Origin of the sequence: Streptomyces sp. NPDC056144, from assembly GCF_042264145.1 — a bacterium.
Taxonomy (GTDB): domain Bacteria; phylum Actinomycetota; class Actinomycetes; order Streptomycetales; family Streptomycetaceae; genus Streptomyces.
In genome coordinates, this window is the sequence record NZ_JBHJVF010000009.1 from 56,909 (window position 1) to 114,579 (window position 57,671).

46 protein-coding genes, 1 pseudogene and 1 riboswitch (1 of these 48 cut by a window edge) are annotated in these 57,671 nt (G+C 71.8%); of the genes and pseudogenes, 10 read left to right on the top strand and 37 right to left on the bottom strand.

Translation table 11 applies throughout. The annotated features are described in order from the left end of the window. A protein-coding gene (locus tag ACFC0Z_RS25220; RefSeq protein ID WP_376442089.1) for an amidohydrolase crosses the window boundary here: on the bottom strand, positions 1–42 show its start. Its footprint begins 1,641 nt before the window's first position; only the first 42 of its 1,683 coding nucleotides appear in the window; it begins with the start codon at positions 40–42; its stop codon lies beyond the left edge, outside the window. Positions 43–132: 90 nt separating this feature from the next. Then, a complete protein-coding gene (locus ACFC0Z_RS25225; RefSeq protein ID WP_017242178.1) occupies positions 133–573 on the bottom strand; it encodes an Lrp/AsnC family transcriptional regulator in 441 nt (146 codons plus the stop codon). 225 nt (positions 574–798) lie between these two features. Here ACFC0Z_RS25225 and ACFC0Z_RS25230 point away from each other — a divergent pair, with 225 nt between their 5' ends. After that, the gene (locus ACFC0Z_RS25230; protein WP_376442092.1) at positions 799–1,167 is read left to right on the top strand and encodes a hypothetical protein; all 369 of its coding nucleotides are present in this window, start codon (positions 799–801) and stop codon (positions 1,165–1,167) included. A gap of 77 nt (positions 1,168–1,244) precedes the next feature. Here the strand turns inward: ACFC0Z_RS25230 and ACFC0Z_RS25235 are convergent, their stop codons facing one another. From ACFC0Z_RS25235 to ACFC0Z_RS25265, 7 genes are all read right to left on the bottom strand, one after another. Next, a complete protein-coding gene (locus tag ACFC0Z_RS25235) occupies positions 1,245–2,339 on the bottom strand; it encodes a phosphotransferase family protein (protein WP_376442095.1) in 1,095 nt (364 codons plus the stop codon). 10 nt (positions 2,340–2,349) lie between these two features. After that, positions 2,350–3,486, bottom strand: a complete 1,137-nt coding sequence (locus ACFC0Z_RS25240) for a hypothetical protein (RefSeq protein ID WP_376442097.1) — start codon at positions 3,484–3,486, stop codon at positions 2,350–2,352. Between the two features lie 472 nt (positions 3,487–3,958). Further along, on the bottom strand, positions 3,959–5,167 hold the full coding sequence (locus ACFC0Z_RS25245) for an acyl-CoA dehydrogenase family protein (protein ID WP_376442100.1): 1,209 nt from the start codon (positions 5,165–5,167) through the stop codon (positions 3,959–3,961). Positions 5,168–5,224: 57 nt separating this feature from the next. Further along, on the bottom strand, positions 5,225–5,374 hold the full coding sequence (locus ACFC0Z_RS25250) for an SCO1431 family membrane protein (protein ID WP_376442102.1): 150 nt from the start codon (positions 5,372–5,374) through the stop codon (positions 5,225–5,227). Positions 5,375–5,590: 216 nt separating this feature from the next. Continuing rightward, positions 5,591–6,034: a hypothetical protein gene (locus tag ACFC0Z_RS25255; protein ID WP_376442105.1), complete on the bottom strand. Its 444-nt coding sequence runs from the start codon at positions 6,032–6,034 to the stop codon at positions 5,591–5,593. 141 nt (positions 6,035–6,175) lie between these two features. Then, on the bottom strand, positions 6,176–14,995 hold the full coding sequence (locus tag ACFC0Z_RS25260; protein ID WP_376442108.1) for a SpvB/TcaC N-terminal domain-containing protein: 8,820 nt from the start codon (positions 14,993–14,995) through the stop codon (positions 6,176–6,178). 202 nt (positions 14,996–15,197) lie between these two features. After that, positions 15,198–16,595: a peptidase C39 family protein gene (locus ACFC0Z_RS25265; protein WP_376442111.1), complete on the bottom strand. Its 1,398-nt coding sequence runs from the start codon at positions 16,593–16,595 to the stop codon at positions 15,198–15,200. A gap of 215 nt (positions 16,596–16,810) precedes the next feature. Here ACFC0Z_RS25265 and ACFC0Z_RS25270 point away from each other — a divergent pair, with 215 nt between their 5' ends. Together ACFC0Z_RS25270 and ACFC0Z_RS25275 are read left to right on the top strand one after the other, a co-directional pair. After that, entirely contained in the window at positions 16,811–17,440 is a 630-nt protein-coding gene (locus tag ACFC0Z_RS25270; protein ID WP_376442114.1) for a uridine kinase, read from the top strand. Between the two features lie 310 nt (positions 17,441–17,750). Further along, positions 17,751–19,688 carry an AAA family ATPase gene (locus ACFC0Z_RS25275; RefSeq protein ID WP_376442117.1) on the top strand — a complete coding sequence of 646 codons (1,938 nt, stop codon included), beginning with the start codon at positions 17,751–17,753 and terminating at the stop codon, positions 19,686–19,688. A gap of 16 nt (positions 19,689–19,704) precedes the next feature. Here ACFC0Z_RS25275 and ACFC0Z_RS25280 read toward each other — a convergent pair whose 3' ends face one another. The 10 genes from ACFC0Z_RS25280 to ribD all read right to left on the bottom strand — a co-directional run bounded on the left by ACFC0Z_RS25280 (position 19,705) and on the right by ribD (position 28,293). Continuing rightward, a complete protein-coding gene (locus ACFC0Z_RS25280; RefSeq protein ID WP_376442498.1) occupies positions 19,705–20,739 on the bottom strand; it encodes a hemolysin family protein in 1,035 nt (344 codons plus the stop codon). A gap of 5 nt (positions 20,740–20,744) precedes the next feature. Then, positions 20,745–22,103 carry a hemolysin family protein gene (locus ACFC0Z_RS25285; RefSeq protein ID WP_376442119.1) on the bottom strand — a complete coding sequence of 453 codons (1,359 nt, stop codon included), beginning with the start codon at positions 22,101–22,103 and terminating at the stop codon, positions 20,745–20,747. Positions 22,104–22,360: 257 nt separating this feature from the next. After that, complete coding sequence (locus tag ACFC0Z_RS25290) at positions 22,361–22,813, bottom strand: PH domain-containing protein (RefSeq protein ID WP_376442121.1); 453 nt, start codon at positions 22,811–22,813, stop codon at positions 22,361–22,363. Positions 22,814–22,893: 80 nt separating this feature from the next. After that, positions 22,894–23,742, bottom strand: coding sequence for an ATP phosphoribosyltransferase (hisG, locus tag ACFC0Z_RS25295; RefSeq protein ID WP_376442124.1), 849 nt, complete (start codon positions 23,740–23,742; stop codon positions 22,894–22,896). Positions 23,743–23,814: 72 nt separating this feature from the next. Further along, positions 23,815–24,096, bottom strand: coding sequence for a phosphoribosyl-ATP diphosphatase (locus tag ACFC0Z_RS25300; RefSeq protein ID WP_376442126.1), 282 nt, complete (start codon positions 24,094–24,096; stop codon positions 23,815–23,817). Between the two features lie 35 nt (positions 24,097–24,131). Further along, positions 24,132–24,617, bottom strand: a complete 486-nt coding sequence (gene ribH / locus ACFC0Z_RS25305; RefSeq protein WP_189512609.1) for a 6,7-dimethyl-8-ribityllumazine synthase — start codon at positions 24,615–24,617, stop codon at positions 24,132–24,134. A 52-nt stretch (positions 24,618–24,669) separates the two neighbouring features. Continuing rightward, positions 24,670–25,959, bottom strand: a complete 1,290-nt coding sequence (locus tag ACFC0Z_RS25310; RefSeq protein ID WP_376442129.1) for a bifunctional 3,4-dihydroxy-2-butanone-4-phosphate synthase/GTP cyclohydrolase II — start codon at positions 25,957–25,959, stop codon at positions 24,670–24,672. Next, positions 25,956–26,594 carry a nicotinamide riboside transporter PnuC gene (locus ACFC0Z_RS25315; protein WP_376442132.1) on the bottom strand — a complete coding sequence of 213 codons (639 nt, stop codon included), beginning with the start codon at positions 26,592–26,594 and terminating at the stop codon, positions 25,956–25,958. Before ACFC0Z_RS25315 ends, ACFC0Z_RS25310 begins: the two co-directional genes overlap by 4 nt. Beyond that, positions 26,591–27,199, bottom strand: a complete 609-nt coding sequence (locus ACFC0Z_RS25320) for a riboflavin synthase (RefSeq protein ID WP_376442134.1) — start codon at positions 27,197–27,199, stop codon at positions 26,591–26,593. The genes ACFC0Z_RS25315 and ACFC0Z_RS25320 overlap by 4 nt, the downstream gene beginning before the upstream one ends. A 2-nt stretch (positions 27,200–27,201) precedes the next feature. Further along, positions 27,202–28,293, bottom strand: a complete 1,092-nt coding sequence (gene ribD, locus ACFC0Z_RS25325; protein ID WP_376442135.1) for a bifunctional diaminohydroxyphosphoribosylaminopyrimidine deaminase/5-amino-6-(5-phosphoribosylamino)uracil reductase RibD — start codon at positions 28,291–28,293, stop codon at positions 27,202–27,204. Positions 28,294–28,475: 182 nt separating this feature from the next. Continuing rightward, a riboswitch (FMN riboswitch) is annotated at positions 28,476–28,606 on the bottom strand. Between the two features lie 242 nt (positions 28,607–28,848). Here ribD and ACFC0Z_RS25330 point away from each other — a divergent pair. Further along, complete coding sequence (locus tag ACFC0Z_RS25330) at positions 28,849–31,230, top strand: chitinase C-terminal domain-containing protein (RefSeq protein ID WP_376442137.1); 2,382 nt, start codon at positions 28,849–28,851, stop codon at positions 31,228–31,230. Positions 31,231–32,166: 936 nt separating this feature from the next. Here the strand turns inward: ACFC0Z_RS25330 and ACFC0Z_RS25335 are convergent. Next, positions 32,167–33,003: pseudogene (locus ACFC0Z_RS25335) on the bottom strand (ROK family transcriptional regulator); the annotation flags it as partial. Between the two features lie 113 nt (positions 33,004–33,116). On the opposite strand from ACFC0Z_RS25335, the gene ACFC0Z_RS25340 reads away from it, so the two are divergent. The 3 genes from ACFC0Z_RS25340 (at position 33,117) to ACFC0Z_RS25350 (ending at position 36,692) form a co-directional block, all read left to right on the top strand. After that, positions 33,117–34,343 (top strand): MFS transporter, encoded by a 1,227-nt coding sequence (locus ACFC0Z_RS25340; protein ID WP_376442140.1) that lies wholly within the window; start codon positions 33,117–33,119, stop codon positions 34,341–34,343. A 133-nt stretch (positions 34,344–34,476) separates the two neighbouring features. After that, the gene (locus tag ACFC0Z_RS25345; RefSeq protein ID WP_376442143.1) at positions 34,477–35,871 is read left to right on the top strand and encodes a uracil-xanthine permease family protein; all 1,395 of its coding nucleotides are present in this window, start codon (positions 34,477–34,479) and stop codon (positions 35,869–35,871) included. Between the two features lie 104 nt (positions 35,872–35,975). Next, positions 35,976–36,692 carry a DUF5995 family protein gene (locus tag ACFC0Z_RS25350; protein WP_376442501.1) on the top strand — a complete coding sequence of 239 codons (717 nt, stop codon included), beginning with the start codon at positions 35,976–35,978 and terminating at the stop codon, positions 36,690–36,692. Positions 36,693–36,704: 12 nt separating this feature from the next. On the opposite strand, the gene ACFC0Z_RS25355 is transcribed toward ACFC0Z_RS25350, so the two are convergent. Together ACFC0Z_RS25355 and ACFC0Z_RS25360 are read right to left on the bottom strand one after the other, a co-directional pair. Continuing rightward, positions 36,705–38,402, bottom strand: a complete 1,698-nt coding sequence (locus ACFC0Z_RS25355; RefSeq protein WP_376442146.1) for a flavin monoamine oxidase family protein — start codon at positions 38,400–38,402, stop codon at positions 36,705–36,707. A gap of 61 nt (positions 38,403–38,463) precedes the next feature. Then, entirely contained in the window at positions 38,464–39,270 is an 807-nt protein-coding gene (locus ACFC0Z_RS25360) for a carbon-nitrogen hydrolase family protein (protein WP_376442148.1), read from the bottom strand. Between the two features lie 290 nt (positions 39,271–39,560). On the opposite strand from ACFC0Z_RS25360, the gene ACFC0Z_RS25365 reads away from it, so the two are divergent. After that, positions 39,561–40,142 carry a Repetin gene (locus ACFC0Z_RS25365; RefSeq protein ID WP_376442151.1) on the top strand — a complete coding sequence of 194 codons (582 nt, stop codon included), beginning with the start codon at positions 39,561–39,563 and terminating at the stop codon, positions 40,140–40,142. Positions 40,143–40,149: 7 nt separating this feature from the next. On the opposite strand, the gene ACFC0Z_RS25370 is transcribed toward ACFC0Z_RS25365, so the two are convergent. Further along, on the bottom strand, positions 40,150–40,605 hold the full coding sequence (locus tag ACFC0Z_RS25370; protein ID WP_030691274.1) for an Lrp/AsnC family transcriptional regulator: 456 nt from the start codon (positions 40,603–40,605) through the stop codon (positions 40,150–40,152). Between the two features lie 10 nt (positions 40,606–40,615). Then, positions 40,616–42,106, bottom strand: coding sequence for an amino acid permease (locus tag ACFC0Z_RS25375; protein ID WP_376442154.1), 1,491 nt, complete (start codon positions 42,104–42,106; stop codon positions 40,616–40,618). A 342-nt stretch (positions 42,107–42,448) separates the two neighbouring features. On the opposite strand from ACFC0Z_RS25375, the gene ACFC0Z_RS25380 reads away from it, so the two are divergent. Then, positions 42,449–43,450, top strand: a complete 1,002-nt coding sequence (locus ACFC0Z_RS25380; protein WP_376442157.1) for a GDSL-type esterase/lipase family protein — start codon at positions 42,449–42,451, stop codon at positions 43,448–43,450. A gap of 45 nt (positions 43,451–43,495) precedes the next feature. Here the strand turns inward: ACFC0Z_RS25380 and ACFC0Z_RS25385 are convergent, their stop codons facing one another. The 7 genes from ACFC0Z_RS25385 to fmt form a co-directional block, all read right to left on the bottom strand. Beyond that, positions 43,496–44,938: a GuaB1 family IMP dehydrogenase-related protein gene (locus ACFC0Z_RS25385; RefSeq protein ID WP_376442160.1), complete on the bottom strand. Its 1,443-nt coding sequence runs from the start codon at positions 44,936–44,938 to the stop codon at positions 43,496–43,498. 105 nt (positions 44,939–45,043) lie between these two features. Continuing rightward, on the bottom strand, positions 45,044–45,376 hold the full coding sequence (locus tag ACFC0Z_RS25390) for a barstar family protein (protein ID WP_376442163.1): 333 nt from the start codon (positions 45,374–45,376) through the stop codon (positions 45,044–45,046). Beyond that, positions 45,366–45,809 carry a ribonuclease domain-containing protein gene (locus ACFC0Z_RS25395; RefSeq protein WP_376442166.1) on the bottom strand — a complete coding sequence of 148 codons (444 nt, stop codon included), beginning with the start codon at positions 45,807–45,809 and terminating at the stop codon, positions 45,366–45,368. Before ACFC0Z_RS25395 ends, ACFC0Z_RS25390 begins: the two co-directional genes overlap by 11 nt. Positions 45,810–45,872: 63 nt before the next feature. Next, positions 45,873–46,922, bottom strand: a complete 1,050-nt coding sequence (locus ACFC0Z_RS25400; RefSeq protein ID WP_376442168.1) for a sugar-binding transcriptional regulator — start codon at positions 46,920–46,922, stop codon at positions 45,873–45,875. Between the two features lie 159 nt (positions 46,923–47,081). Further along, positions 47,082–47,765, bottom strand: coding sequence for a ribulose-phosphate 3-epimerase (gene rpe, locus ACFC0Z_RS25405; RefSeq protein WP_376442171.1), 684 nt, complete (start codon positions 47,763–47,765; stop codon positions 47,082–47,084). Between the two features lie 119 nt (positions 47,766–47,884). After that, a complete protein-coding gene (locus ACFC0Z_RS25410; protein WP_376442173.1) occupies positions 47,885–49,300 on the bottom strand; it encodes an RsmB/NOP family class I SAM-dependent RNA methyltransferase in 1,416 nt (471 codons plus the stop codon). Positions 49,301–49,387: 87 nt separating this feature from the next. Then, on the bottom strand, positions 49,388–50,320 hold the full coding sequence (gene fmt / locus ACFC0Z_RS25415) for a methionyl-tRNA formyltransferase (RefSeq protein ID WP_376442175.1): 933 nt from the start codon (positions 50,318–50,320) through the stop codon (positions 49,388–49,390). Between the two features lie 229 nt (positions 50,321–50,549). On the opposite strand from fmt, the gene ACFC0Z_RS25420 reads away from it, so the two are divergent. Next, entirely contained in the window at positions 50,550–51,068 is a 519-nt protein-coding gene (locus ACFC0Z_RS25420; protein WP_376442178.1) for a hypothetical protein, read from the top strand. A 94-nt stretch (positions 51,069–51,162) separates the two neighbouring features. Here the strand turns inward: ACFC0Z_RS25420 and ACFC0Z_RS25425 are convergent, their stop codons facing one another. From ACFC0Z_RS25425 to ACFC0Z_RS25450, 6 genes are all read right to left on the bottom strand, one after another. Then, positions 51,163–53,304 carry a primosomal protein N' gene (locus ACFC0Z_RS25425; protein ID WP_376442181.1) on the bottom strand — a complete coding sequence of 714 codons (2,142 nt, stop codon included), beginning with the start codon at positions 53,302–53,304 and terminating at the stop codon, positions 51,163–51,165. Between the two features lie 96 nt (positions 53,305–53,400). Continuing rightward, entirely contained in the window at positions 53,401–54,609 is a 1,209-nt protein-coding gene (gene metK, locus ACFC0Z_RS25430) for a methionine adenosyltransferase (protein ID WP_376442184.1), read from the bottom strand. 275 nt (positions 54,610–54,884) lie between these two features. Next, positions 54,885–56,096, bottom strand: a complete 1,212-nt coding sequence (gene coaBC / locus ACFC0Z_RS25435) for a bifunctional phosphopantothenoylcysteine decarboxylase/phosphopantothenate--cysteine ligase CoaBC (RefSeq protein WP_376442187.1) — start codon at positions 56,094–56,096, stop codon at positions 54,885–54,887. A gap of 105 nt (positions 56,097–56,201) precedes the next feature. Beyond that, complete coding sequence (rpoZ, locus tag ACFC0Z_RS25440) at positions 56,202–56,474, bottom strand: DNA-directed RNA polymerase subunit omega (RefSeq protein WP_017242218.1); 273 nt, start codon at positions 56,472–56,474, stop codon at positions 56,202–56,204. A 55-nt stretch (positions 56,475–56,529) separates the two neighbouring features. Next, on the bottom strand, positions 56,530–57,102 hold the full coding sequence (gene gmk / locus ACFC0Z_RS25445) for a guanylate kinase (RefSeq protein WP_376442190.1): 573 nt from the start codon (positions 57,100–57,102) through the stop codon (positions 56,530–56,532). Between the two features lie 61 nt (positions 57,103–57,163). Next, positions 57,164–57,487, bottom strand: a complete 324-nt coding sequence (locus ACFC0Z_RS25450; RefSeq protein ID WP_030204477.1) for an integration host factor — start codon at positions 57,485–57,487, stop codon at positions 57,164–57,166. Between the last annotated feature and the right edge of the window lie 184 nt (positions 57,488–57,671).

Below are 57,671 nucleotides of genomic sequence, written 5' to 3' on the forward strand. Positions count from 1 at the left end.
GGCGGCGGAGGCGGCGGACACCGCGGGCATGGACTCACTCATGGGACCAGGCTATGACCTGCCGGGACCCGCTTTGTCCGGCAGGTCCCCGTCCGGCAGGTCCCCCGCCCCGCTAGGGCCTGTCCGGCGGCGTCAGATGCGCGGCGGCCTGGCCTCGTACGGGGTGGAGAGGACGACGGTCGTCCGGCTGGAGACCCCGGCCTGGGAGCGGATGCGGCTGAGCAGGTGCTCCAGCTCCAGCGGCGTGGCGACCCTCACCTTGAGGATGTAGTTCTCGTCACCGGCGACGCTGTGGCAGGCCTCGATCTCGGGGATGTCGGCGAGCCGGTCGGGGGTGTCGTCGGGGGCGCTCGGGTCGAAGGGTTTGACCGAGATGAAGGCGGTGAGCGGCAGACCCACGGCCTCAGGGTCGACGACGGCGGCATAACCGCGGATGACACCCCGCTGCTCGAGCCGGCGGACGCGCTGATGCACAGCCGAGGTGGACAGGCCCGTGGCCTTGCCCAGGTCGGTGTAGCTCATGCGCCCGTCCTTGACGAGCAACTCGACGATCTGACGATCCAGCTCCTCCATGCGGTGACCCTAGTGCGCCGAAGGCTCCGGGGAACAGCCGGGGCGGACCCGTATGGACCGCTATGGGCGATCACGGGGCACCTGCGCCGGGCATGTGACGAACGCCACAGGTTTGCGCCGAACACCAGGTACCGGCAAGCGGTTACGCGGAGTTCGGCCGGGGAAGGGCTTGCTGTGGTCGAGGCCGCACAGATCCGGCCGACCCATCCGAGGGGGAGATTCTCCATGCAGGAGTCTGCTGATTCCGTCGACACGTCCGACGAGCTCGACGCGTACGACACCTTTGAGATGTTCCGGGTCGTCTGCCCGGCGTGCGAGCAGCCCATCGCGCTGCTCGCCGACGAGGACGTCCTGCCGGAGCACGCGCTCTGCCCGACGCCGTGGAACCCCTTCGTCCTCACGGTCTGCCAGGGGACGGGAACCGCGGCCTCCGAGGCCCCCGCGGCGGACGACACCCTGGAGGTCCAGGAGCAGGACACCGCGCTGCTCCTGACGCTCCCCCAGGGGCTCGACTGGCGGAAGCAGCCGTTCTCGCACGTCGGCGGTCCGGGCTCGCGCCCGCTGCGCGTCGGCCAGCTGCGCCGCGCGGCGTAAGGGACGTACGGGACCTCGTACGGGATCCCGCACGGGACCTCCCGCCGCGCGCCCGGCCCCTGGGGGCGTCCTGCCCCCTACTCCCAGTACCTGCCCTGCACCATGGCCGCCAGCGTGGCGTGGTGCAGGATCAGGCCGTCCGGGTCCGCCGGCACTTCCACCTCTCCGAAGTGGGCCTGCCGGTACGCGACTCTGAGCATCACGATCGCGTGCCGCAGCGCCGCGTACAGGGTGTGGAACTCCATGTCGCGCGGGGTGTGCCCGGTCAGGTCCGCGTAGCGCCGCTCGATCGCGTCGCGGCGCAGGAAGTCGGGCAGGCCGGGCTGGCCGAAGCTCACGGTCAGGTCCTGGAAGAAGCGGTGGAGGTAGACGCTCCAGCCGAGGTCGACCTCGCGCGGGACGCAGGCCGCCATCTCCCAGTCCAGGACGGCGGCCGGCGTGAACCCGTCGTAGACGATGTTGCCGATGCGGGCGTCGCCCCAGCCGAGGACGGCGGGGCCCTCGTCCGCCGGCCAGTGCGCCTCCAGCCAGTCGAAGGCCGACTCGATGAGCGGCGAGGACGGGAGGCCGTCCACCACCCAGGAGTAGTAGGCGCGTTGCGCGTCGACGTGCCGGCGCAGCGGTGTCCCCGGCCCGTCGGGCAGCAGGAACTCCGCCTCCTTCGCCGGGAACTGGTCGTGCAGTCTGGCCAGGACGGAGACGGACTCGGCCTCCAGACGGTCGCGTTCGGCGTCCGTCGCGGAGTGCAGCCAGTTCCCCTCGTACGTGTAGGGCATGACGTCCGGCGGTACGCGCCCCTCGGCGCGGGCCATGACGAAGAACGGCGCGCCGAGCGGTTCGGGGTCCTCTTCCAGCCAGAGCACGCGCGGCACGGGGATGTCGGTGTGCTCGCCCACCAGGCGCATCACGCGGTGCTGCCTGGCCATGTCGTAGACGGGGAAGATGGTGTACGCGGCCGGGTCGGCGGCCAGCCGCAGGGCGCAGCCGCGAACGGGGGCGTCGGGGTGGTCCAGGTCGAAGAGCAGGGTCTCGCTCGACATGCCGTTGGAGCCGGGGACCGCCAGGTCGGTGACCCGGGCCCCGGGCAGGTGCCGGTCGAGCCAGACGGTGAGCCGCCGCGCGAGCTCCTCGGGTTCGCGGGTGGTGGTGCGGGGTCGGGGTGCCGTGGCCACGTCGGTCTCCTCAGGTCGCGGTCGAGGTGTAGTCGGCGAAGCCGCTCGGGTCGTGGCGGCCGAAGGAGCCGTGCTCGAAGATGCCGTACCCGGTCTGTCCGTCCAGGGTGAAGCGGGCGGCGTGGTCGGTCACGCCGTACGCGGCCATGGGGTGCGCGGACGGGTCGGAGAGGTCGTACACGCGCCGGTCGGTCCAGCCGCGCCCCTGCCAGGTGCCGTGCTGCCAGTCGGTGGCGGGCGGGTATCCGGCGCCGACGGCGAGCGGCGAGCTGGCGAGGATCTCGACACCGATCTCCAGGGGCTTCCCGGCGGGGTCGGTGACGTGCACGACGGCGCGCCGGGGGTCGCGGGTGCCGGGGCGGTACGTGATGTCGGTGCGGGGCCAGCCGAGTTGGGTGTCGCGGTGGCCGTTCCGCACGAGCAGGGCCTCGTTGAGAGTGCGGTAGCCGTCGGCGTCCTCCTGGGCGATGACCATGAGGAAGCGGTCCTCGAAACGCATCGGGATCCAGAGCCAGTGGAAGCCCTCGGGCCGGAACTCGTCCTTGCGGCCGGGCTCTTCGCCGGGAATCGGGCGAACGCCCCAGCTGCGGTCGCGGGTTCCGGTCCACTCCCCCTCGGTGACCGCGAACTCCTCGCCGCCGGCCCTGATCGTGCCGGTGCAGCGTCCCGCCTGGACGAAGCGGCGGCCTTCGAGGGTGAGGCGGCCGCCGTGGCGCTGGGTGTGGTGGGGCTCCCAGACGGCGGGGAAGTCGCCGGTCCAGGTGAGCTCGAAGGAGAGCCCGTCGGCGTCGTCGGGGGCGGCCTCGCAGCGGAGGCTCAGCCGCTTGAGGGGTTCGTCGACGGTGATGGTGAGCGGGCCGACGGAGAGGTTCGTCCGGTCGTCGCCGAGGGCGTCGGAGGCGCGGACGGCGTGCAGGACGTCCCCGACGCGCAGGGTGGCGTAGGCGTCGACGACGCCGGCGTTGGGGTAGACGCCGAGGCCGGCGATGAGCAGGGCCCGGCCGGAGTGGTCGAAGACGTGGAAGATGCAGCGGTCGTAGGCGTTCCGGTCGCCGCTGACGTGGTGCTTCATCGACAGCGGGGCCTGGTGCACCGGGTATTCGTCGAGGGCGACGGGCCGGTCGTCGGCGTGCCGGTTCTCCGGCATGGGTGACCTCCTGATCGGCGGGGCTTCCGCGAAGTTGATCTGACGGTACGTCAGATGAAGGTCGGGGGACCAGATCCGTGCACGGGGTACCGGCGCAGCCCGGGCGCGGCACGGACGGCACGCCGGACGCGGCCCGGACGCGGCCCGGGCGGCGGGTAAAGACCGAACTCCCGATCGAGTCCGCGGGGCGGTGACCGGGGCCGCCGGAGGCGCGTTGGTCCGTGCATGACCACGCTGTACACGACTCCCAGCGGATACGGCCGGCACCGGCAGGCCGAACCGGACGCTGAAGAATCGGTTCCTCAACCCCTTCCGCCCGCACCCGTACCCGTCCCCGTCCTCCCCGACCCGCCCATCTACCAGGACGTCCTCGCCCTCTGGGCGAGCCAGGGCCGGACCCTGCCCGGCCACCGGGACCAGGAATGGAACCGGCTGGCCGCGGGACCGGTCTGGGCGGACCGGACGGTACGGGTCAGCGGGACTCTGGTCCGAGGGACTCCGGTCCGGGAGACTCCGGTCCGGGAGACTCCGGTCCGACAAGGTGACGCGCGATGACGATCCGCTGGATCTGATTGGTCCCCTCGACGATCTGGAGCACCTTCGCCTCGCGCAGATAACGCTCCACGGGAAAGTCCGCGGTGTACCCGTACCCGCCGAGCACCTGCACCGCGTCGGTCGTGACCTTCATGGCGGCGTCCGAGCAGAAGAGCTTCGCCATCGCCGCCGCGCGCCCGAAATCCCGCCCCTCGTCGCGGAGCCGCGCCGCCTCCAGACAGAGCGCCCGCCCCGCCTCCACGAGCGTCGCCATGTCGGCGAGCAGGAAGCGGAGCCCCTGGAAGTCGGCGATCGGCCGCCCGAACTGGCGCCGCTCCCGTGCGTACGCCACCGCCTCGTCGAGCGCCGCCCGGGCGAGCCCGACGGCACACGCGGCGATGCCGAGCCGCCCCGAGTCGAGTGCGGCGAGCGCGATGGCGAACCCCTGCCCCTCGTCGCCGAGACGGCGCGCGTCGGGGACACGTACCCCGTCGAAACGGAGCTGGGCGGTGGGCGAGCCCTTCATCCCCATCTTGCGCTCGGGTGGGGCGGCGCTGAGTCCCGGGGCGTCGCCGGGCACGAGAAAGGCGGTGATCCCCCGGGCCCCGCCGGCACCGGTCCGCGCCATGACGGTACAGAAGTCGGCGACACCGCCGTGCGTGATCCAGGCCTTGTCCCCGTCGATGACCCACTCGTCCCCGTCCCGCACGGCGCGGGTCCGCAGGGCGGCGGCGTCGGAACCGGCCGAGGACTCGGAGAGGCAGTACGCCCCGAGGAGCCCGCCGCCGAGCATGGCGGGCAGGTGCGCGGCGCGCTGCTCTTCGGTACCGAAGGCGGCAAGAGCATGACAGGACAGCGTGTGCACGCTGACGCCGAGCCCCACAGTGAGACGGGCGGCGGCGAGCTCCTCCAGGACCTGGAGGTAGACCTCGTAGGGCTGACCTCCGCCGCCGTACGCGGGGTCGTACGGGAGTCCGAGGAGCCCCGCGCGGGACAGCAGGGCGAACGTGTCCCGGGGGAAGCGCCCGGCGGCCTCCTCCTCGGCGGCACGCGGAGCGATCTCGCGCCGGGCGATCTCCCTCACGAGAGCGAGCAGCTCCCGCGCCTCGCCACTGGGCAGCCGCCGCTCCCCACTGCGCTCGGACATGACGGGCTCTCCTCCCTGCCGGATTCGCGAGGAGTATGCCCGTTCGTCACGGAGGGATCACATGAGTCCGGCCCGGGTCACGAACACGGCGAGCACGACGACGAGGGTCCAGCCGAGCACGTGCTCAAGGATCTTGGGGCCGTCGCCGTCGCGGGGGCCGCCGGTGCGGATGCGGGTGAGGAGGCGGGTGTAGGTGGTTGCGGTCATGGCGTCCACACTGCGGCACGGACCCGCCTCCGAGGTAGCGATGTCCGTCACTCCCCCAGGACCGTCCGGCCGCCCTCCGGATCCTCAAGTCCCTTGCGCCAGGGGCCCCAAGACAGTCCCCTCGGCAATCTTGACGGCCTCGACTGTGCCGGACACCACGCGCCTGATCTTCGACGCATTCCTCGCGATCGGCGAATTCCGGACACCCTGAGAAGATCAGCCCGCTTCCCGCAGTTCGTCGATCGAGGCCGCGATGAGAGTCTGACACCCCTCAAGCGCGGGCAGCCCTTGAACGCTCTCCAGGAAATAGATGGATCGGGACCTCAGATCACCACTGAACAGCCCGCACATAAGAATGAGGTCGATACATGCCGTACGAGAGTCCGTCGTTTCACCGGATTCAAGGATCTCGACGTAGGCCGGATAGCCCAGGCAGATCTCCTTCATGCACTCCTCTTCGGATACCGGGCCGTAGACACCCGGATCACCCTCGCTCACCACGGCGGCCGAGATGTCCGAGAGAATACCCAGGATGAGATCCTCGGCATATTTCGAGGAGCGCCAAAGGCAATGCACGAGACTCGACGCCAGGGCAGCGGAGGCCTCACAGAGAATTCCTTGCGCGAACACCACCCGCTGCACTCGGTGCGCAGCCTCCACCGCATCCTCACGACTGTCGGCACGGGCAAGGTCCCGGACGGCACCCCCGAGGGCACGGGCATCCCCGGAAACTCCCTGCAGGGATTCCCAGGGATGCCGTCTCAGCTCAAGGTCCACATCGCCCCCAGTCATCCGCAAGCATCATTTGTCGAAGACTCTCAACACGTCCGAATCGAACACTGTACCCTTCCCCTGGAAACCGGCGCGACCGAACTGACCTTCACATGAGACGCATATATTGATCGGCTCCCCGGTCCGAGGCCTGACTGCGGAAGTGAAGACAATCTTCGATGGGTCACCACCGAGCTGGTTTACCACACAGGTCTCCGCACAAACACCCTTTGACGACGCGCCTGCGGCATACTGCCCGGTCTCCGTATTGTATCCGGCAGTGACAGTCGCCGGCCTTTTACTGTTCGAGAGACCGGCCATTTCTCCGGCATACTCGTCTCGAAGGCCCTCCGCCTTCGACATGAGTCCGTCCGAGCTCAGACCCGAACCATCCCGGGGGCCCGTTCCGCAATTGTGAACGAGTACCGGCACAGCACCCGCCAGCACGTAATACGTATGCAGGTCGGCGACCGTGAGGTTGTTGACCCGCTGGTGCTGGGTCCACGCGCGGACCGCGCTTACCTGGGCGTACGTGCCGGTTCCGGTCTGCAGGAGTGTTCCGGGGAGGAGTTCCTTGGCGTACAGCCACTTGCCCAGGGCCGGGGCCCAGAACGGGTGGTTGGCCGTTGCCACGACCTTGCCCGTTTCGGCGCCCGGGGTGGTCACCGTGATCTCGACCAGGTTCTTCTCGCCCTCGCCCGTGATGAGCGCGGTCACGGTCCTCGGGCCCGTCTCGCCCGTTGTCGGGTCGGTCGCCGTGACCTCGTCGCCCTCGCGTACCAGGGCTATGGGCTTGTAGGTGCCGTCGGCCATCGCCACCGGGGTGTCCGGGGTGAAGCTGTTGCCCGTGGTGGCACAGCTGCCTCCCCCGCTGTCCGCCGGCTTCGGTGCCGGTGCCGCGTCCGCTGCCTTCGGGACCGGGGGTGTGTCCGCCGCCTTCGCCACCGTCGCCGCGTCGCCCGCGTTGTTCGCGGCCTTCGCCGCCTGGGCCGCGTCGACGACCTTGTTGCCGTACTTCGCGACGTTCGCCGCGTAGCCGGCGCCGGGGACGGCCGAGGCGAGGGAGAGGCCGGCGTTGAGGGCGTCGCCTTCGGCCGCGTACCAGCCCGCGTTGGCCAGGTCCGCCGCCTCGCCGACGACCGGGACCATGCCGGCCACGTCGAGTGCCGTGTGGCCGATCGTCTTCCACGACGGCATCTTGGGCCATTTGCCGGTCGGGTCCATCAGGATGACCGGGTTGTTGTGGGCGTAGGTGTACGCGGCGAGGTTGCGGGGTTCGGTGATGCCGCCCGCCATGGCGCCGTCGAGGTAGTCGGGCAGGACCGGGTCGGGGCTGGCCCAGAGTTGGGTCCTGGGGTTGTAGTAGCGGGCTCCGTAGTAGTAGAGGCCGGTTTCGGCGTCGAGTTCCTTGCCGGTGAACTGGTAGGGGGTGTCCGTTCCGCCGGTCCGTTCCTCCACCCACGTCTCCCCGTACGGGAAGTACTCCAGGTGTTCCGTGACCTTGCCCTGCTTGTCGGTGACGTAGCCGGAGGAGCCGATGTGGTCGGCGTGGAAGAACTGCTGGGCGTCCTCGGGTCCGGTGGTCGCGACCGTCTTGGTCGTCACCCGGCTGTCGCCGACGAAGACGTGTTTGTAGCCGGTGGCGTCGCGTTCGCTGTAGTACCGGTTCGGGTAGAGGGAGAGTCCGTCCTCGCTGCGCTTGACGACCCGGTCGCCCTTGTCGTCGTAGACGTAGGAGACGGTGGCCGCGGCGCAGCCGCTCGGGTCCTGGGTGAGGGTGCCGGTCGCGGTGTCCTGGTTGCAGACGAGGCGGTTCTCCTCGTCCCAGACGTACTGCCGGCGCCTGTCCGAGGCGGCCGTGTTGACCGTGCTGGTCAGGTTGCCGTTGGCGTCGTAGGCGTGGGTGACGGGGCCGACCTTGGTCGGGGCGTGCGGGCGGGTGCCGTCGTACGCGTACCCGTACGTGTAGGTGGTGCGGTCCTGGACGTCGGCCGGGTTCGACGGGTCGTCGACCGGTTCGATCGGGCCGGCTCCGCCTCCCCCTGTCGGGAACGCCGGGGTGCCGCCCGTCACCTCGTGGGTCTGGGTCTTGCTCGTCGTGTTGTGGATCGAGTCGTAGCCCAGGCTGAGGCTGTACGTGTTGACCGCGTTGTTCTTGTCCGTGTACCGCCCGGACGCCGAGGTCAGCCGGTACTGGTCGTCGTACCCGTACGTCTGGCTGCTCGGGCCGCCGATCTCCCCGCCCTGCGGCGCGTCGTTCGCCAGTGAGGTGACGTTGCCGATCTTGTCGTAGGTGTAGCCCAGGTTCTGGAAGGCCGTCCCGCTCGGCGCCACCGACTTCAGCGCGCCGAGGCGCCGGTCCTCGGCGTCGTACGCGTACGTGGTCCGCACGCCGTTGCCGGTCTGCTGGAGGATCTTCTGGCCGAACTTGTCGTAGTCGACGCGGTCCAGGTACGTGTAGTCGGTGCCGTTCTTGGTTCCGGTGGCGCGGCCGACCTGGCCGCCCGAGTCGTAGTCGTAGGTCAGGACCTCGCCGTCCGGATAGGTCATCTGGAGCACGCGGTTGAAGGCGTCGTAGCGCCAGGCGGTGGTGTAGGTGCGGGGGGCGTCGCGGACGGCGGTGATCGTGCGGGTCTCGGCGGTCACCTCGCCCAGCGCCCCGTACGCGCGCTTCACCGTCCCGCCCGCGTCGTGGACCTCGGTGACGCGCGAGGCCGCGTTGTCCGGGGCCCCGGGGGCGCCGTACACGTAGGTGACGTCGTTCTCCGGGAACGTCGGGTAGCGGATGGCCTTCAGCCGCGAGTAGTCGTACTCGTACGCGACGGCCTTCTGCGCCGCCCGCAGGTTCGCGGTGATCTTCGAGGTGACGTTGCCGGCGAGGTCGTAGCGGGTCTCGGAGCGCCCGGCGTCGGGGCTCTCGAAGGAGATCCGGCGTCCCAGCGCGTCGTAACCGGCGCGCGTCACGTTGTTCTTGTCGTCGGTGACCGTCGTGATCTGGCCCAGGGGGTCGTACGCGTAACCGGTCCAGATCGCCGTGGTGCCGTTGAGCTCCTTCACCGAGGTCGTGGCGCCCCGGATGTCGGTGTAGGTGCGCAGGACCTTGCCGTTGCCGTCGGTCGCCGTCCGCTCGAAGCGGGTCGTGTCCGCCCGGTCCCGGCCGAAGCCGTAGGCGGTGCTGGTGGTGACGCCGTCCGGCTGCACGGTCCTGACCGAGCGGTCCAGGACGTCGAAGGTCTCCTTCGTGGGGGCCACGGAGTCGAAGGAGGCGTTGAACGTGGTGTTCGCGGCCCCCTTGGTCTCGGTGACCGGGTAGTACTTCTCCACGACCCGGCCGAGGTGGTCGAACCTCAGCCGCCCGGAGACCGTCATCACCTGGGCCGGCGCGGCCCCGGGCGAGGCCGCCACCGAGGCGTCCTTCTTGGTCTGGAGGACGCGCCGGAGGCCGTCGGTGAAGGTGACGGTGTCGATGGTGTCCTCGCGGACGCCCGAGGCGGCGCGGTCGAGGTGCTGGGTGGTGGCGTACGGGACGGTCGCCTCGGGGTGGTAGCCGAAGGTGATCGTGGCCCGGTCGCCGTCCTTCTCGTACGGCCCGGTCACCGTCGCGAGCCGGCCGAAGTCGTCGTACGACATCCGCAGCGGCTGGCCGTTCTGGTCGGTGTTCCGCTCCGGCTGCCCGTACTTGAGGTCGTAGGCCGTGGACGAGCGGTAGCCGAAGCTGTCCTCGATGGACTCGATGTGGACGCCGACGGTGGTGTCGTAGCCGTACTCCAGCTTGTAGCGCTGCCCCCTGGCGTTGGCCGGTCCGGTGACCGATGCCAGGTTCCCGTCCGGGTGGTACGTGAGGTCGGAGACGGCCGCGGTGTCCTCGTCGAGGTACTCGCGCACCTGGCTCACGGCGCCGGTCGCGCAGTCGACGGTGCTTTCGCGGTGGCGCAGGAGCGCGCCGGTGGCGCCGGCCTTCTGCCGTACCTCTCGGGCGAGGCCGACGAGGTTGCGGTCGCGGCACCGCGCGTCGGCGCCGGTGTAGGAGAAGAGGTTCTCCACGTCGTCGCCCGTGCCCTCGTCGCCGGCGTCGAAGGCGCGGACGACGTTGCCGTACTCGTCGTAGGAGAAGTCGGTGAAGGTGGAGCCGCCCGCCTCGGCCGCTCCCTCGTACTCCTTCTGCTCGGTGCGGGTGAGCTGCGGGAAGACGGTCGCGGTCCCGCTCTTGGGGTCGGCCTCCTGGCCCGTGGAGGTGTCGACGAGCCGGTACGTGTTCCGGGTCTCGCGGTACGGGCGTCCGGCGCCGTCCTCGGTCAGGGAGCGGGCGAGCAGGCCCCGGCTCGCGTATCCGTCGGTGCGGAACTCGTCGGTCACCGAGCGGCGCGTCGCGTCGTTCGCGCCGGGGTCGCGGTCCTCCGTGACGACGCGCCCGAAGCCCAGGAACTCGCGTTCGAGACGGTCGTAACGGCCCTGCTCGTAGCGGAAGGTGGTCAGGCGCGTGTCGGCGCCGTCGCCCGCGAACCCGTCGAAGACGGAGGTGCGGGAGAGCACCCAGCGGCTCTCCTGCATGTCGGCGGTGTTGCCCGTCCGGGTGTAGTCCAGGTCGATGCGGGCGCCCATCGGCCGGCTGACCGAGCGGAGCAGGTTGGTGCGGCCGGTCTTGTTGACCGCCACGAGGAGCTGGTCGTCCCGGGTGGACTTGAGGTGGTCGGCGAGGCCGTCGCCGTTGACGTCCCGCAGGCTCGTCTCGGCGCGGCTGATGCCGGTGGACACGTTGACGCCCGGGTTGAAGACGAAGACGCCGACGGGGGTCGGCAGGCCGACGGTGAAGTAGACGCCTCCGCCGAGGCTGGCGTTCTTGTCGACGGCGATCTCGGGGAAGCTGCCCCGGAAGGGGGCGGGCGCGGTGAAGCCGGTGCCGGTGTTGACAGCGACCTTGAGCGGGTTGGCTCCGTCGGTGAAGACCCGGTCGACGAGGCCGTCTCCGTTGACGTCGGCCATGCTCGCGCTGGTGTACGAGGTTCCCAGCTCGGCCGAGAGGCCGCCGGCGAAGCCGTACCGGTCGACGTTGAAGCCGAGGTTGACGCCGACGTTGCGGGTGGAGGCGTCGTTGATGGGGCCGGCGGGCCAGGGTTCGCGGGCGGCGAAGGAGTAGCCGAGGTTCAGCTGGACGTCGCCGTTGGCGAAGACCTTGTCCGGCAGTCCGTCGCCGTTGATGTCCATGAGGTCGACGCGGACGTCGGACTCGCCGCCGCCGAGGCTCCCGCCGATGCCGAGCGAGGGCTGGACGGCCCCGGTGGAGGCGGTGTTGGCGCTGGTCCCGGCGTCGGGCGCGGACATGCCGAGGGCGCTGGCGATGGTGGCGGTCTCGCTGCCGGCCGAGTACGACACGTTGCCGGAGACGTTGTCCGCCTCGCGGACGTTGCCCCCGAGGGTGCCGCGGGTGGCTCCGAGGGCGCCGGTCATGTCGGAGAACTGGATCTCCTTGGCGCCCACGACGTCGGGGTAGCCGTCGCCGTTGAGGTCGAGGTAGTCGACCGAGCCCGCCGTGATGCCGCCGACCACGGTGCCGCCGAACGGGCCGGCCGCGAGGGTGGCCGACACCTGGCCGGTGACCCCCCGGCGCATCACCGTCCGGTCGCCCTTCACGTCGGCGTCGGTGACGATGTCGATGGTGTCCGCGCCCAGGCGGGAGCTCGTCGCCATCTCGGGGGTGACCCAGGAGGACTCGTCCTGCGCGGCCCAGCCGCCCTTGGCGGGAATGGGGGCGAAGACCGCGAGGCGCGGCATGGAGAGCCGGGGGTTCGCGGCGAACGGGGCGACGTCCGCCTCCTTGGGCTCCTTGGGGAGCGCGTCCTTGAAGCTCTGGTCCAGCGTGAGTTCGGCCTGCTTGAGCGGCTGGGTCGCGCGGTCCCGGTTCCCCTGGTAGCCGATCACGCCCCAGCCCCGGTACGGCTGGGCGAAGGCGCCCTGCCCGACCGATCCGTGCATGGCGCTCGGGGCCGGTGCGAACGTCGGCCAGGCCGAGGTCACGTCGTAGGTGACCTGGGCGGACTGCTCGACGACCTGGGCGAGCAGCCCGGTCTCCGGTGTCGAGTAGTCGATGTACAGGTCGTCGCCCGCGGTGACCGGCACCGTCAGGTCCAGGTTCGTGGCGCCGAAGAAGGTGTCCTTGGCCTGGAAGATCCGCTTGCCGAGCAGCTGCCCGCCGCGCTTCTTGACCGTCATCGCGATCTTGGCGTCACCGAGCAGCCCGAAGTTGAGGGACACCTTCGGCCGCACCTTCAGCTGGCCGGTCTTCGTCGCCTTGTAGGACTGCTGCGGCGCGGTGAGCGTGTCCGCCGGGAACATCGTCATGTCGTACGGCGGGGTGATCACCAGCGAGGGGTCGCCCTTGGAGTCGACGAGCGACTCGACTCCCTGCGCGGCCGTGTAGTGCGCCTTCGGCGTCCAGCTCACGGCGGAGGGGTCGATCGGGGAGTCGGTCCTCAGCTTCCACGACATCTTCTCGAAGGTGCTGACCGGGATGCTCAGGTCGATCGCGGTGGTGCCCGTCGAGGCCGCGGGCAGGACCTTGCGGTACACCTCGGCGGGGGTGTGGACGCCGTTGCCCTTCTCGATCACGACGGTCACGTCGTCCGAGGTCGCCCTGGACTTGACCACGTCACCGGTGAGCCGCAGCGTGCCGGTCACCGGCACGGTCACCACGGACGGACGGCCGCCGAAGGTGAAGTCGTCGGACGCCCGGAACACGGTGGTCGGCAGCCCGTTCGCGTCCGTCCCGGCCGGCAGACCGGTGTAGGTGACCGCCGGGTCCCAGGCCACGGTGTCGTACTTGCCGTCCAGGACGGACTGGGTGCGGAAGTAGAGGGCGTCGCCCTTCTTCACCGGAATCGAGGCCACGTTGCCCGGGGTGAACACGGAGTGGTCGTCGGGGCCGATCCGCTGCGCCCAGAGTTCGGCGTCCTTGTGCTGGATGGTGACGCGCACGCCGTCGGCCTTGGTGTAGGCCGCCCGTTCCGGGGAGGGGTCCTGGGTGAGCTGGACGCCGCCGTCCACCGTGACGTTGCCGTCGAACGGCGCGACCCAGCGGCGGACGGTGTCGAGCAGCGGCGAGTTGTCCACCTGCTGGTTGAACTGCGCGGTCTGGTCACCGACGATCTCGCCGGTGACCTCGCCGCCTCCGACCGGTACGGGGGTGCGGCCGGAGTCCGCGCTGTAGGCGGGCTTTCCCTGCGCGTCCAGGTAGCCGAACAGCACGCCGCCGTTGTTCACCAGGTCGGCTATGCCGTCACCGTTGACGTCGCTGAAGAAGCGGTCCGAGGTGGTCGTGGTGCCGACGAAGTCCAGCTGGGCCGAGGTGGTGAGGACGTACGACTCGATGCCGATGGTCCCGGAGAGCGAGCGTTCGGTCGAGATGCCCGGCAGGTTCGGGAGCCTGACCGGGGTGTCGCCGAACTTCGGCGCGCCGCCGGGGCCGGCCAGGTTGGGCCGGTAGTACACGCCGTCGTTCTTGCGGAAGACCTTGTCCGGCAGGTTGTCGCCGTTCACGTCGGTCAGCGTCGACAGGCCGTCGGACTGGCCCGCGTTGAACCCGACCTTCAGACCGACGGAACCTTCCTTCGTGGTCAGCCCCTGCACGTTGTAGCCCGCGTAGAGGTGCGCGCCGAAGCTCGCCGACGTGTTCGCCGAGATCGCGCTGGCCTCGCCCTCGCGGATGTTCACCCCGAGGTCGTCGTCCGGCACCGACCAACCCGCCGCGTCGGCGAAGGCGTTGTAGGCGCCCGACTGGTCGCGCACGTCGTCGAAGTAGTCGAACGTGTGGGTGTTGAACAGCTGGTTGGTCGCGCCGAACTGCGAGACCGAGGCGAGCAGCGTCTTGGCGAACGCACCGGTCCGGTAGTTCAGCTCGTAGGCGCGGATCAGCTGGTCGTCGAGCTTCACCTCGACGCGCCGCAGCAGATCGGCGGTGACCTTCTTGAACCCGTACTTGGCGTCGATCCGCACGTCCGCCCGGCGGGGTTCGCCGCGCTCGCGGTCCCGGACGAACGTCACCGAGTACCGGCCGTCCGTGTCACCGCGGCCGGTGTACGTGATCTTCTGCGGGTACAGCTCGCTGCCCGGCACCGTGGACCCCGCCGTACCGCCGTCGGTCACCTTGGCGTACCGGTAGCGCATGACGTTGTCGTTGCCGTCGCGGATCTCGCGCGCCGCCCAGGCGGCGACGCGCCCCTTGCCGTCGGCGAGCGTGCTGTCGGCCGTGCCGCCGAAGAGCGTGCGGACGCCCTGCTTGTCGGTGACCTCCCACCAGTAGGTGGCGGGGCTGTCGCCGTGGCGCACGATCCGGTCGAACCGGCCCTCCACCCGGGTGTGGAACACCTTCTCCGCGGTACGCGGCCGCAACGCGCCCCGGTGCGCCACCGGGGTCAGCTGCTCGCCGTCGAGGAGGTAGGTCTCGGTCTCCAGACCGGCGTCGTAGCGCGGCACGCCCCACCGCGTGTCGACCGTGACCATGGGGGTGGAGAGGTCCCACCCGGTGCCGAGCCATCCGTTGGGGCCCGAGGAGTTGTACGCGAGGGCGAGGGCGGGTTCCAGGCCCGCGCGGCCCTTCGGCACCTCCAGCGGGTAGGAGAGCCGCGCGTCGCCGCTGTTGTTCGCCGAGGGCGCCTCGACGAGGTGGACGCCGGAGCCGGGGTCGGCCGCCTTGATGTCCTTGATCTGGTTCGGGTTGAAGGACGTTCCCTCCGGCCCCTCGGGCCCGGTGACCGCCGACCCGGCGTCCGGCGCCGACGCGGCGGCGGTGCTGCGCAGCTGCTCGGGCGGGTTCACCCCGGACACGGTGAGGACCATGGCCAGGAGGACGGTCATGCCCGCCCGTCTACGCACCACTCGCTGGACAGACACGCAAGAGCCCCCGTACGTCCGGACGTCGCCGGGCACGGTCGTACGACGACCCCGCCCCCCTGTTGGCTACCAAACGGTAGTTCAAGGACGGGATCGCTCGTACAGGCTTTCCGGACAACGTCCTTCGGCCATGTCACCCACGGCCGAAGGGAGTTGACCTACCCGCTCACGCCAGCCCGAGCGCCCGCAGCACCCGCTGCCGCCCCGGCCCCGGCTCCTCGGGCCAGTAGAGGTAGCAGACCCCGCCCGTACCGCCCCTGACCTTGCCGTTCGCGTCGTACCGCTTGGTGCGGAGCCAGATGTTCTCCCACTCCCGGCGCCGGTACACCCGGCGGACGGCCTCGTTGCTCGGGGAGGCCGGGTCGTTGGCGATGACGTCGCCGTCCTCGGTGAAGCCGATGACGGTCATGAGGTGGCCCGAGGTGCCGTAGCCCGCGCCGGTCAGCTCCTCCTTGCGGAAGGACTGGGAGGTGATGACGGGGACGCCCGCGCGGATCAGGGCTTCGAGTTCCGTGAGGGACGTGAGGCGGGTGACGATCGCGTTCATGCCGGGGTACGTCGCCGCGTAGGCGGCGTTGAAGGGCCAGTTGCCGCAGCCCTCGTACTGGTGGTCGTAGGTGAACCGGGCCGCGTGGCAGACCTGGGGGTCGGCGAAGGACGGGTTCACCCAGGCGAGCTGTTCGGCGGTGGGGACGCGGTCCCAGTACTCGACGATCATCTGGGACGAGGTGGGGCTGCACCAGGCCTCGCCGCCGTTGTCGTACTCCGGGTACTGGCCCACGTGGGTGTTCTGCGAGTAGCGCGGGACGATCAGCTCGCCGGCCCGGCCCGGCGTGGACGCCGGGACCGTGAAGCGGTCCGGGATGTCGGAGGCCATGGCTCCGACCCGCCACACCGTGGGCGTGAGGCCGCTGCCCGGGGTGCGGTAGAGCGTGAGGCGCAGCCGGTACGCGGTCAGGCGGAGGCCGCTCGACGCGTCGTCGATCGCGAACGTGTCGGTCCACACCGAGCTCTTGCCGTCGCCCTGGCCGTCGACCGACGTCCGCCGGATGTCGCCGTCACCGGAGGCCCAGCGGCCCAGGACGTACCAGGGCGTCGCCGTCCCGTCGGAGTAGGTGCCGGTCAGCTCGACCTGGAGCCAGGTGCCGGGCGGCGTGTCCGCGTTCCAGGAGGCGATGACCTCCGTGGCCGGTACGGCCGGCGCCTGGAGCGGGGAGGTCCAGCTCGCGTACTCCCACGACGTGGACCTGCCGGTGTGCGGGTCGGCGTACTCGGTACGGCCCTGGGGGGCCTCGACGACCAGACCGGGGCGGCGGCCCGCGACCGGCCGTGTGCCGGCGGCCTCGCCGGACCTCCAGTCCGCGAACGTCGACCAGAAGCGGTTGTCCACCAGGGCTGACGGGGCGGGTACGGGGGGCGCCTCGGGTACGGCGGGCGCTTCGGGCGCTTCGGGCGCGGCAGGTACGGCGGGTCCGTAGGCCGCTGCCTGGCCGGACGTCACCGCTCCGGCCGCCGCCGCCAGTGCCGCGGCGAGGACGGTTCTGCGCGGGGTGGAGCTGGTCATGGGCGTGACCCCCTCGGTCGTCGGCGATCGGGCGGCAGTGCGCGAGGACGGCGGCCGGCACGACGGTACGGGCCGGGCCGCGCGGCCCACTATCGCCGCTCCCGCCCGCCCTCCGCCAGCACTTCGCCCCGCGTCGGCCTACCAATATTGGTCTCGACCGGTGGCGGTGTCACCTCTCTGACCTGCGCCGGGAGCCGCTCGCCTACCCTGAGGTCATGACCGACCTCGACCGCGCGGCCCACGCCCTGCGCCGCCTGCCGCCCTCCTGCGGACCGGTCCGGCTCGTCGCCGTCGACGGCCACGCGGGGTCCGGCAAGTCCACTCTCGCCTCCCGCCTCTCCGAGGCGCTCGGCGGCGCCCCCGTCCTCCACCTCGACGACCTCGCCACCCACGAGGAGCTCTTCGCGTGGACCGGCCGGCTGCGGCGGCAGGTCCTGGACCCCTTCTCACGGGGCGAGACGGCGCTCTTCCGCCCGTACGACTGGGTCGGGCGGCGCTTCGGGGAGCCCGTACCGCTGCCCGCCGCCCCCGTCGTCCTCGTCGAGGGCGTCGGCGCGGGCCGCGCGGCGGTACGGCCGTTCCTGGCGCGGCTGTTGTGGATGGAGCGCGCGGCCGAGGCGTCCTGGGTCCGGGGGCGGCACCGGGACGGTCCGGAGCAGTCCGCGTTCTGGGACGGATGGACCGTGGCGGAGACTCGCCACTTCGCCGAGGACCCCTCGCGGCCCTTCGCGGACACCTTGGTACGGGAGGTTCGCGAGGGGTACGACTGGCTTCCAGGGCCCGCTGTGGCAGCGGGCCAGGACCAGATCATCACGGAGGGTGACCGACCTTCCTCGGTGATCTGAGGAGGTGGAAGTCCGCTTCCGCAAGTGCCTCAACTCCGCTTGACCCCAGGGGCGTACAGGTCTTACGTTCTCAATGTGCGGCTTTTCGGGGCCGCCGCAGACACGAAGCCCCCGGTCGTTCCCCCGTGATCGGGGGCTTCGTTCTGCCCTCCGGGCCCCCTTCCGGGGCCACTCCGGGCCCCTTCGTGATCACCCACGGTCACCGCTTCCGGATCATGTCCTTCTCCTTAAGCGCGCACCCCCTGCGCAGGTACGATGCCCGCAGGTGCGGTCAAATCCCGTCCATGCGAAGACGGTTGTGGGGGACCCGATGGACATCGGCACGCAGGGCTCGCAGGCCCCGGCCGAACTCGCCTGGCTGCGCGGCATCGACGCCTACACCATGGGCGCCTATCCGCAGGCGGAGGACGAGTTCAGGACCGCGGTTCGGATCGATCCCGGAATGGCGGACGCCTGGCTCGGGCTGCACGCGCTCCGGGTCGACACCACGACCGCCCTCCTGCGCATGTACCGCAACCGGGAGCGCTTCGGCGAGCAGCGGGCCCGGCACCGCCGCACGCTGAACTCCTGGTACTGGCTCGGGTGGTGGGTCCAGCCCGTCCTGGAGAGCCCCCGCGACCTGCTCCTCGCGCACGCCTCCCACTGGCTCGACGGCCGGCACGTACCGGAACTCGACCGGGCGCTCGCCGGGCTCCCGCCGGTCGACACCGACCCTCAGGTCCGCTTCCTGCACGCCTGCCGCGCCTACCTGGTCAAGGACTGGGACCAGCTCGTCCGGCACACCGAGACCCTCGTCGACGACCCGCTCCTCGGCATCGAGGCCGGCCTCTTCGGCGGCATGGCCCGGGTCCGCCTGGAGATGTACGGGCAGGCCGAACCCCTGCTCTCCGCCTCGCTGATGCGCTGTCGCAGCGAGCAGCCGCAGCGCAAGGAGCTCCGCTACTGGCTCGCCCGCGCCCACGAGGGCACCGGGCGCAGCGCCGCCGCCCTGCCTCTCTACCGGGCCGTCCACCGGGTCGACCCCGCGTTCATGGACACGGCCGCGCGGCTCGCGGCCATCGCCGAGTACGACGGCTTCGAGGGGTACGAGGGCGTGGACGACCCGTCCGGCCTCGCGACGGTCGCCCTGGGCTCGACGGGCGGCGGGGCGGGCACGCCCGGCGGGGGAACGGGTACGGAGACTGCGGACGCCGCGGGGGACGGCGAGGGCGACGGGCTGCGGCTCGCGCCGGAACCGGGCGCGCCCCTTCCCGTACCGCCGCTCCCGACCGTTCCGCCGACCGAGACCGCCCGGCACAAGTCGGCACTCCCCCACCAGGCCGGGCCGCCGCGTTTCCCCGCCGGTCCCACCGACCCCGTCCTGCTCGCCGAGGCGCTCGCCGAGCTGGAGGGGATGGTCGGGCTCGATCCGGTGAAACGCCAGGTCAAGGCGCTCTCCGCGCAGTTGGAGATGGCGCGGCTCCGCGCGGACCAGGGGCTTCCGGTCCAGCCGCCCAAACGCCACTTCGTCTTCTCCGGCCCCTCCGGCACCGGGAAGACCACGGTCGCCCGGATCCTGGGCCGGGTCTTCTACGCCCTGGGACTGCTCGGCGGCGACCACCTCGTGGAGGCGCAACGGGCAGACCTCGTGGGCGAGTTCCTGGGCCAGACGGCGGTGAAGGCGAACGAGCTCATCGACTCGGCGCTCGGCGGGGTGCTCTTCGTCGACGAGGCGTACGCGCTCTCCAACACGGGCTACAGCAAGGGCGACGCGTACGGCGACGAGGCCCTCCAGGTGCTCCTCAAACGGGCCGAGGACAACCGCGACCACCTCGTGGTCATCCTGGCCGGCTACCCGGAGGGGATGGACCGGCTGCTCACCACCAACCCGGGGCTCTCCTCGCGCTTCACGACGCGGGTCGACTTCCCCTCGTACCGCCCGCTCGAACTCACCTCGATCGGCGAGGTCCTGGCGGCCGCCAACGGGGACGGCTGGGACGAGGAGGCGGTGGAGGAGCTGCGCTCGATCGCCGGGCACGTCGTCGAGCAGGGCTGGATCGACGAGCTCGGCAACGGCCGTTTCCTGCGGACGCTGTACGAGAAGTCCTGCGCGTACCGCGACCTGCGGCTCTCCGGCTACCCGGGCACGCCGACCCGGGACGACCTGGCCACGCTCCGGCTCGCCGACCTCATGCAGGCGTACGGGGAGGTGCTGTCGGGCCGCGGTCCGGTCGACCGCGGCCCTCAGCAGGAACCCCCCGGCTACTAGAACTCCTGGAAGGTGTCTAGCCGACGGGCAGCCGGTGGGCCGGGTCGCGGACCTCGCCCACCAGCATCTCCAGGGCGTCCTCCAGGGCAACCAGGCCCAGGACCCGCCCCGAGCAGTCCGCGACCTGCGCCAGGTGGGTCGCGGCGCGCCGCATCACGGTGAGGGCGTCGTCGAGCGGCAGCTCCGGGCGGAGCGTCGCCATCGGCCGCCAGAGCTGGTGCGGGACGGCCCGCTCCCGCTCCTCCAGGTCGAGGACGTCCTTCACGTGCACGAAGCCCATGAAGGTGCCGGACGCCTCTGCGCGGACGGGGAAGCGCGAGTAGCCGGTCCGTACGGTCAGCTCCTCGATCTCTCGCGGGGTGACCGACGGCGGGACCGTGACCAGGGCCGACGGCGCGATGAGGACGTCCGTCACCGGGCGGCTGCCCAGCTCCAGGGCGTCTTCCAGTCGCTCCTGTTCGGCCGGGTCGAGCAGACCCGCCTGGCCCGCGTCCTCCACGAGCCGGCCGAGCTGCGTCCGGGTGAAGACGGCCTCCACCTCGTCCTTCGGCTCGACCTTGAAGACCCGCAGGACGAGCCGGGCACAGGTGCCGAGCGCGGCCGTGACCGGGCGGCAGAGCCGGGCGAAGCCGACGAGCCCGGGCGCGAGCCAGAGCGCCGTCTTCTCGGGCGCTGCCATCGCCAGGTTCTTCGGGACCATCTCGCCGATCACGAGGTGGAGGAAGACGACCGCGGCGAGGGCGATGACGTAGCCGAGGGGGTGGATCAGGCCCTCGGGGACACCGGCCGTGTGGAAGACCGGTTCGAGGAGACCCGCGACCGTCGGCTCCGCGACGGCGCCGAGGGTGAGCGAGCAGACCGTGATGCCGAACTGGGCCGCCGCCATCATCTGCGGCAGGTTCTCCAGTCCGTGCAGGACCTGCTGGGCGCGGGCGCCGCCGAGCGGCTCGATCTGGCTGCGGCGGACGGAGACGAGCGCGAACTCGGCCCCGACGAAGAAGCCGTTGGCCAGCACGAGCAGGACGGCGAAGACCAGCTGGAGCAGTTGCAGGGTGCTCATCGGACCGCCCCCGCCACCGCGGCGACGCCGACGGTCTCCGCCGCCTCTTCCGTACGGACGATCCGGACGCGCTCGGCCCGGTACCGGTCGACCTGGCGGACCGAGAGCCGCCAGCCGGGGAGTTCGGCCCGGTCGCCCGGGGCGGGGATCCGCCCGAGGAGGTCGGCGACGAGCCCGGCGACGGTCTCGTACGGCCCGGCGGGCACGTCGAGGCCTATCCGGCGCAGGGTGTGGACCCGGCAGGAGCCGTCCGCGTCCCAGGTGGGCCGGCCGTCCTCGGCGGGCGCGGCGGCCAGCTCGGGACGCCCGTCGGCGGGGGTGTCGTGCTCGTCGCGGACCTCGCCGACGAGCTCCTCCACGATGTCCTCCAGGGTGACGACACCCGCCGTGCCGCCGTACTCGTCGACGACGACCGCGATGGGCTGTTCCCGGCGCAGCCGCTCCAGGAGGGCCTGGGCGGGCAGGGTGCCGGGGACGAGGAGCGGCGGGACCGAGATCCGGCCGACGGGGGTACGGAGCCGGGCGTGCGGGGCGACCGCGAGGGCGTCCTTGAGGTGGACCATGCCGACGATCTCGTCGATGCGCTCGCGGTAGACCGGGAAGCGCGAGAGGCCGGTGGCCCGGGTGAGGTTGAGGACGTCGGCCGCGGTCGCGTCCCACTGGAGGGCGCTGACCTTCACGCGCGGGGTCATGACCTGCTCGGCGGTGAGTCCGCCGAGGGAGAGGGTCCGTACGAAGAGGTCGGCGGTGTCCTGTTCGAGCGCGCCGGCCAGGGCCGAGTGCTGCGCGAGCGAGACGAGCTCGCCCGGGGTGCGGACGGAGTCCAGCTCCTCGGTGGGCTCGACGCCCAGGAGCCGGACCAGCCGGTTGGCGACCCGGTTGAGCAGCGAGATCACCGGCCGGAAGAGCGCGGAGAAGTGACGCTGCGGGGTGGCGACGAAGCGGGCGACCTGGAGCGGCCGGGAGACCGCCCAGTTCTTCGGCACGAGCTCGCCCACGACCATCTGGAGGGCGGAGGCGAGCAGCATCCCGATCACCACCGCGATCCCGGAGACGGCCCCGGAGGGCAGCCCGGTCGCGGTGAGCGGCCCGTGCAGGAGCCCGGCGAGCGCGGGCTCGGCGAGCATGCCGACGACGAGCGAGGTGATCGTGATGCCGAGCTGGGTGCCGGAGAGCTGGAAGGAGAGCTCGCGGAGCGCGGTGACCACGGTGCGGGCGCGCCGGTCGCCGGCGGCCGCGGCCCGCTCGGCCTCGGCACGCTCGACGGTCACGAGACCGAACTCGGCGGCCACGAAGAAGCCGTTGGCGAGGATGAGGAGGAAGGCCGCGAAGAGCAGCAGGAGAGAGACGATCATGCCGCCGCCTCCGGAGAGGTGGCGGCGCGGGTACTACCGGATGATCCGTCCATTGCTGGAGGGAGTCACTCCTCGGGTCGAAGGGGGGGCCTCGCGGGCCGTGAAACGAGGGCCCTGCACGTGCGAGGCGGTGGTGCCGCTCGGCACCACCGCCTCCAGAGTAGTCACGCGAACGCCCCGCGTGGCAGGGGGTCAGCCCCGTATGGGGGACAGATCGGGGTTCCCCCTGGCTGCCACCCCTGCGGGAAACCCGGGTTTCAGGCCGCTTCCGCGCCCGTCCCGTGCTGGTCCGCCAGGGCCCGCAGGGCGCGGGCGTCCCGGATCGCGGACTCCTTGGCGATGCCGGGCTGGATGCCGAGCGCGGGCATGCTCGTACCGTCGCTGAGGTCGAGGAAGACCCACGGGTCGCCGGGGCGGAGGTTGACCTTGAGGATCTCCGCCCAGGCGAGCCGCCGCGTCCGGGTGATGTTGACGACCGTGACGCCCTCGTCGTCCGCGACGACCTTGGGGCGGCTGAGCAGGACGAGGACCCCGGTGAGCAGCGCCGCCGTGAAGACGAAGCTGACGCGCTCCCCCGGGCTCAGCCGCTCCAGCATCAGCGCGACGGCGGTGATGACGGCGAACATCGCGGTGCCGATGGTCAGCAGGACGGCCCGGGTGCGCCCGGGACGGAAGGTGACCGGAAGGGCGGGGGCAGTCGTCTGGGACATCGGGGGTTCCTCGGAGCCTGGGGACGTGCGTACGGGCCCTGGGGGTACGGGCCTGGGGGTACGGGGCCTGGGACCGGCCGTCAGAGGCGGCAGGCGTGGATGGCGGTGGTGAGGATGGCGCGGGCGCCGATCTCGTACAGGTCGTCCATGATCCGCTGCGCCTCCTTGGCGGGAACCATCGCGCGGACGGCGACCCAGCCCTCGTTGTGCAGCGGGGAGACGGTCGGCGACTCGAGGCCCGGGGTGAGGGCGACGGCCTGCTCCAGGTGCTCGGCGCGGCAGTCGTAGTCCATCATCACGTACGAGCGGGCGACCAGGACGCCCTGGAGGCGGCGCAGGAACTGCTGGACCTGCGGGTGGTCGTCCGAGGCGCCGTGGCGGCGGACGACGACGGCCTCGGAGGTGAGGATCGGCTCGCCGATGACCTCCAGGCCGGCGTTGCGCAGGCTGGTGCCGGTCTCGACGACGTCCGCGATGACCTGGGCGACGCCCAGCTGGATCGCGGTCTCGACGGCGCCGTCGAGGTGGACGACGGAGGCGTCGATGCCCTGGTCGGCGAGGTGCTTGGCGACGATGCCCTCGTAGGAGGTGGCGATCGTCATGCCGCCGAAGTCCTCCACGCCGTTCGCGGTGCCCGGGCGGGTCGCGTAACGGAAGGTGGAGCGGCCGAAGTTGAGCGGGAGGATCTCCTCCGCGCTGGCTCCGGAGTCCAGGAGCAGGTCACGGCCGGTGATGCCGATGTCCAGCTTCCCGGAGGCCACGTAGATCGCGATGTCCTTCGGACGCAGGTAGAAGAACTCGACCTCGTTGTCGGGGTCGATCACCACCAGTTCCTTGGACTCTTTGCGCTGGCGGTAGCCGGCCTCATGGAGCATGGCCGACGCAGGTCCGGAGAGGGAACCCTTGTTCGGAACGGCGATGCGCAGCATGAGGTCAGCTTCCTTTGCCTGAGATCTGTGGGACTTGTGGGACGTGTGGGTTGAAAGGGGGAACCGGTCGGCTCAGAGGTGGGCGTAGACGTCGTCGAGCGAGATCCCGCGGGCGACCATCATCACCTGGACGTGGTACAGCAGCTGCGAGATCTCCTCGGCGGCCGCTTCCTTGCCCTCGTACTCGGCGGCCATCCAGACCTCGGCGGCCTCCTCGACGACCTTCTTGCCGATGGCATGGACACCCTTGTCCACCAGTTCCGCGGTGCGGGAGGTGGCCGGGTCGCCGGTCTCGGCCTTGAGCTTCAGCTCACCGAAGAGCTCTTCGAAAGTCTTACGGGTTCCGTTCGCCATGATGGTCCTTAGAGTACGGGGTGGAACGGCACCACCTAGCGCCAGGGTTCGCTGACCGTGCGCAGCGTGGTGGCGGTGGCGACGGCGGCGGTGACCGCTTCGTGCCCCTTGTCCTCGGAGGAGCCCTCGAGGCCGGCCCGGTCGAGGGCCTGCTCCTCGTTGTCGACGGTGAGGACGCCGAATCCGACGGGTACGCCGGTGTCGATCGAGACCTGGGTGAGGCCGTGGGTCACGCCCTGGCACACGTACTCGAAGTGCGGGGTTCCGCCCCGGATGACCACACCGAGCGCGACGATGGCATCGTAGCCGCGCCCGGCGAGGACCTTGGCCACGACCGGGAGCTCGAAGCTGCCGGGGACGCGCAGCAGGGTGGGCTCGTCGATGCCGAGCTCGGCGAGGGCGCGCAGGGCGCCGTCGACGAGGCCGTCCATGATCTTCTCGTGCCACTGGGCCGCGATGACCGCGACCCGGAGGTCGCCGCAGTTCTTCACGCTGAGGACGGGTGCGCCCTTGCCGCTCATGTCTCTCCTAGCCGTTTCTACGTACGTACGTGCTTGACGGAACTGCCGGGTCTTACTGGTTGCCGCAGGTGGAACCCTGCGAGCCGTCGAGCCACGGCAGGTCGTGGCCCATCCGGTCCCGCTTGGTGCGCAGGTAGCGGAGATTGTGCTCGCCGGCCGTGACCGGCATGGGCTCGCGCCCCTCGACCCGCAGACCGTGCCGGGTGAGGGCCTCGATCTTGTCGGGGTTGTTGGTCATCAGGCGCAGGCCCCGGACGCCGAGGTCGCCGAGGATCTGCGCCCCGGCCGCGTAGTCCCGGGCGTCGGCGGGCAGGCCGAGTTCCAGGTTGGCGTCGAGGGTGTCGCGGCCCTGCTCCTGGAGCTCGTACGCGCGCAGCTTGGAGAGCAGGCCGATGCCGCGCCCCTCGTGGCCGCGCAGGTAGACGACGACGCCGCGGCCGGCCTCCTGGATGCGGTCCATGGAGGCCTGGAGCTGGGGGCCGCAGTCGCAGCGGAGCGAGTGGAAGATGTCCCCGGTCAGGCACTCGGAGTGGACCCGGACGAGGACGTCCTCGCCGTCGCCGATCTCGCCGTGCACGAGGGCGACGTGCTCGACGCCGTCCACGGTGGAGCGGTATCCGTACGCCGTGAAGTCGCCGTGCGCGGTGGGGAGCCGGACCTCGGCCTCGCGGCGCACGGTCGGCTCGGCGGAGCGGCGGTAGGCGATCAGGTCCTCGATGGAGATGATCGTGAGGCCGTGCTTGCGCGCGAAGGGCACCAGCTCGGGCAGCCGCAGCATGACGCCGTCCTCGCCGGCGATCTCGACGATCGCGCCGGCCGGGCGCAGACCCGCGAGGCGGGCGAGGTCGACGGCGGCCTCGGTGTGGCCGTTGCGGGCGAGGACGCCGCCGGCCTTGGCGCGGAGCGGGAAGACGTGCCCGGGGCGGACGAAGTCGGAGGGCTCGTAACGGCCGCTCGCCAGCATCCGGAGGGTGGTGGCGCGGTCGGCGGCGGAGATGCCGGTGGTGACGCCGTGCTCGGGGGACGCGTCGACGGAGACGGTGAAGGCGGTCCGCATCGACTCGGTGTTGTGGTCGACCATCTGCGGGAGGTGGAGGCGCTGGAGCTCCTCGTCCTCCATGGGGGCGCAGATGAGGCCGCGGCACTCGCTCATCATGAAGGCGACGATCTCGGGGGTCGCCTTCTCGGCGGCGATGACGAGGTCGCCCTCGTTCTCGCGGTCCTCGTCGTCGACGACGACGACGGGGCGCCCGGCGGCGATGTCCCGGATGGCCTGCTCGACGGGGTCGAGGGCGAGGTCGGTGGCGTCCCAGAGGGGGTGCTCGCTCAGATGCTCGCTCATGCGTGGGCTCCTTCCAGGACGGCGGTGCTGCGGGAACGCAGCCACCAGTCGCGCATGCCCCACAGGACGAGCGCGAAGTAGACGACGTACACGAGGCCGGAGAAGGCGAGGCCGCTGTTGAAGGCGAGGGGGACGCCGACGAGGTCGACGAGGAGCCAGGCGAACCAGAACTCGACGAGACCGCGGGCCTGGGCGACCATCGCGACGAGGGTGCCGACGAAGATGTACGCGTCGGCCCACGGGCTCCAGGAGAGCGACGGGTAGAGGGTGAAGAGCCCGCCGACGGCGAGGGTGCCGACGACCGCGCCCGCCAGGAGCAGGCCGCGCTCCTTCCAGGTGGCGAAGCGGACGGCGATGGAGCCGTCCTGCGCCTGCTGCTTCCCGCGGTTCCACTGCCACCAGCCCCAGGCGGCGACGCCGATGACGAGGAGCTGCTTGCCGACACCGCCGGCGAGGTTCGCGGAGGCGTAGGCGCCGACGAGGACCAGCCCGGAGAGGAGCTGGGCCGGCCAGGTCAGGATGGACCGGCGCCAGCCGAGCGCGAGGGCTATGAGCCCGATCGTGTTGCCGATCAGGTCGGACCAGATGATCTTCTGGTCGAAGACCGTGAACGCCACGGAGTTGAGCGAGTTCACTTGACGTTCTCCCGGGCGCTGGGGCCGAGCAGCCGCTCGACGTACTTGGCGATGACGTCCACTTCGAGGTTGACCGGGTCGCCGGACTGCTTGAGGCCGAGCGTGGTCAGGGCGAGGGTGGTGGGGATGAGGCTGATGGTGAACCAGTCGTCGGCGACCTCGACGACGGTGAGGCTGACGCCGTCGACCGTGATCGAGCCCTTCTCGACGACGTACCGGGAGAGGTGCGCCGGCAGGCCGACCTTGACGAGCTCCCAGTGCTCGGACGGGGTCCGTTCGAGGACGGTGCCGGTGCCGTCCACGTGGCCCTGGACGATGTGACCGCCGAGGCGGCCGCCGACGGCCATGGGCCGCTCCAGGTTGACGCGGCTGCCGACGGCGAGGGCGCCGAGGCTGGAGCGCTTGAGGGTCTCGGCCATGACGTCGGCGGTGAACTCGCCGTCGCCGAACTCGACGACCGTGAGACAGACACCGTTGACGGCGATGGAGTCGCCGTGCTGGGCGCCTTCCGTGACCAGGGGGCCGCGCAGGCGGAAGCGGGAGGCGTCCTCCAGCTGCTCGACGGCGACGACCTCGCCCAGTTCTTCGACGATTCCGGTGAACACGGTCAGCGCTCCTTCTGGGGAGTGGCGGTGATGCGAAGGTCGGGTCCGCAGCGGACGGTCTCGGTGATGTCGAGCCGCAACGCGTCGGTGATGGTGCCGATTCCCGCGTCGGCGAGGGCCTGGGGGCCCGCGCCGAGGAGAACCGGGGCGAGGTAGCCGACGACCTGGTCGACGGCGCCCGCCGCGAGGAAGGCGCCCGCGAGGGTGGGGCCGCCTTCGAGGAGGACGGAGCGGACGCCGCGCGCGTGCAGGGCGTCCAGGAGGGCCGGTACGGAGAGACCGCGCTCGGCCCTGGGAAGGCGTACGAGCTCCGCGCCAGAGGTCTCTACCACCGACGTGTCGGCGTCCTCCGCCACGGCGATCAGGGTCGGTGCGGCGTCGTCCAGGACGCGGGCGCCGGGCTTGACGGCGCTCGCCTCGGTGTCGACGACGACCCGCAGCGGCTGGACGGCCCCTTCGATGCCCCGTACGGCCAGGTGGGGGTCGTCGGCGCGGGCGGTGCCGGAGCCGACCACGACGGCGTCGGCCTCGGCGCGGAGCCGGTGGACGTCGGCGCGGGACTCGGCGGAGGTGATCCAGCGGGAGGTGCCGTCGGCGGCGGCACTACGGCCGTCGAGCGTGGCGGCGTACTTCCAGCGGACGAAGGGGCGGCCCCGGCGTACGGAGGTGAGCCAGGCGATGTTGACCGCCTCGGCCTCGTCCTCCAGGAGCCCCCGGGAGACCTCGACCCCGGCGGCGCGCAGGGTCTCCGCACCACCTGTGGCCTGCGGGTTCGGGTCGCCGACCGCGTACACGACCCGGCTGACCCCGGCCTCGGTCAGGGCCTGCGCGCAGGGGCCGGTGCGGCCGGTGTGGTTGCAGGGTTCGAGGGTGACGTAGGCGGTGCCGCCGCGGGCCAGGACGCCTGCCTCGCGCAGGGCGTGGACCTCGGCGTGCGGGCCGCCGGCGCGCTGGTGCCAGCCCTCGCCGACCGGGTGGCCGGAGGCGTCGGTGATGACGCAGCCGACGACGGGGTTGGGGCTCGTGGCGCCGGTTCCGCGTGCGGCGAGCGCGACGGCTCGGCGCATGGCGGTGATGTCGGCCTGCTGGGCCACCGGGTCCTCCTGCCTCTTCGGGCACGGACTCCGGGGCTGTCGATGACGACAGAGAGCGGGCAGGACACCTCACACAGGGTGCGCCGAAAGGGCCGCGTCCCACGGGTACGCCGAAGCGGCACGAGCCGACACGGCGACCAGCGGACGATACGGCCGGCACACCCCTGGAGAGGGGTCACCCGCCGCGCACTGCCTCCCATCCGGACTTTCACCGTCGGTCCAGGAATCTCACCTGGTCAACCGGCCGCTGGCTGCGGACGGGTCGCGGACTATAACCGCCGGTTCGGAATTACACCGACCCCGGAGTGCGCTGCTGCTGATACAGGGCCAGTGTGCCACGCCCGGCGACTACTCATGCGGCCGGAGGCTGTGGCCTGGCTCACAGGAGAGCAATATCTCCCGACATGGTCCAGACCTATTGACGCACTGGTCTAGTCCTCTTAATGTCCGTGTCACCTCCGAGGTACTCGGCCCGACGGTGTGCGCACTCCCCGGGCCCAACACGACCCACCCCCTTGTTCGTTGTGTTTTCCCCCGCCCCAGGAGGAACCCATCGTGTTGTCCCCCACGACCAAGAGAGCCTCTGCGCTCGCGTCCGGCGCGGCGGTCGCCGGCCTGCTGCTCAGCTCTCTCTCCGGCGGCGTCTCGTACGCGGCCGACAACGAGTCCTGTCGTCCCGACGGGCTCTACAAGACCCCCGGCGTCGACGTCCCCTACTGCTCGGTCTACGACACCGAGGGCCGCGAGAAAATGGGCGCGGACCACCAGCGCCGGGTCATCGGCTACTTCACCGGCTGGCGCGACGGAAAGAACGGCCAGCCCGCCTACCTGGCCAAGGACATTCCGTGGGACAAGATCACCCACATCAACTACGCCTTCGGCCACATCGGCGGTGACAACAAGCTCTCCGTCGGGACGGACGGTCCGAACAACGCGGCCACGGGGATGACCTGGCCCGGCGTCGCCGGTGCCGAGATGGACCCCTCCTTCGCGTACAAGGGGCACTTCAACCTGCTCAACAAGTTCAAGAAGCAGCACCCGAACGTCAAGACGCTGATCTCGGTCGGCGGCTGGGCGGAGACCGGCGGCTACTTCGCGGACAACGGCGACCGGGTCAACTCCGGCGGCTTCTACTCGATGGCCACCAACGCCGACGGCTCGGTCAACCAGGCCGGCATCGACACCTTCGCGGCCTCCGCGGTCGACTTCATCCGCAAGTACGGGTTCAACGGCGTCGACATCGACTACGAGTACCCGACCACGATGAAGGACGCGGGCAACCCGCTCGACTGGACCTTCGCCAACGCGCGCCGCGCCGGGCTCGTGCAGGGCTACGCGGCCCTCATGAAGTCCCTGCGCGAGAAGCTGGACACGGCCGGCGCCGCCGACGGCAAGCACTACATGCTGACCGTCGCCGCCCCCTCCTCCGGCTACCTGCTGCGCGGCATGGAGACGTTCCAGATGCAGAAGTACCTGGACTACGTCAACATCATGTCCTACGACCTGCACGGCGCCTGGAACGAGTACGTCGGTCCGAACGCCTCGCTCTTCGACGACGGCAAGGACGGCGAGCTCGCCGCGGCCAACGTCTACGGCTCCTCGCAGTACGGCGGCATCGGCTACCTCAACACCGACTGGGCCTACCACTACTTCCGCGGCTCGATGCCGGCCGGCCGCATCAACATCGGCCTGCCGTACTACACCCGCGGCCACAAGAACGTGCAGGGCGGCACCGACGGCCTGTGGGGCAAGGCCTCCGCGGCCACCTGCCCGGCCGGCGCGGGTCTGACCAAGTGCGGTGACGGCGCCACCGGCATCGACAACCTGTGGCACGACAAGGACACCAACGGTGTCGAGTCGCCCGCGGGCTCCAACCCGATGTGGCACGCCAAGAACCTCGAGAAGGGGATCGTCGGCGACTACGTCACCCAGTACGGCTTCCCGGCGAACACCACGCTGACCGGCACCTACGCCCGCAAGTACGACTCGACCCTGGTCGCGCCGTGGCTGTGGAACGCGCAGAAGAAGGTCTTCCTCTCCACCGAGGACGAGCAGTCCGTGGCCGCCAAGGCCGACTACGTGGTCGACCGCGGCATCGGCGGCACCATGGTCTGGGAGATGGCCGGCGACTACGCCTGGAACGCCACCAAGGGCCAGTACGAGATGGGCTCCACGCTCACCTCGCTGATGTACGACAAGTTCAAGGCCGCCACCCCGTACGGCGCGAAGAAGTCCAACAAGGCGCTGCCGACCCAGGCCGTGAACATCGAGACCGCGTTCACCGAGTTCAAGCTGGGCGACTCGAACTACCCGATCACGCCGAAGATCAAGATCACCAACAAGACCGCGACGACGCTGCCCGGCGGCACGGAGTTCCAGTTCGACTACTCCACCTCGGCCCCGGCCAACGCCTCCGACCAGTCCGGCTTCGGCACCAAGGTCATCAGCAGCGACCACACGGGCTCCAACGTGGGCGGCCTGAAGGGCGACTTCCACCGCGTCTCGCTGAAGCTCCCGGCCTGGCAGTCGCTGGCCCCCGGCGCGACGATCGACCTGGCGTTCAACTACTACCTGCCGGTGTCCACCCCCTCCAACTGGACGGTGAACATCAACGGCACGACGTACGCCCTCGCCGGTGACCTGGCGCGCGGCACGACGGTCGTGGAGCCCGGCTCCACCACCCCGCCGACCACGCCGCCCACCACCCCGCCGACGACTCCCCCGACCACGCCTCCGACCACGCCCCCGACGACCCCGCCGACGACGCCGCCCACCACGGGCTGCACCGCCCCGGCGTACGTGGCCGGCACGGTCTACAACGCGGGCAACCTCGTCTCCCACAAGGGCCACACCTGGAAGGCCGGCTGGTGGACCCAGAACGAGGAGCCGGGTACGACCGGCGAGTGGGGCGTCTGGAAGGACCAGGGCACCTGCTGACGCGGAACCCCTGAGCCCCACCCCCTGATACCCCCCGGCGGCGGACACTCACGGCCCTTGCCGCCGCCGGGCTCCCACGCCGAACGCCGCACTCCCCTTCCGGGGGGGGTGCGGCGTTCGGCGTTCGGCGTTCCGCCTTCGGCGTTTCCCGGTCCCCTACGGGAACAGGTCGTCCTGCGCCGCGTCGCGGGCGCGCAGGAGCGCGCCCCGGAGGACGGCCGCGTCGCCGAGGGCGGTCGCCCGGACCCCGGTGCGCAACGGCGAGAGCCGCGCGAGCGCGGCCTCCACACGCGAGGCCAGACCGGGCCCGCCCCGGTGCCCGGTCTCCCCACCGAGCACCACACAGCCGGGGTCCAGCACGGAGGCGACGGCGGCGGCCCCGATCGCGAGGCGCTGAGCCAACGCGTCGAGAAAGGCGTCGCGCGGGCCGCCGGAGGCGGACACGGACGCCGGTCCGAACGCCTCGCCGGAGGCGGGCATCACCGCCGGGCCGAGCCCCTCGCCGAAGGCGGACACGGACGCCCCGCCCGGCCCCTCGCCGAGGCCGGCCGCGGACGCCGGACCGAACGCCCCACCAGGGGCAGGCGGCGAAGCCGGCTCTTCACCGGCGGCCGGGACGACCGCCGAGCCCGGGCGCTCACCCGGGGCGGACACGGACGCCGGTCCGAACGCCTCGCCGGAGGCGGGCATCACCGCGGGGCCGCGCCCCTCGCCGGAGGCGGGTAGGGACGCCGGTCCGAACGCCTCGCCGGAGGCGGGCATCACCGCCGGGCCGTGCCCCCCGCCGGAGGCGGGCACTGACGCTCCGCCCGACCCCGCGACGGAGGCAGGCACTGACGCTCCGCCCGACCCCTCGCCGGAGGCGGAGGCGACCGGCGGGTTCCCGGCGGAGGCGGTCGTCGGTTCGTGATCCGGTTCGGGGGCGAGTGCCGTCCTCGGGTCCAGGCCGTGGGTGGTGGCGAGGGATTCGACGGCCGCCGCGCAGGCCAGTTCGTGGAAGCCGCCGTCGCAGCCCGTGCCCGACGGGAGGCCGGAGGTGCCGGGGACGGGCAGGAAGCCGATCTCGCCCGCGCCGCCGGAGGCCCCGCGCCGGACCCGGCCGCCGAGGACGACGGCGGCGCCGACGCCCTGGCCGAGCCAGAGGAGTACGAAGTCCTCGCGGCCGCGGGCCGCTCCCTCGCGGAGTTCGGCCACGGCGGCGAGGTTGGTCTCGTTCTCGACGAGTACGCGGGCGGGCAGCCGTTCCTGGAGGACGGCGACGAGCCGCCGGTGCCAGGCGGGCAGCCCGGTGGAGTCGCGGAGTTCGCCGGTGGCGGGGTCGATCAGGCCGGGCGCGCCCACGGCCACGGTGTGGAGCCGGTCGACGCCGGCCTCCTTCGCGGTCCGTTCCAGGAGGGTGACCGCCTTCTCCACGGCGGGTCCGGTGCCGTGGTCGTCGCCGACCGGCACCGACGCCTCGGCGAGCGTGGTGCCGAGGAGGTCGGCGACGACGACGGAGACCGAGTCGGTCCGCACGTCGAGCGCCGCGAGGTGCGCGCGCTCGGCCACGATCCCGTACAGCTTGGCGTTGGGGCCCCGGCGCTCCGCGCCCGACTCCCCCACGACGTGGACGAGGCCGGATTCCCGGAGCCGCTCGACGAGGTCGGCGACGGTCGGGCGGGAGAGTCCGGTGAGGGTCTTGAGCTGAGCGGCCGTCAACGGGCCCTCGTCCTGGAGGAGTCGCAGGGCGAGCCGGTCGTTGATGGCCCGCGCGGTGCTCGGGGATGCGGCCATACGGGGATCCTCTCAGACGCGGTGCTGCCGGGAATCCCTCCCGCTCTCTATTTATCAGGAAGGGTCCCTGATAGTTTACGGCCACACCACTTCACTCGGCACAGGGAGGGACCATGGCGGCCCAGACCGTCTTCGGCACCGAGCGCCTGCGACGGGCGCGCTTCGCCGTCGCCGCCGTCTTCTGCGTCCACGGCGCGGTCACCGGCAGCTTCGCGACCCGCATCCCCTGGATCCAGGAGCACGCGGGCGTCAGCGCCGGTCAGCTGGGCCTCGCCCTCGCCTTCCCCGCGCTCGGCGCCTCCCTCGCGATGCCGCTGGCCGGGGCCGTCTCCCACCGCCTCGGCGCGCGCAGGGCGCTGCGCGTCCTGCTGGCCCTGTGGACCCTCTCCCTCACGCTCCCCTCGCTCGCCCCGAACATCTGGGGCCTGTGCGGGGTGCTCTTCGTGTACGGGGCGACCGCCGGCATGTCCGACGTGGCGATGAACGCCCTGGGGGTCGAGACCGAGACCCGGCTCGGGAAGTCCATCATGTCGAGCCTGCACGGCATGTGGAGCGTGGGCGCGCTGCTCGGCTCCGCCGCCGGCACGCTCGCCGCCCACCTCGGCGGGGACGCCCGGATCCACCACCTGATCGCCGCCCTCACGCTCACCGCGCTCGGCCTGGTCTTCTGCCAGGGCGTCCTCGACGTGCAGAGCGCGCCGGACGAGGAGGCGCCGCCGCGCTTCTCGCTGCCGCCCAAGTCCGCGCTGGTCATCGGCGCCATCGGTTTCTGCGCCGTCTTCGCCGAAGGCGCCAGCCTCGACTGGTCCGCCGTCTACCTCCGCGACGAGCTGTCCGCCTCGGCCGGGGCCGCGGCCGCCTCCACGACGGCCTTCGCCCTGACGATGGCGGTGGCCCGGCTGGTCGGCGACCGGGTCGTGGACCGCTTCGGGGCGGTCCGTACGGTACGGGCCGGGGGCGCCGTCGCCACCCTCGGCGGCCTCATGGTGGTCCTCGCCCCGCACGCCGCCGTCGCGATGGCCGGATTCGGTCTGATCGGCCTCGGCATCGCGGTCGTCGTTCCGCTCGCCTTCGCCGCCGCCGCCCGCAGCGGACCGAACCCCAGCCAGGCCATCGCGGGCGTCGCCACCATCACGTACACCTCGGGCCTCATCGCCCCCTCGGCGATCGGCGGCATCGCCGACGCGACCTCGCTGGTCTTCTCCTTCGGGCTGGTCACGCTGCTCGCCCTGGGCCTCGTGGTCGGCGCCGGGGTGCTGCGGACCGGGCCGCGCGGGGCCACCGCGAAGGCGGGCCGGACGGAGGACGCGCCGGCGAGGAGCGGGGGCCCGGTCGCCTGACCGGGCGCCGCTCCGGCCCCTCCCCCCGTAAAGCGGTACCGGCGGGTCATCACGCTTAGCATGTGGCTGGACTTTTACGGTCACGCCCCTCGCGAGCGGCGGGCCGCCGACACCTCTGAACGGGAGCGACCTCATGAACCTCGGCGTGCGCTGGACCCTGCACGGCGACGGGAGAACACCGGCTCCCGGGGCCGTCGTCCGGCCGGACGAGCGGCTCTCCTGGCCCCGTACCGTCGGCCTCGGCGCCCAGCACGTCGTCGCCATGTTCGGTGCGTCGTTCGTCGCTCCGGTCCTCATGGGGCTCGACCCGAACCTCGCGATCATGCTGTCCGGTGTCGCGACCGCGATCTTCCTGCTCGCGACCCGCGGCACCGTCCCGTCCTACCTGGGCTGCTCGCTCTCCTTCGTCGGCGTCGCCGCCGCCATCCGGGCCTCCGGCGGCACCAGCGCCACCGTCACCGGCGCGGTGTTCGTCGTCGCCGTGGTGCTCTTCCTCGCGGGTCTCGCCGTGCGGAAGTTCGGCGCGCGGATCATCCACGCGGCGATGCCGCCGATCGTGACCGGCGCCGTCGTCATGCTGATCGGCTTCAACCTGGCCCCGGTCACCGCCTCCACGTACTGGCCGCAGGACCAGTGGACGGCGCTGCTCGTGATGCTCTTCACCGGCCTGGCCGTCGTCTGTCTGCGCGGCTTCTGGTCCCGGATCGCGATCTTCCTGGGCCTGGTCTTCGGCTACGCCATCTCCTGGGTCTTCGACCTGGTCTTCGGCAAGATCCACTCGATGTCCCCGAGCGGGCAGGTCACCGACCACTGGCGGCTCGACCTCTCCGGCGTCGGGAAGGCCGACTGGATCGGCCTCCCCTCCTTCCACGGCCCGAGCTTCGAGTGGTCCGCGATCCTCGTCGCCCTGCCCGTCGTCATCGCCCTGATCGCCGAGAACGCCGGTCACGTCAAGGCCGTCGGCGAGATGACCGGCGACAACCTGGACGACAAGCTGGGCACCGCCATCGCCGCCGACGGCGCCGCCTCGATGCTGTCGACGGCCGTGGGCGGCCCGCCGAACACCACGTACTCCGAGAACATCGGCGTCATGGCCGCCACCCGGGTCTACTCCACCGCCGCCTACTGGGCCGCCGCCGGCTTCGCGCTCCTCTTCGGCCTCTGCCCGAAGTTCGGCGCGATCGTCGCCGCGATCCCCGGCGGTGTCCTCGGCGGCATCACCGTCATCCTGTACGGCATGATCGGCCTCCTCGGCGCCCAGATCTGGATCAACGCCAAGGTCGACCTGCGCAACCCGCTCAACCTGGTCCCGGCCGCCGCCGGCATCATCATCGGCGTCGGCGGCGTGAAGCTGACCTTCACCGACACCTTCGAGCTCGGCGGCATCGCGCTCGGCACGATCGTCGTCATCACCGGTTACCACGTGCTGCGCGCCTTCGCCCCGGCCCACCTCAAGGAGCAGGAGCCCCTTCTGGACTCCGGCACCAGCTCGTACGAGAAGCGCGACGGCGACGCGTCGAAGAACTGACGGATTCGCCCGATCCGGGGAAGCCGGGCCCGAGAGGTTCCCTCGACGGCCCGGCGGCTGGAAGCCTGCCCACCATGGCACAGACCCCCCTGGCGCAGACCCTCATGGCGCACACGCAGCAGATCGGGCAGCAGGCCGGAGACCTCGGGCCGTTCGTGGCCGTCGACCCCGTCGTGGAGCGGATGCGGGCCCTGCGGGGCTCCTGGCATCCGGCCGACGGGGTCGGCGTCTTCAACCGGGTCTACCTGACCGTCACCGAGGAGATCGGTCACGCCATCGAGGCGGGCACCTTCGCCGACCGGCGGGCCGCCGCCACCCTCGACGTGCGGTTCGCGGAGCGCTACATCGCGGCGGTCGACGCCGTCGCCACCGGGGCCCCGCCGCCCGCCTGCTGGCGGCCCCTCTTCCAGTACCGCAGCCATCCCGGCGTCCGCCCGCTCCAGTTCGCGCTGGCCGGGATCAACGCCCACATCGGCCACGACCTGGCGCTCGCGGTGGTCGACACCTGCCGGACCCTGGAGTGCGCCCCCGGCGACCTGGAGGACGAGTTCGACCGGGTCGGGGACATCCTGGTGCTCCTGGAGGAGCGCATCCGGGAGGAACTGATGCCGGGCCCGGACCTCCTGGAGATCGCGGACCCGCTGACGCATCTGCTCGGCTCGTGGAGCCTGGACCGGGCCCGCGACGGGGCCTGGCTCGCCGCGCGCTCGCTCTGGCAGCTGCGCGGCCTTCCCGAGCTGGCCGGGGAGTTCACGGAACGCCTCGACCGCTCGGTGGGCCTGGTGGGGCGGATGCTGCTCACGCCCCTGACCAGGCCCTGATCCGTACGGGGATCAGTCCTCCGGCAGCTCGACCGGGGCGATCTCGTCGTACACGTCGCCCGGACCCGGGTTGGTGCCGTCGGTCGCGCCGCCGAAGTGGTGCATCACGCCCCACACCGCGTTGAGCGCCGTCTGCACCGCGCCCTCGGCCCAGCCGGCCGTCCAGGAGATGTCGTCGCCCGCGAGGAAGATGCCCCGCTTGTCCTCGGGCAGCCGGTCCTGCATGAAGTGCGTGAACAGGCGGCGCTGGTAGCGGTAGTGGCCCGGCAGGTTCGCCTTGAAGGCGCCCATGAAGTAGGGCTCGTTCTCCCAGGAGACCGTCACCGGGTTGCCGATGATGTGCTTCCGGATGTCGACCTTCGGGTAGATCTCGCCGAGCGACTTCAGCATGACCTCCATCCGCTCGTTGGCGGAGAGCGGCAGCCACTTCAGGCTGTCGTCGCACCACGTGTACGAGAGGCAGATCGTCGCCGGCTTGTCCGGGCCGTCGTCCAGCAGGTACGTGCCACGGGTCATCCGGTCGGTCAGCGTCATCGACATGACGTCACGGCCGGTCTCCTCGTCCTTGTCCAGCCAGAACGGCCGGTCGACCGGGACGAACAGCTTCGAGGACTCCATGTAGTGGGTCCGCTCGATCGCCGTCCAGTGGTCGATCGGGAAGAGCGAGTCGTCACAGGCGATCTTGGAGAGCAGCATCCAGGACTGGGCGGTGAAGATCGCCGCCTGGTACGTGCGGATGTCGCCGGAGGCGTCGGTGACCGTGATGCGGTTGCCGGCGGTCCGGTTCAGGCGGGTCACGGCCGGCTTCGGCGCGCCCTCGTGCAGGGAGCTGAGCGAGGTGCCCTGCGCCCAGTGGACGATCTTCTCCGGCTCGCGCTCCCACAGGCGCAGCGGCAGCTGCTGCGAGCCGCCGACGATCCCGCGGTGGTGGTCGTCCGCCTCGGTGTAGACGACGCGGAGGATCTCCAGGATGGAGTTGGGGAAGTCGGTGTCCCAGCCGCCGGTGCCGAAGCCGACCTGGCCGAAGATCTCGCGGTGGCGGAAGGACTTGAAGGACTCCGACTCGCAGAGGTAGCCGTAGAAGGTCTGGTTGTCGAGCTTCTCGACGAGCTTGGCCCAGATCTCGCGGATGCGCGGGACGTCGCGCTCGCGCATGGCCTGGTTCATGTCGGAGAAGTCGGCGCCCTCCTCCAGGCAGGCGTTCCACGCGTTCATCACGTCGCGGTAGACCTGCGGGAGGTCGTCGACGGTGGTGGCGTAGTGCGACTCGCCCTTGAGGTCGACGACGGTCGACGGGGTCGACTCGGCGAGCGGGTTCGGGAACGGCGTGGTCTCCAGGCCGACGAGGTCGATGTAGTACTGGAGCGCGGTCGAGGAGGGCGGGAAGCGCATCGCGCCCATCTCGGCGGTGAGGCCCTCGGTGCCGGTGCCCTCGAAGCCGACGGTCCGCAGGCGGCCGCCGATCTGGTCAGCCTCGTAGACGACGGGCTTCATGCCCATCTTCATGAGCTCGTACGCGGCGATGATGCCGGACAGACCGCCGCCGATGACCGCGACCTCGGTGCCGTGCGCGGTGGCCGGGATCTGGCCGAGGCCGGCCGGGTGGGCCAGGAAGTCGTCGTAGGCGTACGGGAAGTCCGGACCGAACATGGTGATCGGCGGCTGGCCGTCGCTGTGCGGAACGGCGGTCGTGGGCACCGTGGACGTCATGGGGTACGGACTCCTTGCACGGAAAAAGGGTGAGGCGGGGCAGGAAGGCTGGGGGGCCGGCTCAGACGAGGGGGCCGTAGAGGCCGGGGCGCCGGTCGCGGAGGTAGGGGTTCTCGGCGCGGGAGGCCGACAGGAGGTCGGGGTCGGCGTCGCCGACGACGAGCTCCTCGCCGCGGCCGGCCCGGGCGCGGGCGGTGCCGTCGGGGCCGGCGAGGGCGGAGAGGCCGACGAACTCGAAGTCGCCCTCGGGGCCGGTGCGGTTGGCGTACGCGATGTAGAGCTGGTTCTCGAAGGCGCGGACCGGCACGACGGACAGGGGGACGACCTCGGCGGGGTGCATGAGCGCGGTCGGCACCAGGAGGAGGTCGGTGCCGGCGAGCGCGTGCGCCCGGACGTTCTCCGGGAACTCGACGTCGTAGCAGATCATCATGCCGACGGTGAGTCCGCCGACCTTCGCCTGGACGACGGCCTCGTCGCCGGGGGTGAACCAGGCGGTCTCGAAGTCGCCGAAGAGGTGCGTCTTGCGGTACCGCGCGAGCGAGGTGCCGTCGGCGTCGAAGAGCTGCGCCGCGTTGTAGAGGACCCCGTGGGCCTCGGTGTCCCGCTCCGGGTAGCCGTAGCCGATGGCGAGGCCGTGGCGCACGGCGATCGCGGCGACGGCGCGGGCGGACGGGCCGTCGGCCGGCTCGGCGAGACGCGCCATGGCGTCGCCGATGGCGTACCCGGTGAGGAAGAGCTCGGGGGCGAGCAGCAGGCCCGCTCCGGCGGCGGCGGCGCGGCCGGCGGCCTCGTCGAGGGTCCGGAGGTTGGCGGCCACGTCACCGAGCTCGCCGGAGCTCTGGAGCAGGGCGGTGCGCAGCGCGGGCATCAGCGGTCCTCGGGAGGTCGGAAACGGGGAGGGGGGACGTCAAAAACGGTACGGTTCCGGGCTCATCCGGGACAAGGCTGGACCGTTGTGCACCGACCGTCGAACCGTTGCGCGATCGGACGGGCGTGCGGCGATTCGTTGCGTACGGCTCCGACCACGGTCGCGGGACGCCTCCCCCGCGCGGCGGAGAGGGAACCGTCCCCGGGCCCGACGACCGGGGACGGCGGCCCCGGAAGAGTGGTGGTCGTCCGGGAGAGCACCGGACGACCTGCCGAAGGGACCGGAAGACCATGAACCGTCGTACGAAGATCGTCGCCGTCGCCGCCGCCGTCCTGCTGACCCTCGGGGCCGGGGGCCTCGCCGCCGCCTCGGCGGACGAGACTCCCGCACCTGCCCCGGCCCCGGCCTCGGCCTCGGCCTCGGTGAAGGAAGCCGCCGCGCTGACCGGTACGGCCAAGCTGTACCGCCCGGCCGGTGACGACATCACCTTCTCCTTCGACGCCCACCTCGCCGAGCGGGACCGGCAGGACCCGATGAAGGCGACCGGAACGTTCCGCTTCAGCCACTACAAGGGCGACTGGGGCGGCTACGCGAAGGTGAAGGTGGACTGCCTCACGACGGGCGGCAAGGTGGCCGTGGTCTCCGGCACCGTCGTCGAGACCGACGTGAAGGAGTTCCGGAAGGCGCGGGTCGGGGTCACCGTCCACGACGTGGAGGGCGGCCCGGACCGGCTCGGCTACACGTGGATGACGGCCGACCCGCAGAAGGACAAGGTGCAGCCGTGCCTCAGCGGGGCCCCCTTCGAGAAGGTGAAGGAGGGCACCGGGGACTTCGAGGTCACGCCGTGGGAGTTCGTCTACCCGACGGAGTAGCGGCGGGTCAGGCCGGCGAGCCCGAGGAGAAGCGCCGCAGCAGCGGCGAGAGCACCAGGACGGACTTGGTGCGCTCCACGAAGGGCTCGCCGGCGATCCGCTCCAGGACGCGCTCGAAGTGGCGCATGTCGGAGGCGAAGACCTGGACGACGGCGTCCGCGTCACCGGTGACGGTCGACGCGGACACCACCTCGGGGTACCGCTCGAGACCTCGCCGGATGTCCTCCGGCGAGGTGTTGTGGCGGCAGTAGATCTCGACGAAGCCCTCGGTCTCCCAGCCGAGCGCCGCCGGGTCCACCCGTACGGTGAAACCGGTGATGGCGCCTTCGGCCCTGAGCCGGTCCACGCGCCGCTTCACGGCGGGCGCGGAGAGGCCGACGAGCGAGCCGATGTCGGCATAGCTGCGGCGGGCGTCTTCCGCGAGGGCGTGGACGATGCGTTCGTCGAGGTCGTTGAGTCGCACTACGGGTGGATCACTTCTCTGTTGATGCGGACACCGCCACCGGCGCCTCGGTGGCCAGCCGGGAGCGGCGCATGCCGTACAGGAAGTAGAACACGAGCCCGGCGGCCATCCAGCAACCGAAGACCACCCAGGTGACGGCGTCGAGGCTGAACATGTTGTACGCGCAGAAGACGAAGCCGAGAACCGGGAAGACCGGACCGAAGAGCACCTTGAAGGTGCGCGGCATGTCGGGGCGGGTGTACCGGAGCACGACGACCGCGACGTTGACCAGGGCGAAGGCGAAGAGGGTGCCGATGCTGGTGGCGTCGACGAGCTTGCCCAGCGGGATGACCGAGGCGAGGGCGGCGCAGAAGAGGGAGACGATGACCGTGTTCACGCGCGGGGTGCCGGTCTTGGCGCTGACCTTGCCGAAGACCTTGGGCACGAGGCCGTCGCGGGACATCGCGAAGAGGATGCGGGTCTGGCCGTAGAGCACGGTCAGGACGACGCTGGCGATGGAGATGACCGCGCCGGCGGCGAGCAGGGTGCCCCAGTGGGACTGGCCGGTGACGTCGTTCATGATCGCCGCGAGGGTGGCCTCGGAGCCGTCGAACTCCTTCCAGTGCCAGGCGCCGACGGCGACCGCGGCGACGAGGACGTACAGCGCGGTGACGATGACCAGCGAGAGCATGATGGCCCTGGGCAGGTCGCGCTTGGGGTTCTTGGCCTCCTCACCGGCGGTGGAGGCGGCGTCGAAGCCGATGTACGAGAAGAAGAGCGTGGCGCTCGCGGCGCCGATGCCGGCCGTGCCGAGCGGCATGAAGTTGTCGTAGTTGCCGGACTTGAAGCCGGTGATGCCGATCGCGCAGAAGAGCACGAGCGCGGCGATCTTCACGGCGACCATGACCGTGTTGACGACGGCGGACTCGCGGGCACCGCCGAGCAGGAACACCATGGCGAGCAGCACGACGATCAGGCCGGGCAGGTTGATGATGCCGCCCTCGCCGGGCGCCGAGGAGAGCACGTCGGGGATGGTGACGCCGATGGTGCCGTCGAGCAGCTCGTTGAGGTACTCGCCCCAGCCGACGGCCACGGCGGCGACGGAGACGCCGTACTCCAGGATGAGACACCAGCCGCAGACCCAGGCGAGAAGTTCGCCCATCGTTGCGTACGTGTACGAGTACGAGGACCCGGCGACCGGGATGGTGCCGGCCAGCTCGGCGTACGAGAGGGCCGAGAAGAGGGCCGTCAGACCGGCGATGACGAACGCGACCGTGACGGCGGGGCCCGCCTTCGGCACGGCGTCGCCGAGGACGACGAAGATGCCGGTGCCGAGCGTGGCGCCGATGCTGATCATGGTCAGCTGCCACATGGAGAGCGAGCGGCGGAGGCTACCGCCCTCACCCTGCCCACCCTCGTTGACCAGGCGCTCCACCGGCTTGCGCCGGATCAGCGCACCGAGGGTGGAGGTCGTGGGGGCGGCCGTGTCGACGGCCGGTGGGGCTACGCCTTGGTCCAGCACTGCGGAGGCTCCTTATCGCTGCCTGTGAACGCGAGGACGACCGCGGCGGTACGCGGGCATGACGAATCAGCCCGTGAAGGGTGGGGAACCGCCGAGCAGGCGGTCGTCGCCACTCCTGGTACGAGGCATGAGCCTAAGGGGCGGAGCTTCGCAGTCGTAATGCAGTGTTGTTGCGCAGTGCCGGACGATCATTGCGCGCTCGGGGCGCGAACGGGGAAACATTGCGCTCCCCCGCATGAATCGACACATCAGGGACGCGGGCGGGTCCGTGCACGCGCATTGACTCCTGAAGCCCGATGACCCACGCTGCGTGCCCCCGGCACCCACGGATCGGAGGCCCCGGTGGGCTGGCTCGCCCCCGCACCCTTCCTGCGCGGCACGGCCTGGCTGGACGGGGACCGGCCGGTACGGGCGGACCCGGACGACCTGGAACGGCTGCCGTGGGACATCGCCGAACGAGCCGCGCTGCCCATCGGCGTACGGATCGAGTTCACGGCGGAGCCCGGGACTCGGGCCGTGGAGCTGCGCTACCGGGCGGCCGTCCCGAGGCCCGGCGACCCGCTCGCCGCCCTCCGCCACGGCTTCGCGCTCTGGCAGGGCGTCCGGCTCGTCGGGGAGACCTTCGCCGTCCCGGCCGCCGAGGCCGTCGTCCGCCTCCCGCTGCCCCCTGAGGGCGGCGTCTTCACCGTCCACCTCCCGGAGGGCCAGGCGCCCGTCCCGCTCGCCCTGCGGGCCGTCGACGGCCGCCTCTCCCCCGCCCCGGCGCGCCCGCGCTGGCTCGTCCACGGCGACTCCATCACCGAGGGCTGGTGGTCCACCCGCCCCGCGCACTCCTGGCCGGCCACGGCGGGACGGCTCCTGGGCCTCGATCCGGTCAACCTGGGGTACGCGGGCGGGGCACGCGGCGAACTCCCGCTCGCCGAGCATTTGGCGCGGCTCCCCGGGGACCTCGTCACGCTCGCCTTCGGCACGAACTGCTGGTCCCGGGTCCCGGTCACCGCCGACTGGCTGTACGCGACCGTGCGGGCCTTCGTGGGCCTGGTCCGCCGGGGCCACCCGGAGACCCCGCTCCTGATCGTCTCGCCGGTCCTGCGCCCGGAGGCCGAGCACACCCGCAACGCCCTGGGAGCCACGCTCACGGAGCTGCGCAGGGCCATGGAGCGCGCGGGCCGCGACCTGGCGGCGGAGGGCGACCGGCGGCTCCTGGTCCTCCCGGGACGCTCCCTGCTCGGCCCCGAGCACCTGGCGGACGGCCTGCACCCGAACGACGGGGGCCACGCCCGGATCGCCGAGGCGGTGGCGACGGCCCTGCGTCCGCACGTACCGGCCCCGAGAACGCCGTAGGCCCCCGGGAGGAAACCTCCCGGGGGCCCACGGACGGAACGGCTACTAGCTCCAGCTGGCGTGCAGCGGCTTGCCCTCGGCGTAACCGGCGGCGGACTGGATGCCGACCAGGGCCTTCTCCTCGAACTCGGCGAGCGAGCCGGCACCGGCGTAGGTGCAGGAGGAGCGGACGCCCGCGATGATCGAGTCGATCAGGTCCTCGACGCCCGGACGCTGCGGGTCGAGGAACATGCGCGAGGTGGAGATGCCCTCCTCGAACAGCGCCTTGCGGGCGCGGTCGTAGGCGGACTCGTCGCTCGTGCGGTTCTTGACCGCGCGGGCGGAGGCCATGCCGAAGGACTCCTTGTACGAGCGGCCCTTGGCGTCCGTCTGGAGGTCGCCCGGGGACTCGTACGTCCCGGCGAACCAGGAGCCGATCATCACGTTCGACGCGCCGGCGGCGAGCGCCATGGCGACGTCGCGCGGGTGCCGGACGCCACCGTCGGCCCAGACGTGCTTGCCGTACTTCTTCGCCTCGGCGGCGCACTCCAGGACGGCGGAGAACTGCGGCCGGCCGACGCCGGTCATCATGCGGGTGGTGCACATGGCGCCGGGGCCCACACCGACCTTGATGATGTCCGCGCCCGCCTCGATGAGGTCCTTGACGCCCTCGGCGGCGACGATGTTGCCCGCGACGATCGGGACCTGCGGGTCGAGCGCCCGGACGGCCTTGATCGCGGAGATCATCGACTCCTGGTGGCCGTGCGCGGTGTCGATGACGAGCGTGTCCACGCCCGCGTCGAGGAGCTGCTTGGCCTTGCCGACGAAGTCGCCGTTGATGCCGACGGCGGCGGCGATGCGCAGCTTGCCGTTGGCGTCGACCGCCGGGTTGTAGAGCGTCGCGCGGAGCGCGCCCTTGCGGGTCAGGATGCCGGCGAGCTTGCCGTCCTTGTCCACGGCCGGGGCGTAGCGGCGGTTGGCGCCGTCGAGCGTGTTGAACGCCTCGCGCGGGTCGATGTCGGCGTCCAGGAGCAGCAGGTCCTTGGACATGACCTCGGAGAGCTGCGTGAAGCGGTCCACGCCGGAGAGGTCGGCGTCGGTGACGACGCCCACCGGGCGGTGGTCCTCGTCGACGACGACACCGGCGCCGTGGGCCCGCTTCGGCAGCAGGGAGAGCGCGTCGGCGACGGTCTGGTGGGGAGCCAGGACGATCGGGGTGTCGAGCACGTGGTGACGGCTCTTGACCCAGGAGATGACGTCGGTGACGACATCGATCGGGATGTCCTGGGGGATGACGACCAGGCCGCCGCGGCGGGCTACGGTCTCGGCCATGCGACGTCCGGCGATGGCGGTCATGTTCGCGACGACCAGCGGGATCGTCGTCCCGGTTCCGTCGGGCGAGGAGAGGTCCACCGCCTGGCGGGAACCGACGGCCGAGCGGCTCGGCACCATGAAGACATCGTCGTACGTCAGGTCGTAGGGCGGCTTGACGTCATTGAGGAAACGCACGTGCTGACATCCCAGTCGTTCGGATCGGCCCCTAGGCATTTCAGCCAGGGGAAAAAGCACGTAGTTCATTGTCCCACGGGACTACCCATACCAGCCCCGGGCGATTCATCCGAGGCTCGCGGCAGGTGGTTCGTCAGATCCTCCGAAAGCATCTCCCAGGGAGACGAGAACCGCGAGGCGGGTGGGGTTCTCGTCGACCGCCGAGGCGAAGACCTCCTGAGCGGTCTCCCACTCGCCGGGGCGGGCTTCGGCGTACGCCCGCCAGCCGGTGAGGACGAGGGTGACGGGCTCGGGGAGGTCCCCGAGGCAGTCGGCGAGGGCGTCCCAGTTGCGGCCGAACCACTCCGGCAGCGCGAGGGTCGCGGCACACCGCTCCATGAGGGCTGCCTTGTCGGTCACACCGGTCAGGTCCAGCACGACGCGGTCGTCATTCCTCATCTCCGACCACCTCCCGGAAGCTCTCGTAGTGGTCGTCGGTGTAGTACTTCTCGCCTTCCCCGCCGGTGACGATCCGGCGGGCCCCGCGGTCGCGCGAGCCGGGGGTCTTCACGGTGTACTCGTGGTAGTAGCCGCGCTTCTCGCGGGGCAGGACGCGCTCGAAGTTCGAGAAGACGGCGCCGTCCTTGGCGTACGGGAAGGGCCCGCCGCGCGCGATGAGGGCGAGCGTCTTCCGGGCCTCGGGCGGCAGGTCGGCGGCGCGTACGGTGGGCAGGCCCGAGGTCCCGGTGGCGGCGGGGGCCACGGCGGGACGCGAGGCGGACGAGGGCCCTCCGGAGACCGTCCCGCCGGCCGAGGAGCACCCGGCCAGGAAGACGGCCGCGAAGACGGCGAGGACGAGCGCGAGGAGCACGCGGAAGGGCCGGAGCAACATGTCCCGAACATACCGTTACGGGATGGCTCCGGCCCCTGGGCGACCCTCAGGGCGCGCGCTCGTTCAGTTGCCGTCCGGGTCCTTGCGCTCCAGGGCCGGGTGCGTGCCGGGGCGCGACTCGGTGAGCAGGTAGTCCGCGGCGGCGCGGTCGGTGACCAGGCTGGTGACGAGACCGGAGCGGAGCACCGCGCCGATCGCCGCCGCCTTGCGCTGGCCGCCCGCGATCGCCACGACCTCCGGGATGCGGCGCAGCCGGTCCGCCTCGACGGTGATGCAGCGCTCGCCGAGGTCGCGGCCGACCCGGCGGCCCTCGGCGTCGAAGAGGTGCGCGGACATCTCGGCGGCGACGCCGAGCGAGGCGTAGTGGGCCCGCTCGGTGTCGGAGAGCATGTCGTGGACGGTCGAGATGCCCGGCTCCCAGGAGCCGATGGAGACGCAGGCGACCGTCACCTTGTCGAAGTACTCGAAGGCCCGCGCGATGCCGGTCTGGCTCCGCAGCGCCGCCGCGGTCGCCGGGTCCGGCAGCAGCATGGGCGCGTAGATGGGGTGGGCCTCGCCGCCGGAGACCTGGGCGGCACGCCGTACCGCCTCGACGGAGCCGCGCTCGGCGGTCCCGGCGTCGTACACGCCGGTGAGCTGCACGACCGTGCACGGGGGCAGCCGGTCGAGGGCCGCCGCCATGTGGATGGTGGAGCGGCCCCAGGCCAGGCCCAGGACGTCGCCCTCGGTGACCAGCTCGCCGAGCAGGTCCGCCGCGACCTCGCCGAGGTTCTCCGGATCGGGCGACTCGTCGTCGCCCTCCGCCGGGGACTCGACGACGACGGCGTGGCGGAGGCCGTAGCGGGCGCGCAGCGCGTCGGAGCGCTCGGCGTCCAGCTCGGCCGGCACACGGATCTCGATGCGGACGAGGTCGCGCTCCAGCGCGGTCTCCAGGACCCGGGCCACCTTGAAGCGGCTCACGCCGAACTCCTCGGCGATCTGGATCTTGGACTTGCCCTCCAGGTAGAAGCGGCGGGCCATGGCCGCCGCCTGCACCAGCTCCGCGGGGCCCATCCGCAGGGCTGACCGTCCCGCCGACATACCGGCCACCGCGATCTCCTCACTGCTGTTCACGTACCGCTGTTCGGATACGGCTGTCGTTCGCGCGCTGTCCTCGCGCGCAGTCGTTCACACTCTGGACTCACCGTTCATCCTGTCAGAAACGGCGGGTCTTGATCAGTCCTGTCGGCGGGCCGACGGACCGCGTTCATCCGGCGGAGGCTCCTCGGAGGCTCAGTGGCCACACGCCCACGCGGCCGAGGCCGTCGTGGCCTCGGCGCGGGCCCGGAGCGAGGCCACGGCCGCCGCCGGGTCCGCCGCGCCGTAGACCGCGGAGCCCGCGACGAAGACGTCCGCGCCGGCCTCGGCGCAGCGCTCGATCGTGGATTCCGCGACCCCGCCGTCGACCTGGAGCCACAGCTCCAGACCGTGCTTGGAGATCAGCTCGCGGGTGCGGCGGATCTTGGGAAGCATGATGTCGAGGAAGGCCTGGCCGCCGAAGCCCGGCTCCACCGTCATGATCAGCAGCATGTCGAGCTCGGGGAGCAGGTCCTCGTACGGCTCGATCGGCGTGGCCGGCTTGAGCGCCATCGAGGCGCGCGCGCCCTTGGCCCGGATCTCCCGCGCGAGCCGCACGGGCGCGGCGGCGGCCTCCACGTGGAAGGTGACCGACCCGGCGCCCGCCTCGACGTACTGGGGGGCCCAGCGGTCGGGGTCCTCGATCATCAGGTGGCAGTCGAGCGGCGTCGAGGTCGCCCGCGCCAGCGACTCCACGATCGGCACGCCCAGCGTCAGGTTGGGGACGAAGTGGTTGTCCATCACGTCGACGTGCAGCCAGTCCGCGCCCTCGACGGCCTTCGCCTCATCGGCGAGCCGGGCGAAGTCCGCGGACAGGATGCTGGGGTTGATCTGCGCCATGTGCCAAGCCTCCCACGTTCTTGGTTACTTCTTTGCCGCTGAGCGGTTTCGGGTCCGGTCCAGACCATTTTCGGTACGAAGCGACGAGGACCGGACCGGGATGAACCGGGATGTTCCCGTCAGGCGGTACGGCGGATCAGCGCCAGGTACATGGCGTCCGTACCGTGCAGATGCGGCCACAGCTGGATGTCGGGCCCGTCGCCGAGCGCCGGAACGCCGGGGAGCAGCGGGCGGGCGTCGATCAGCTCGGCGCCGCCGACCTTCTTCAGGACGTCGTCGACGACGACCCGCGTCTCGGCGAGGTGCGGCGAGCAGGTCGCGTACCCGACGACGCCGCCGACGCGGACGGCGCTCAGCGCCTCGGTCAGCAGCGCGCGCTGGAGCGGGGCGAAGCCGTCGAGGTCCTCGGGGCGACGGCGCCAGCGGGCCTCGGGGCGGCGGCGCAGGGCGCCGAGACCCGAGCAGGGCACGTCCATGAGGACCCGGTCGAAGGTGCCGGGGCGCCACGGCGGGCGGGTGCCGTCGGCGGCGATGACCTGGTACGGGCCGGGGTTGCCGGCGAGGGCGCGCTCGACGAGGCGGGCGCGGTGCGGCTGCTTCTCGGAGGCGAGGAGGGCGGCACCGCGCTCGGAGGCGAGAGCCGCGAGCAGGGCGGCCTTGCCGCCGGGGCCCGCGCAGCCGTCGAGCCAGCGGGCGTCGGATCCCTCCAGGGGCGCGTTGGCCAGGGCGATCGCGACGAGCTGGCTGCCCTCGTCCTGGACGCCGGCCCGGCCCTCCTTCACGGCCTCGATGGCACCGGGCTCGCCGCCCTCGGCCATCCGCAGCGCGTACGGGGACCAGCGGCCCGGCAGCGTCTCGGTGGCCGCGGCGAGCTCCTCGCTGGTGGAGCGGCCGGGACGGGCGACGAGGGTGACCTCGGGCCGCTCGTTGTCGGCCTCGAGCAGGTCCTCGATGCCGGCGCGGCCGCCGCCGAGGGCGTCCCACAGGGCCGAGACGACCCAGCGCGGGTGCGAGTGGACGACGGCGAGGTGGTCCTCGGCGTCGTCCTCGTACGGCGGGGCGACCTGGGCGACCCAGGCGTCGAGGTCCTGCTGCGAGATCTTCCGCAGCACGGCGTTGACGAACTTGGCCCGCCCGTCGCCGAGAACGACCCGGGCCAGCTCGACGCTGGCCGAGACGGCGGCGTGGGTGGGGATCCGGGTCCCGAGGAGCTGGTGCGCGCCGAGCGCGAGCACGTCGAGCACGGGCGGGTCGACCTCGCGCAGCGGCCGGTCGATGCAGGCCGAGATGATCGCGTCGTACGTCCCCTGGCGCCGCAGCGTCCCGTAGACGAGCTCCGTCGCGAGCGCCGCGTCCCGCCCGTCGAAGCCCTCGTGCTTCTCCCGGGCCTTCTTGAGCAGCGGCGGCAGCACCAGATTCGCGTACGCGTCCCGCTCGTCCACCGCCCGCAACGCCTCGAACGCCAGCATCCGGACGGGGTCCTTCTGGGGCCGCCGGTAGGGCTTGGGGGGACGGCGACGTGCCTGCTCGCTCAAAGGTGCTCCGCGTGACGAAATGACGAGGTCGAACCCTCTCAGCCTACGTCCTCCGGGCGGCGGGCCCCTCGGGCGGCCCGGCGGGCGCTACGCCCCGAGCCGCTCCCCCGCCGTGATGCGGACCCCGCGGGCCCAGTCGGCGGCCTTCATGGGCTTCTTGCCCTGGGGCTGGACCCAGAGGAGTTCGACGGCGTACGAGCCCGTGCCCGCGTAGACGTTGTTCTTGCCGACCGACAGCTCGCCGGGGGCCAGGTCCGTGCGGTCCGGGAGGGGGGTGACCTGGATGAGCTTGAGGCGCTCGCCGCGGAAGAGGGTCCAGGCGCCGGGGGCCGGGGTGCAGCCGCGGACGACGCGGTCGACGCGGAGCGCGGGGGCCGCGAAGTCGACGTGCGCGTCCTCGACCTGGATCTTCGGGGCGAGCGTGACGCCCTCGACGGGCTGCGGGACGGCCTGGAGGGTGCCGTCCTCGATGCCGTCCATGGTGGCGGCGAGCAGCCCCGCGCCCGCGAACGCGAGCCGGGTCAGCAGGTCGCCGCTGGTGTCCGTGGGGCGGACGTCCTCGGTGACGACCCCGTAGACCGGGCCCGAGTCGAGGCCCTCCTCGATGAGGAACGTCGACGCGCCCGTCACCTGGTCCCCCGCCATCAGCGAGTGCTGCACCGGCGCCGCGCCGCGCCACGCGGGCAGCAGCGAGAAGTGCAGGTTGACCCAGCCGCGGGCGGGGACGTCGAGCGCGACCTTGGGGAGCAGCGCGCCGTAGGCGACGACCGGGCAGCAGTCCGGGGCGATCTCCCGCAGCCGGGCGAGGAACTCCTCGTCGCGCGGCTTCGCCGGCTTCAGGATCTCGATCCCGGCCTCCTCGGCCCGCTGGGCCACAGGGCTGGCGACGAGCCGGCGTCCGCGTCCCGCCGGGGCGTCCGGCCGGGTGACGACGGCGGCCACCTCGTGCCGACCGGAGGCGAGCAGGGCGTCCAGGGCGGGTACGGCGACCTCGGGGGTGCCTGCGAAGACGAGCTTCATGGGTGACGACTGCCTGTCTGTCCGGGGGCGTTGCGGGCGACGCACCAGTCTAGGCGGCAGTGACACAGGGGGCGTACGGGAGGACGAGCGCTCCGCGCATATGCGTGTACGCCCCCGCAGCGTGACCCAACTCCCGGTGGCGCGTTGGTCAAGAGAGATTGACCGAATCGGGTCGCCGTTCCCCTCCGCGACCCGCCCCCCCTTCCACGCCGGTTCGAGAGGCTTTCACATGGCCGACCACGCAACCCACGACGCCCAAGCCCGGGCGAGCCTGCACCTGTTGGTGCGGGACATCGAGCGGGTCCGGCGGCAGGTGGACGCACTGCGCACGCTCACGGCCCAGCTGGGCAATGTCTACCGCCCCCGCCGCTCCGGCCCCTCCACGGGCTTCGTCGTCTACGGACGCGCCCCCGCCCCGACCGTACGTCTCGCCCAGGAGCTGCGGGACAGTGTCGAGACCCTGGTGACCGCCGCGGTCGACTTCGACCGCTCGCTCGGCTTCTCGTGGGACGCCGTCGGCTCCGCGCTCGGTGTCACGAAGCAGGCCGTCCACCGCCGCTACGGTTCCCGGCGCACGCCCCAGCCGGGCATGGCCGTGGACCAGGACCACACGCCGGAGCCGGGTGTCACCCGCACGCTCCCGTCGGTCCCCGCCGCCCGCTCGATGCCCCCGCAGCCCACCTCGGGCAGCGCGACCCTCCGCGAGGACCCGCGGCCCTCGGCCTTCCCGAGCCCGCGCAACGGCTGACCCGCCGCGCGCCGACGGCCGCCCGCCCCCGGACTCCCGGGGACGGGCGGCCGTTCGCCGTGCCTGCCCCCGTCCCGCAAAGGCTTCCCGTGGCTCAGCCGATGTCCGGCGGGTCGACCCGGATCCGTACCTGGTCGCCGCCCCCGCCCCGCGCGAGCCCGGCGGCTCTCGCCTGCTTGAGGGCCGCCGCCAGGGCCGCCCCGCTGCCCGGCGGCACCCGGACCAGTGCCCGGTCCCACTGCTCGCCCGGCGGTGGGTCGCCCGGGCGGCGCGGGCCGCCGGGCCGGACGACCGGGAGCGGTACGGGCCCGAGGATCTCCGCGTCGCCGGGGAGCGGTGCCCCCAGGAGGAAGCTCTCCACGGCCTCCGGCGCACCGGTCACCGCCGCCATCCGGGAGACCGGCGGGAAGCCCAGCTCGGCCCGCTCGGCCAGCTCCCGCTGCGCGTGGCCCACGGGGTCCCAGCGGACGAGCGCCTGGACCGGCCGGAGCGTCGGCTCGGCGACCACGACCACGGTGCCGCCCTCGGCCTGGCCGCGGACCAGGGAGGCCGCGTCGATCCAGCGCCGCAGCGCCTCCTCCCCCGCCCGCAGGTCGGGCCGGCCGAGCATCGCCCAGCCGTCGAGGAGCAGCGCCGCCGCGTAGCCGCCCTCGGCGACGGGTTCGGCCCCGGGCGTGGAGACGACGAGCGCGGGGCGTCCGGGCACGCTGTCCAGGATGTGGTCGCGTCCGGAGGTCCGTACGGGCACGGCCGGGAACGCCCGCCCCAGCTCCTCCGCCGTGCGCCGCGCGCCGACGATCTGGGCCCGCAGCCGGTTCGATCCGCACTCCACGCAGTGCCAGTCCGGGGCGCCCTTCCCGCACCAGCCGCACCGCAGCTCCTGCTGCTCGGGGGCTTCGAGGGGCCCGGCGCAGTGGCGGCAGCGGGCGGGCGTGCGGCAGCGCTCGCAGGCCAGCCTCGGCACGTACCCCCGGCGGGGCACCTGGACGAGGACCGGGCCGGTCTTGAGGCCTTCGCGGACGGCCTGCCAGGCGAGCGAGGGCAGCCGGGCCGCGCGCGCGGCCTCGTCGCGGGCGAGCTCTCCGTCGCCGACGGTACGGACGAGGGGCGCGGCCCTGCGGACCTGCTCGCGGCCCGCGCCGAGCGCCTTCGCCCAGCCCGACTCGACGAGCTGCGCGGCCTCGACGGTGCAGCTGGTCGAGCCGAGGAGGAAGGCGCAGCGGTCGTGGGAGGCGCGCAGGAGCAGCACCTCGCGGGCGTGCGGCTGGGGCGCGTGGGGTTCGCTGTGGCTGCCGTCGCCGTCGTCCCAGATGACGACGAGTCCGAGGTCCCGCACGGGCGCGAACATCGCGGCCCGGGTGCCGACGACGGCCCGCACGGAGCCGCGCCGCACGGCGAGCCACTGCGCGTACCGCTTCTCGGGGCCCGCGTCGGCGGTGAGCAGCGCGTGCCGCCCCTGGCCGAGGACCTCGGTGAGCGCCGCGTCGACCCGTCCGGCGGCCCGCCCGTCCGGGACGACGACGAGGGCGCCCCGGCCGGAGGCGAGGGTCGCGGCGACGGCCCTGGCGATCTCCTCGGCCCAGTACGGCCCCGGCAGCGCGTTCCACACCGCCCGGGGCGCGCCGCCGCGCGCGAGGGAGTCGAGGAACGCGGCCCCCCGCTCGTACCGCGTCCAGCTCCCCGGCTCCGGGGGCCTCGGCGGGGGCAGCGGCGCGGGCGAGGGACGGCCCTCCGCCTTGGCGCTGCGCGGCGGCACGGCGAGCTGGAGGACGTCGGCGAGGCTTCCCGCGTACCGGTCGGCGACGGCCCGGGCGAGCCCGAGCAGCTCGGGACCGAGGACGGGCTCGGGCGAGACGACGTCGGCGAGTGCGGCGAGCGGCCCCGAGTAGTCGGAGGTGGCCCGCCGCTCGACGAGGAAGCCGTCGATCAGCCGGCCGCCCTCGCGGCGGCCGCCCCGCACCTGGTGGGCGCCCGCGCCGAAGCGGACCCGGACCCGGACCCCGGGGCGGGCGTCCCCGTCGAGCTCCTCGGGGACCGCGTAGTCGAAGAACTGGTCGAGGTGGAGCGCGCCCTTGTTCACCACGACCCGGGCGACGGGCAGCTCCTTGGCCAGGGCGGCCCCCCGCCAGGTCCGCGGCTTGGCGCGCGGCACCTTCGCCTTCCGGACGGTCTCGCGGATGAGCGCGAGCTGCTCGGGCCCGTCCCCGCTCTCGTCCTGCTCCTTCTCGCTGCTCACAGCCCCATACCTACCAGACGCCACCGACAGCCGGGCATGGCCGAAGCCCGGCACCCCTTCGCGGGGTGCCGGGCTTCGGTGACGTGCGGGTGCCGCTTAGAGACCGGCGGCCTTCCGGAGCGCGTCCACGCGGTCCGTGCGCTCCCAGGTGAAGTCCGGCAGCTCGCGGCCGAAGTGGCCGTAGGCGGCGGTCTGGGAGTAGATCGGGCGGAGCAGGTCGAGGTCGCGGATGATCGCGGCCGGGCGGAGGTCGAAGACCTCGCCGATGGCGTTCTCGATCTTCTCGGTCTCGATCGTGTTGGTGCCGAAGGTCTCGACGAAGAGACCGACGGGCTCGGCCTTGCCGATCGCGTAGGCGACCTGGACCTCGCAGCGCGAGGCGAGGCCCGCGGCGACGACGTTCTTCGCGACCCAGCGCATGGCGTAGGCGGCGGAGCGGTCGACCTTGGACGGGTCCTTGCCGGAGAAGGCGCCGCCGCCGTGACGGGCGAAGCCGCCGTAGGTGTCGATGATGATCTTGCGGCCGGTGAGGCCGGCGTCGCCCATCGGGCCGCCGATCTCGAAGCGACCGGTCGGGTTCACCAGGAGGCGGTAGCCCTCGGTCTCCAGCTTGATGCCGTCCTCGACGAGCTGCTTGAGGACGTGCTCGACGACGAACTCGCGGATGTCGGGAGCGAGCAGCGACTCGAGGTCGATGTCCGAGGCGTGCTGCGAGGAGACGACGACCGTGTCGAGGCGGACGGCCTTGTCGCCGTCGTACTCGATGGTGACCTGGGTCTTGCCGTCGGGGCGCAGGTACGGGATGGTCCCGTTCTTGCGGACCTCCGTCAGGCGGCGCGACAGGCGGTGCGCGATGTGGATCGGCAGCGGCATGAGCTCGGGGGTCTCGTCCGACGCGTAGCCGAACATCAGGCCCTGGTCGCCGGCGCCCTGCTTGTCGAGCTCGTCCTCGTCGCCCTCGACCCGCTTCTCGTACGCGGTGTCGACACCCTGGGCGATGTCCGGGGACTGCGACCCGATGGACACCGAGACGCCGCAGGAGGCGCCGTCGAAGCCCTTCTTCGAGGAGTCGTACCCGATCTCGAGGATCTTGTTCCGGACGAGGGTGGGGATGTCCGCCCACGCCTTGGTGGTCACCTCGCCGGCGACGTGCACGAGGCCGGTGGTGATCAGCGTCTCGACGGCGACACGCGAGGTGGGGTCCTCGCGCAGCAGTGCGTCGAGGATGGTGTCGCTGATCTGGTCAGCGATCTTGTCGGGGTGTCCCTCGGTGACGGATTCCGAGGTGAACAGACGACGGGACACAACGCTCCCTGTGGTTGCAGCGGCTGCTGGCTACTCTTCTCGGACCGACGCAGGGAGCTGCGCCCCGCGACGTTCCACGAACAGTCTATCGGTCACGGTCGGCCAATGGACCAGGTGTCTCGACAGGTGAATGGCCGAGAGCGCGCGGAATCGGCCTCAGACAGGGCGGAACCACACGTTCGGGTGGGGCGTAAATCACTCGACAGTCGGCGATTCCCCCTCGCCTGGTCGACATCGAGCCAAGCTCACGCCCCGCCCGGAGCCCGGAAGTCCGCTCAGACGGCCGCGCGCAGCCGGGGCAGGACCAGGTCCCAGACCGTCTCGGCGAGCGCTTCCTTCGGACCGTACGGTACGGGGGTCTCGGCGCCGTCCGAGGCGAGGATCACAGCCTCGTTCTCCTCGGATCCGAAGGTCTTGCGCTCCCCCACCTCGTTGACGACGAGGAGGTCGCAGCCCTTGCGCGCCAGCTTCTGGCGCCCGTGGGCGAGAACGTCGTCGGTCTCCGCGGCGAAGCCGACGACCACCTGGCCCGGCAGGGCACGCTCCGCCGAGATCTCGGCGAGGATGTCGGGATTGCGGACGAGCTCGACGGTGGGCGCGCCCCCGTCGTCCTTCTTCTTGATCTTCCCGGTGGCGTACGCGGCGGGCCGGAAATCGGCGACGGCGGCGGCCATGACCACCGCGTCGGCGTCCGCCGCCGCCTTGAGGACGGCCTCGCGGAGCTGGAGGGCGGTGCCGACGTGGACGACGTCGACGCCGGCCGGGTCGGCGATGCCGGTGTTGGCCTCGATCAGCGTGACCCGGGCGCCGCGCGCGGCGGCGGCCTTCGCGAGCGCGTACCCCTGCTTGCCGGAGGAGCGGTTGCCCAGGTAGCGGACGGGGTCGAGGGGCTCGCGGGTACCGCCGGCGCTCACCACGACATGTCGTCCGACGAGGTCGGGGGCGGTGACACCGCGCGTGATGATCCGCCGGCAGACCTCGAAGATCTCGCCCGGGTCGGGCAGTCGGCCCTTGCCGGTGTCGACGCCGGTGAGGCGGCCGACGGCCGGCTCGATGACCACGGCGCCGCGGCGGCGCAGCGTGGCCACGTTCTCCTGGGTCGCCGGGTGCTCCCACATCTCGGTGTGCATGGCGGGGGCGAAGACGACGGGACAGCGCGCGGTGAGCAGCGTGTTGGTCAGGAGGTCGTCGGCGAGGCCGTGGGCGGCCTTGGCCAGCATGTCGGCGGTGGCGGGGGCGACGACGACGAGGTCCGCGCCCTGTCCGATGCGGACGTGCGGGACCTCGTGGACGGAGTCCCAGACCTCGGTGGAGACCGGGTGGCCGGAGAGCGCGGACCAGGTGGCGGCGCCGACGAAGTGCAGGGCGGAGTCCGTGGGCACGACGCGGACGTCGTGGCCGGACTCGGTGAACCGGCGCAGCAGCTCGCACGCCTTGTAGGCGGCGATGCCGCCGCTGACCCCCAGAACGACCTTCGGCTTGGTCACCACTGTCACTCCCCGCACTCGGATCCGTACGTCTCCATGAGACACCACAGGCCCGGCGGATGTTCCGCCGGGCCTGTGGTGACAAGCATTACGTGCGATACGCGCTTACTGAGCCGGGCCCTCGATGGCCTCGGACGTCAGCAGACCCGCGTTGATCTCGCGCAGGGCGATCGAGAGCGGCTTCTCGTGGACGTGGGTGTCGACCAGCGGACCCACGTACTCCAGCAGGCCCTCGCCGAGCTGGGAGTAGTACGCGTTGATCTGACGCGCGCGCTTGGCAGCGTAGATCACGAGGCTGTACTTCGAGTCCGTGGCCTCGAGCAGCTCGTCGATCGGCGGGTTGATGATGCCCTCGGGCGCGGTCATAGAAGAGGACACGCTCTACCTTCCGAAGATGGAGAAAAGATCAGACAGACACTGTGGGGTCTGAGGGTCAGCCCTCAGAAGACAGCAGCATCAACGTTAGCAGCTCGCGTGCGACGTCCTCGACGGAGGTGTTGACGAGCGTGGTGTCGAACTCCGACTCGGCGGCCAGTTCGATCTTCGCGGCCGCCAGACGGCGCTCGATGACCTCGGCCGACTCGGTCCCGCGGCCGGTGAGCCGGCGGACCAGCTCCTCCCAGCTCGGCGGGGCCAGGAAGACCAGCTGGGACTCGCCCATGGAGTCCTTGACCTGGCGGGCGCCCTGGAGGTCGATCTCCAGGAGGACGGGCTCGCCGGAGTCGAGCCGCTCGAGGACGGCGCCGCGGGGGGTGCCGTAGCGGTTCCCCGCGAACTCGGCCCATTCGAGGAGCTCACCGTTGGCGATCAGCTTGTCGAACTCGTCGTCCGTGACGAAGAAATAGTGGACGCCGTGCTTCTCGCCGGGGCGGGGCTTCCGTGTCGTCGCCGACACCGAGAGCCAGACCTCGGGGTGGACCTTGCGCATATGCGCGACGACCGTGCTCTTGCCGACCCCTGAGGGGCCGGAGAGCACGGTCAGCCGCGGACGTACCTCTGCTGCCATGCAGCGATTATTCCAGCTTTACCGGGGTGCCCGGGACGCGAGCCCCGGACGTGCGCCAGGATCAGGCGCCGGTGCTGCCGAACTCCCGCTCCAGGGACGCGATCTGGTTGGAACCGAGACCGCGGACCCGGCGGCTCTCGGAGATGCCGAGGCGCTCCATGATCTGCTTGGCGCGGACCTTGCCGACGCCCGGGAGGGACTCCAGAAGCGCGGAGACCTTCATCTTGCCGATGACGTCGTTCTCCTGGCCGGTCTTGATGACCTCGTGGAGCGAGGCGCCGGAGTGCTTGAGTCGATTCTTGACCTCGGCCCGCTCCCGGCGAGCCGCGGCGGCCTTTTCGAGCGCGGCTGCGCGCTGTTCAGGGGTAAGGGGCGGAAGAGCCACGCCTACGTCACCTCGGATGTCGATCTGTCGGATACGGACCGGTGAGGAACCCTGCGCCCCACACCAGTGGAGCAACGCTCAACGGAGTGGTCGTTGAACGCCTGCTCTGCTCCGGAGACTAGCGGCCAAGGCCGCTCCCGTCAGCGAGAACGAAGGAAAAGTCCTGGTCAGCATCGACCGACTA

What these genes read in the sequence shown, in the direction of transcription:
- ACFC0Z_RS25395 (WP_376442166.1), bottom strand. Translation starts at nt 45,809, where the DNA reads ATGTTGCTCCGGCCCTTCCGCGTGCTCCTCGCGCTCGTCCTCGCCGTC.
- ACFC0Z_RS25300 (WP_376442126.1), bottom strand. Translation starts at nt 24,096, where the DNA reads ATGGCGAACGGAACCCGTAAGACTTTCGAAGAGCTCTTCGGTGAGCTG.
- ACFC0Z_RS25360 (WP_376442148.1), bottom strand. Translation starts at nt 39,270, where the DNA reads ATGCCCGCGCTGCGCACCGCCCTGCTCCAGAGCTCCGGCGAGCTCGGT.
- fmt (WP_376442175.1), bottom strand. Translation starts at nt 50,320, where the DNA reads ATGAAGCTCGTCTTCGCAGGCACCCCCGAGGTCGCCGTACCCGCCCTG.
- ACFC0Z_RS25390 (WP_376442163.1), bottom strand. Translation starts at nt 45,376, where the DNA reads ATGAGGAATGACGACCGCGTCGTGCTGGACCTGACCGGTGTGACCGAC.
- rpe (WP_376442171.1), bottom strand. Translation starts at nt 47,765, where the DNA reads ATGGCGCAGATCAACCCCAGCATCCTGTCCGCGGACTTCGCCCGGCTC.
- ACFC0Z_RS25290 (WP_376442121.1), bottom strand. Translation starts at nt 22,813, where the DNA reads ATGTCCCAGACGACTGCCCCCGCCCTTCCGGTCACCTTCCGTCCCGGG.
- ACFC0Z_RS25245 (WP_376442100.1), bottom strand. Translation starts at nt 5,167, where the DNA reads ATGTCCGAGCGCAGTGGGGAGCGGCGGCTGCCCAGTGGCGAGGCGCGG.
- ACFC0Z_RS25275 (WP_376442117.1), top strand. Translation starts at nt 17,751, where the DNA reads ATGGACATCGGCACGCAGGGCTCGCAGGCCCCGGCCGAACTCGCCTGG.
- gmk (WP_376442190.1), bottom strand. Translation starts at nt 57,102, where the DNA reads ATGGCAGCAGAGGTACGTCCGCGGCTGACCGTGCTCTCCGGCCCCTCA.
- ACFC0Z_RS25270 (WP_376442114.1), top strand. Translation starts at nt 16,811, where the DNA reads ATGACCGACCTCGACCGCGCGGCCCACGCCCTGCGCCGCCTGCCGCCC.
- hisG (WP_376442124.1), bottom strand. Translation starts at nt 23,742, where the DNA reads ATGCTGCGCATCGCCGTTCCGAACAAGGGTTCCCTCTCCGGACCTGCG.
- ACFC0Z_RS25310 (WP_376442129.1), bottom strand. Translation starts at nt 25,959, where the DNA reads ATGAGCGAGCATCTGAGCGAGCACCCCCTCTGGGACGCCACCGACCTC.
- ACFC0Z_RS25355 (WP_376442146.1), bottom strand. Translation starts at nt 38,402, where the DNA reads ATGACGTCCACGGTGCCCACGACCGCCGTTCCGCACAGCGACGGCCAG.
- ACFC0Z_RS25350 (WP_376442501.1), top strand. Translation starts at nt 35,976, where the DNA reads ATGGCGCACACGCAGCAGATCGGGCAGCAGGCCGGAGACCTCGGGCCG.
- ACFC0Z_RS25345 (WP_376442143.1), top strand. Translation starts at nt 34,477, where the DNA reads ATGAACCTCGGCGTGCGCTGGACCCTGCACGGCGACGGGAGAACACCG.
- ribH (WP_189512609.1), bottom strand. Translation starts at nt 24,617, where the DNA reads ATGAGCGGCAAGGGCGCACCCGTCCTCAGCGTGAAGAACTGCGGCGAC.
- ACFC0Z_RS25340 (WP_376442140.1), top strand. Translation starts at nt 33,117, where the DNA reads ATGGCGGCCCAGACCGTCTTCGGCACCGAGCGCCTGCGACGGGCGCGC.
- ACFC0Z_RS25230 (WP_376442092.1), top strand. Translation starts at nt 799, where the DNA reads ATGCAGGAGTCTGCTGATTCCGTCGACACGTCCGACGAGCTCGACGCG.
- ACFC0Z_RS25250 (WP_376442102.1), bottom strand. Translation starts at nt 5,374, where the DNA reads ATGACCGCAACCACCTACACCCGCCTCCTCACCCGCATCCGCACCGGC.
- ACFC0Z_RS25265 (WP_376442111.1), bottom strand. Translation starts at nt 16,595, where the DNA reads ATGACCAGCTCCACCCCGCGCAGAACCGTCCTCGCCGCGGCACTGGCG.
- ACFC0Z_RS25365 (WP_376442151.1), top strand. Translation starts at nt 39,561, where the DNA reads ATGAACCGTCGTACGAAGATCGTCGCCGTCGCCGCCGCCGTCCTGCTG.
- ACFC0Z_RS25285 (WP_376442119.1), bottom strand. Translation starts at nt 22,103, where the DNA reads ATGATCGTCTCTCTCCTGCTGCTCTTCGCGGCCTTCCTCCTCATCCTC.
- ACFC0Z_RS25240 (WP_376442097.1), bottom strand. Translation starts at nt 3,486, where the DNA reads ATGCCGGAGAACCGGCACGCCGACGACCGGCCCGTCGCCCTCGACGAA.
- ACFC0Z_RS25260 (WP_376442108.1), bottom strand. Translation starts at nt 14,995, where the DNA reads ATGACCGTCCTCCTGGCCATGGTCCTCACCGTGTCCGGGGTGAACCCG.
- ACFC0Z_RS25420 (WP_376442178.1), top strand. Translation starts at nt 50,550, where the DNA reads ATGGCCGACCACGCAACCCACGACGCCCAAGCCCGGGCGAGCCTGCAC.
- ACFC0Z_RS25225 (WP_017242178.1), bottom strand. Translation starts at nt 573, where the DNA reads ATGGAGGAGCTGGATCGTCAGATCGTCGAGTTGCTCGTCAAGGACGGG.